Source organism: Microcoleus sp. T2B6, from assembly GCF_036700475.1.
Classification (GTDB): Bacteria; Cyanobacteriota; Cyanobacteriia; order Cyanobacteriales; family Microcoleaceae; genus Microcoleus.
In genome coordinates this window covers 1-57,671 of record NZ_JAUBOZ010000007.1, presented here as the reverse complement: position 1 = coordinate 57,671, position 57,671 = coordinate 1, and the positions used below count along the sequence as shown (strand labels likewise).

General features: G+C 46.1%; 43 protein-coding genes (1 of these 43 running past the window's edge). 26 read left to right on the top strand and 17 right to left on the bottom strand.

Annotated features, from left to right (window positions below; translation table 11 throughout):
- Positions 1-911 carry the 3' portion of an anhydro-N-acetylmuramic acid kinase gene (locus QUA00_RS04995; RefSeq protein ID WP_333408881.1) on the top strand. It extends 292 nt beyond the left edge of the window, so 911 of the gene's 1,203 nt are visible here — the last part of the coding sequence; its start codon lies beyond the left edge, outside the window; the stop codon is at positions 909-911.
- Between the two features lie 80 nt (positions 912-991).
- Positions 992-1,441 carry a hypothetical protein gene (locus tag QUA00_RS04990; RefSeq protein ID WP_242722026.1) on the top strand — a complete coding sequence of 150 codons (450 nt, stop codon included), beginning with the start codon at positions 992-994 and terminating at the stop codon, positions 1,439-1,441.
- 439 nt (positions 1,442-1,880) lie between these two features.
- Here QUA00_RS04990 and QUA00_RS04985 read toward each other — a convergent pair whose 3' ends face one another.
- The 8 genes from QUA00_RS04985 to grpE all read right to left on the bottom strand — a co-directional run bounded on the left by QUA00_RS04985 (position 1,881) and on the right by grpE (position 10,714).
- Positions 1,881-2,078: an NblA/ycf18 family protein gene (locus tag QUA00_RS04985; RefSeq protein ID WP_006635253.1), complete on the bottom strand. Its 198-nt coding sequence runs from the start codon at positions 2,076-2,078 to the stop codon at positions 1,881-1,883.
- A gap of 520 nt (positions 2,079-2,598) precedes the next feature.
- Positions 2,599-3,327: a biopolymer transporter ExbD gene (locus QUA00_RS04980; RefSeq protein WP_333145346.1), complete on the bottom strand. Its 729-nt coding sequence runs from the start codon at positions 3,325-3,327 to the stop codon at positions 2,599-2,601.
- 15 nt (positions 3,328-3,342) lie between these two features.
- Positions 3,343-4,128: a MotA/TolQ/ExbB proton channel family protein gene (locus tag QUA00_RS04975; RefSeq protein ID WP_333309549.1), complete on the bottom strand. Its 786-nt coding sequence runs from the start codon at positions 4,126-4,128 to the stop codon at positions 3,343-3,345.
- Positions 4,129-4,369: 241 nt separating this feature from the next.
- The gene (rsgA, locus tag QUA00_RS04970; protein ID WP_333408880.1) at positions 4,370-5,620 is read right to left on the bottom strand and encodes a ribosome small subunit-dependent GTPase A; all 1,251 of its coding nucleotides are present in this window, start codon (positions 5,618-5,620) and stop codon (positions 4,370-4,372) included.
- Positions 5,617-5,907, bottom strand: a complete 291-nt coding sequence (locus tag QUA00_RS04965; protein ID WP_333408878.1) for a sulfurtransferase TusA family protein — start codon at positions 5,905-5,907, stop codon at positions 5,617-5,619. The genes rsgA and QUA00_RS04965 overlap by 4 nt, the downstream gene beginning before the upstream one ends.
- Before the next feature lie 291 nt (positions 5,908-6,198).
- Positions 6,199-7,326, bottom strand: coding sequence for a molecular chaperone DnaJ (gene dnaJ / locus QUA00_RS04960; protein WP_333315507.1), 1,128 nt, complete (start codon positions 7,324-7,326; stop codon positions 6,199-6,201).
- A 132-nt stretch (positions 7,327-7,458) separates the two neighbouring features.
- Positions 7,459-9,624, bottom strand: a complete 2,166-nt coding sequence (dnaK, locus tag QUA00_RS04955) for a molecular chaperone DnaK (RefSeq protein WP_333408877.1) — start codon at positions 9,622-9,624, stop codon at positions 7,459-7,461.
- A 295-nt stretch (positions 9,625-9,919) separates the two neighbouring features.
- A complete protein-coding gene (gene grpE, locus QUA00_RS04950; RefSeq protein ID WP_333145352.1) occupies positions 9,920-10,714 on the bottom strand; it encodes a nucleotide exchange factor GrpE in 795 nt (264 codons plus the stop codon).
- Positions 10,715-12,539: 1,825 nt separating this feature from the next.
- Here grpE and QUA00_RS04945 point away from each other — a divergent pair.
- The 3 genes from QUA00_RS04945 to QUA00_RS04935 all read left to right on the top strand — a co-directional run bounded on the left by QUA00_RS04945 (position 12,540) and on the right by QUA00_RS04935 (position 17,014).
- Entirely contained in the window at positions 12,540-14,549 is a 2,010-nt protein-coding gene (locus QUA00_RS04945) for a GspE/PulE family protein (RefSeq protein WP_333145353.1), read from the top strand.
- A gap of 75 nt (positions 14,550-14,624) precedes the next feature.
- Positions 14,625-15,725: a type IV pilus twitching motility protein PilT gene (locus QUA00_RS04940; protein WP_333145355.1), complete on the top strand. Its 1,101-nt coding sequence runs from the start codon at positions 14,625-14,627 to the stop codon at positions 15,723-15,725.
- A 161-nt stretch (positions 15,726-15,886) separates the two neighbouring features.
- On the top strand, positions 15,887-17,014 hold the full coding sequence (locus QUA00_RS04935; protein ID WP_333145356.1) for a type II secretion system F family protein: 1,128 nt from the start codon (positions 15,887-15,889) through the stop codon (positions 17,012-17,014).
- A gap of 705 nt (positions 17,015-17,719) precedes the next feature.
- Here the strand turns inward: QUA00_RS04935 and QUA00_RS04930 are convergent.
- Positions 17,720-17,839, bottom strand: coding sequence for a hypothetical protein (locus tag QUA00_RS04930; protein ID WP_333300915.1), 120 nt, complete (start codon positions 17,837-17,839; stop codon positions 17,720-17,722).
- A 12-nt stretch (positions 17,840-17,851) separates the two neighbouring features.
- Positions 17,852-17,989: a hypothetical protein gene (locus QUA00_RS04925; protein WP_333408876.1), complete on the bottom strand. Its 138-nt coding sequence runs from the start codon at positions 17,987-17,989 to the stop codon at positions 17,852-17,854.
- Between the two features lie 60 nt (positions 17,990-18,049).
- On the opposite strand from QUA00_RS04925, the gene QUA00_RS04920 reads away from it, so the two are divergent.
- Positions 18,050-19,171 (top strand): glycosyltransferase family 4 protein, encoded by a 1,122-nt coding sequence (locus QUA00_RS04920; RefSeq protein ID WP_333145358.1) that lies wholly within the window; start codon positions 18,050-18,052, stop codon positions 19,169-19,171.
- An 11-nt stretch (positions 19,172-19,182) separates the two neighbouring features.
- The gene (locus QUA00_RS04915) at positions 19,183-19,416 is read left to right on the top strand and encodes a hypothetical protein (protein ID WP_333408875.1); all 234 of its coding nucleotides are present in this window, start codon (positions 19,183-19,185) and stop codon (positions 19,414-19,416) included.
- Between the two features lie 123 nt (positions 19,417-19,539).
- Here the strand turns inward: QUA00_RS04915 and QUA00_RS04910 are convergent, their stop codons facing one another.
- Positions 19,540-20,475: an exopolyphosphatase gene (locus QUA00_RS04910; RefSeq protein WP_333145360.1), complete on the bottom strand. Its 936-nt coding sequence runs from the start codon at positions 20,473-20,475 to the stop codon at positions 19,540-19,542.
- Positions 20,476-20,541: 66 nt separating this feature from the next.
- On the opposite strand from QUA00_RS04910, the gene bioF reads away from it, so the two are divergent.
- The 6 genes from bioF (at position 20,542) to QUA00_RS04880 (ending at position 29,386) form a co-directional block, all read left to right on the top strand.
- Entirely contained in the window at positions 20,542-21,714 is a 1,173-nt protein-coding gene (gene bioF, locus QUA00_RS04905; protein ID WP_333408874.1) for an 8-amino-7-oxononanoate synthase, read from the top strand.
- 256 nt (positions 21,715-21,970) lie between these two features.
- Positions 21,971-22,120 carry an arginine synthesis PII-interacting regulator PirA gene (pirA, locus tag QUA00_RS04900; RefSeq protein ID WP_172185012.1) on the top strand — a complete coding sequence of 50 codons (150 nt, stop codon included), beginning with the start codon at positions 21,971-21,973 and terminating at the stop codon, positions 22,118-22,120.
- 1,011 nt (positions 22,121-23,131) lie between these two features.
- Positions 23,132-26,062, top strand: a complete 2,931-nt coding sequence (locus QUA00_RS04895; protein ID WP_333408873.1) for an ATP-binding protein — start codon at positions 23,132-23,134, stop codon at positions 26,060-26,062.
- Positions 26,063-26,067: 5 nt separating this feature from the next.
- A complete protein-coding gene (locus QUA00_RS04890) occupies positions 26,068-26,451 on the top strand; it encodes a response regulator (RefSeq protein WP_333145364.1) in 384 nt (127 codons plus the stop codon).
- A 53-nt stretch (positions 26,452-26,504) separates the two neighbouring features.
- Positions 26,505-27,842, top strand: a complete 1,338-nt coding sequence (locus tag QUA00_RS04885) for an ATP-binding protein (protein WP_333145365.1) — start codon at positions 26,505-26,507, stop codon at positions 27,840-27,842.
- A 182-nt stretch (positions 27,843-28,024) separates the two neighbouring features.
- Positions 28,025-29,386, top strand: coding sequence for an ATP-binding protein (locus tag QUA00_RS04880; RefSeq protein WP_333408871.1), 1,362 nt, complete (start codon positions 28,025-28,027; stop codon positions 29,384-29,386).
- Between the two features lie 276 nt (positions 29,387-29,662).
- On the opposite strand, the gene QUA00_RS04875 is transcribed toward QUA00_RS04880, so the two are convergent.
- On the bottom strand, positions 29,663-31,030 hold the full coding sequence (locus QUA00_RS04875; protein ID WP_333106075.1) for a TldD/PmbA family protein: 1,368 nt from the start codon (positions 31,028-31,030) through the stop codon (positions 29,663-29,665).
- Between the two features lie 352 nt (positions 31,031-31,382).
- On the opposite strand from QUA00_RS04875, the gene QUA00_RS04870 reads away from it, so the two are divergent.
- From QUA00_RS04870 to QUA00_RS04855, 4 genes are all read left to right on the top strand, one after another.
- Entirely contained in the window at positions 31,383-35,660 is a 4,278-nt protein-coding gene (locus QUA00_RS04870; RefSeq protein WP_333408870.1) for a PAS domain S-box protein, read from the top strand.
- 268 nt (positions 35,661-35,928) lie between these two features.
- Positions 35,929-36,768, top strand: a complete 840-nt coding sequence (locus QUA00_RS04865) for a DUF1361 domain-containing protein (RefSeq protein WP_333145368.1) — start codon at positions 35,929-35,931, stop codon at positions 36,766-36,768.
- A gap of 351 nt (positions 36,769-37,119) precedes the next feature.
- A complete protein-coding gene (locus QUA00_RS04860) occupies positions 37,120-39,093 on the top strand; it encodes an ABC transporter ATP-binding protein/permease (RefSeq protein ID WP_333408868.1) in 1,974 nt (657 codons plus the stop codon).
- 424 nt (positions 39,094-39,517) lie between these two features.
- On the top strand, positions 39,518-41,140 hold the full coding sequence (locus QUA00_RS04855; protein ID WP_333408867.1) for an NB-ARC domain-containing protein: 1,623 nt from the start codon (positions 39,518-39,520) through the stop codon (positions 41,138-41,140).
- A 67-nt stretch (positions 41,141-41,207) separates the two neighbouring features.
- Here QUA00_RS04855 and QUA00_RS04850 read toward each other — a convergent pair whose 3' ends face one another.
- Both QUA00_RS04850 and QUA00_RS04845 read right to left on the bottom strand, forming a co-directional pair.
- Positions 41,208-42,938 (bottom strand): NAD(P)H-quinone oxidoreductase subunit 4, encoded by a 1,731-nt coding sequence (locus QUA00_RS04850; protein WP_333408866.1) that lies wholly within the window; start codon positions 42,936-42,938, stop codon positions 41,208-41,210.
- Between the two features lie 535 nt (positions 42,939-43,473).
- Complete coding sequence (locus QUA00_RS04845; RefSeq protein WP_333408864.1) at positions 43,474-44,388, bottom strand: ADP-ribosylglycohydrolase family protein; 915 nt, start codon at positions 44,386-44,388, stop codon at positions 43,474-43,476.
- A gap of 288 nt (positions 44,389-44,676) precedes the next feature.
- Between QUA00_RS04845 and minC the strand changes: the two genes are divergently transcribed.
- The 7 genes from minC (at position 44,677) to QUA00_RS04810 (ending at position 51,490) form a co-directional block, all read left to right on the top strand.
- Positions 44,677-45,486, top strand: coding sequence for a septum site-determining protein MinC (gene minC, locus QUA00_RS04840; protein WP_333147679.1), 810 nt, complete (start codon positions 44,677-44,679; stop codon positions 45,484-45,486).
- A 206-nt stretch (positions 45,487-45,692) separates the two neighbouring features.
- A complete protein-coding gene (gene minD / locus QUA00_RS04835; protein WP_333103449.1) occupies positions 45,693-46,499 on the top strand; it encodes a septum site-determining protein MinD in 807 nt (268 codons plus the stop codon).
- A 346-nt stretch (positions 46,500-46,845) separates the two neighbouring features.
- A complete protein-coding gene (gene minE, locus QUA00_RS04830; RefSeq protein ID WP_445252146.1) occupies positions 46,846-47,241 on the top strand; it encodes a cell division topological specificity factor MinE in 396 nt (131 codons plus the stop codon).
- Positions 47,242-47,861: 620 nt separating this feature from the next.
- Positions 47,862-48,437: a TerD family protein gene (locus QUA00_RS04825; protein WP_333147677.1), complete on the top strand. Its 576-nt coding sequence runs from the start codon at positions 47,862-47,864 to the stop codon at positions 48,435-48,437.
- Positions 48,438-48,587: 150 nt separating this feature from the next.
- Positions 48,588-49,190 carry a TerD family protein gene (locus tag QUA00_RS04820; protein ID WP_333408863.1) on the top strand — a complete coding sequence of 201 codons (603 nt, stop codon included), beginning with the start codon at positions 48,588-48,590 and terminating at the stop codon, positions 49,188-49,190.
- A 123-nt stretch (positions 49,191-49,313) separates the two neighbouring features.
- Positions 49,314-50,672 (top strand): VWA domain-containing protein, encoded by a 1,359-nt coding sequence (locus QUA00_RS04815; protein ID WP_333408862.1) that lies wholly within the window; start codon positions 49,314-49,316, stop codon positions 50,670-50,672.
- Between the two features lie 116 nt (positions 50,673-50,788).
- Entirely contained in the window at positions 50,789-51,490 is a 702-nt protein-coding gene (locus QUA00_RS04810) for a matrixin family metalloprotease (protein ID WP_333142916.1), read from the top strand.
- A 31-nt stretch (positions 51,491-51,521) separates the two neighbouring features.
- Here QUA00_RS04810 and QUA00_RS04805 read toward each other — a convergent pair whose 3' ends face one another.
- A complete protein-coding gene (locus QUA00_RS04805) occupies positions 51,522-51,977 on the bottom strand; it encodes a TerB family tellurite resistance protein (protein ID WP_333103443.1) in 456 nt (151 codons plus the stop codon).
- Between the two features lie 218 nt (positions 51,978-52,195).
- Positions 52,196-53,365: a DUF58 domain-containing protein gene (locus QUA00_RS04800; RefSeq protein WP_333142915.1), complete on the bottom strand. Its 1,170-nt coding sequence runs from the start codon at positions 53,363-53,365 to the stop codon at positions 52,196-52,198.
- 650 nt (positions 53,366-54,015) lie between these two features.
- Here QUA00_RS04800 and QUA00_RS04795 point away from each other — a divergent pair.
- Both QUA00_RS04795 and QUA00_RS04790 read left to right on the top strand, forming a co-directional pair.
- On the top strand, positions 54,016-55,299 hold the full coding sequence (locus QUA00_RS04795; RefSeq protein WP_333408933.1) for a PilT/PilU family type 4a pilus ATPase: 1,284 nt from the start codon (positions 54,016-54,018) through the stop codon (positions 55,297-55,299).
- A gap of 567 nt (positions 55,300-55,866) precedes the next feature.
- A complete protein-coding gene (locus QUA00_RS04790; RefSeq protein ID WP_333408859.1) occupies positions 55,867-57,498 on the top strand; it encodes a polysaccharide biosynthesis protein in 1,632 nt (543 codons plus the stop codon).
- Here the strand turns inward: QUA00_RS04790 and QUA00_RS04785 are convergent.
- Positions 57,479-57,671: hypothetical protein (locus QUA00_RS04785; protein WP_333408858.1), on the bottom strand; the 193-nt coding region annotated here is incomplete at its 5' end. The genes QUA00_RS04790 and QUA00_RS04785 overlap by 20 nt on opposite strands.

Sequence of the window (57,671 nt, the reverse complement as noted above, 5' to 3'; positions counted from 1 at the left end):
CCGTCTACCACCGACCTCCTGGGAAAGCCCAGAAAGACAGCGCCGGTGCGTTAATGGGCTACAGCTTGCAACTGGGGCGGGGCGCGCTAATTGCGGAATTGACAGGAATTACTACGGTGAGTAACTTTCGATCGGCAGACATTGCTGCCGGGGGTCAAGGAGCACCCTTAGTGCCAATAGTTGATGCCTGCCTGCTGGCGGACCCCAACCTCAGCCTCTGCATCCAAAATCTGGGGGGAATTGGCAATGTTACCTATCTTCCGGCTAGGGGAAAAAGGGGAAAAAATGACGAGTCTGAGATTTTCAGTCTTGGGGATGGCATATCCGGCTGGGATACAGGCCCGGCGAATTCCCTGTTAGATTTGGCAGTACAGCACTTCTCAGGCGGCACTAAGACGATCGACGAAGGTGGAGTTTGGGCGGCATCGGGCACTCCCTGTCAAACTTTAGTCGAGGATTGGCTCGCATCAGACTTCTTCCGCCAAGCACCGCCGAAATCAACGGGGCGAGAGCTATTTGGTGTAGACTATTTTGACAGGTGTTTGGTCGAGGCCGAAGGTTACAACCTCAGTCCTGCTGACGTGCTGGCTACTCTGACAGAACTGACTGTTGCCTCGATCGTTCACAGTTACCAAACTTTTTTACCGGCTATGCCCGATCGAGTTTTACTATGCGGGGGCGGCAGCCACAATCTCTACTTAAAACGCCGATTGCAATCTCAATTGCATCCAGTGCAAGTGTTGACTACTTCTGAGGCAGGCTTGAATGTAGATTTTAAAGAGGCGATCGCTTTCGCGGTTTTAGCCGCATGGCGGGTTCGGGGCATTCCCGGCAATCTGCCTCAAGTGACTGGTGCCCGGACATCGGTACTTTTAGGAGAAATTAACTCTTGTTGGCACAGTTGGGCGTGATAGCATAGAGTCTGAGGGACAACGGCTGTGCGTTGTTGCACCAGCATTGTAGCCAGCAGGAAAAGCATAGGAACAGCACTGTGGCTCACACGTTTTTAATGGAATCTGGCCAATGGACGCTCGAAGGAAGCTGGATTGAGCGCAATGGCGTGCCAATTACGGTTAAAGGCAAAACTTTAGTGAGCTGGAACCGAACAGATTGGTTCAGTATGGTGACCAAGCTCGTATTTCCTGGAGGCGATCGCGAAGAGATTATTTTGCAGTACCGAGGACACCTCAACAGCGATGAACGGCAGTATACTTTTGTACTCCAACACAGCGAACTCGCCCGCGTCGAGGGCGAAGGTTGGATTGCTCCCCAGTCGATCGTCCAGCGTTATTGGGTATTGGGAGACGAACGCCAGCGGCGGACGGGTTTTGATACCCTTCACCGGGTTGATGACAACCGCTACTACCAATCTAGCGGCATCATGTCTGGTCATTACTTGACGAGTACAATGGAAGCAACTCTCGAACGTCAGGGGGAATAACTCTTTCTAGAGTCCACATTTGCGAGTTCTAGGGTTTGATGTGAAAATTGAAGGTTTTGCTAGTCGGATGTCGCGCTCAGATGTCCGACTAGCGCCATTGCGGTCAAACCTTATCCGCTGCAACTAAAGACAAATATATTTAATAGTTAAAAATTTTAATGGGTTAAAAAATTAACACTTATTATTAAGAGTTATCCAATTTTCGAGTCGAGGCGCGATAAATTATCTTTGCGATCTCCGGTGGTGTCGATCGACAAACTGCTTACCTCGACTTCCACATTCAGTGAAATCCACAAAGGAATTGTCAAATTTTCCTCACGTCTGTACAGATGCCTTCTACCTTCTACCTTCTGCCTTCGAGTGACGCCCCATCACCCCCAACTCCTTTCCGCTTGAGGGAACAGAGTAAGAGACGGAGGTCGCCGACTGCGACTCTTGGTTATTCAACGCCTGGGTTAGGTTCTAAACCCCAGTGGTGTTTCAGAAAATGGCGGTACATGGTTTCTCGTAGCATCATTTGCTCGTAAAGCTTGACCAAAAACTCCTGAGCTTGTTCACGGCTCATGTCACTTACCTGTGTTTTGAAGGAACACAGGCTAAATTGCTGTTCCAAAGACAATTCTGCTGGTTGGCTCATGACTTTGACTCCTCTGTAAGTAAAGGTGACTTAAAAGTGAACACCTGGATTAACCAGATTTGTAAGTTGTTTCAGCGATCGACCATTGGTTTCGGGATGCCCGATTTCCCATCTGGCTTTAGTCTATATTACAAAAGGTAACAATGATTTGACAAAATTACCATATGTCCTAGGAAATAACTTACTTCTGGATAGAGATGCCGAGATGTCTGCAAAAGTTCCTTCCGCAGGCATATACAAGTGTATCTACTTGTCAAGAGAAAAAAGGCTCAGTACGAACCAAAAGAATTGAAGCCCTTTATACCAAATCCGGCGGAGATTCTCTCCGCGAGGGGGAGAGGGGGAGAGGGGGAGAGGGGGAGATGAGGAGAGTGGAAGATGGGGAGAGGGGCAGATGGGGAGATTGGGAAAATTTCTATTTCTCCCTTCTTCCTTCTCCCTTCTTCCGACGGACATCGGACTGACATCCGTTACATCCGTTACATCCGTTACACAATCCGTTGCCGAACCTTCTTCCTAACTAATTCGAGGGCCCGCCATCCTGCGGTGGAGTGGCGATTCCGGGTCTGAAATTGGGAGCAGCGGGTGCAGGCGAAACCGGAGGAATGCCCTGATTTGCCCCAAAGTTACTAGGCTGCTGTGGAGCCGGGAGAGGGGATTGAAACTGATTCGGATTGAACTGCTGCTGCCCAGAAGTGGGGAGAGGGGATTGAAACTGATTGGGGTTGAACTGTTGCTGCCCCGGAGGCACAGGAGACGGCAGGGGTTGACCGGAATTGCCGATCGCAGGTGCCGCAGGAATGCCAGAATTGGGAAGCGAGGTATTGGGCAATGGGGAGGGAGCCGAACTAGGAAGAGTTGCCAGGGCAACTCTATCGCCCCCTACCTCTCTCAATTTGTCTAAAACCTCGACAACTTTGGCATATCTAGCATTTTGAGGAGCGTACAGCACCATCAACCCCGTAGGATTCTGGCTTTGGAAACTCTTTAAAACTCGATCGAGCTGTTGGTAATTAACAGGCAATTGGTCGATATAAGTTTGCCCGAAATCGTCAATGCTGACAATCAGCATCTCTCGCATCTGTACTTGTCCCGTCTTCGCTTTAGGCAAATCCACATTAATGGCTTGCTGCCGAGTCAGTTGCAAAGCCGCCAGGAGAAAAAACGTCAGAATGCAAAAGATCACGTCAATTAAAGGCACCAGTTCAATCCGAGCCTCTTCCGCAGGAGTATCTAGATTAATCTTCATCAGTTCTCCTTGATTCTAATTATTAGAAGGGGAATCTTCAGCCGGATCGGAACCTTTCAATTTCGGCTCCCGATTCCGTTCTCCCGATTCTTGAGAATTGAGAGAACGCCTGTTCAAACCATCTGCACCAAAAGAAGAATTGCTGTATTCTGCACCGGGTGCTCGACCCTTAGCATTAGCTGCAGGCCAGTATTGCCTGTAAAGCAATTCCAGTTCATTTCCAGCTTTGCGAAATATTTTGGCCTGGTTGAACAAAAAAGCTTGAAATATCCTATAAAAGGCCAAGCTAAAAATTGCTACTATCATCCCAGTAGCAGTCGTGATCAGCGCCTCGCTAATCCCCAAAGTTACGCCAGTTGTTGCCGCCGTGCCGATGTCGCCCAGACGGATGGAACTGAGCGAGTTAATCAAGCCCAAAACTGTTCCTAGCAAGCCCAGCAAAGGGGCTAGAGCGATCGTAGCTTCTAAGATTTTGTCACCGCGACGCATCGAAGCCAACTCTTCATCGGCTGCAGCTTCAAGTGCGAGTCGAAATAAGTCTGGTTCGGGATTGTAGAGCCGCAGGGGTGCAGAAAGAAATCGCCCGATCGGCTGTCGGTTAGCTTGTCTGGCAATCTCGTTAGCAGCCCCCCAATCGCTGCGAGCCGCTTCAAGAATCCGGTTAACTATCTGCTTTTCTTTGCTCAGGAGGCTTGCCCAAAACCACAAGCGCTCGATAATTGTACTCAAAGATAAAATCGATAACAGCAACAGGGGCCACATGGCGGGGCCGCCTTTTTCAAACAGTTCTTGAATATTCACAATATTTTTGCTCCTGCAGTACCCGCTAACTTTTGCTTCTGTTCTACTTTTTTTAACAAATCTAAGGCCATTTAATTTTAGCTATTAATGTACTCAGGACTTACGCACTCGCGACTAAAGAAAGCCGATTTTGGGAAATGGGCATCGGGGTACAACGAAGTATTTTCGTCGAGCAAACCCGGTTTCCGGGTAAGTCTTGGTACTGTTTTCTAGTGCCGGCGCGCGATGGGCGGCGACTTCCTCACAACTCGTCTAAATCTTGACACATATCTTGCAGCGATTGGTGTTGAAGGCGGCGGGAAGAGCGGCGATATTTTTTAGTTTGCAGCTTCGGTTCGTAATGCTGCGTACCATCCGACTTGGTTTGCTGCTTCAAACTCGATTCGGCGCTACTAGAGTTTTGCTCTTGTTGCTGGCGGACGATCGCCTCTTCGAGAAACTGCAAGTAATACTCATAGCGCTCCCAACCGCCCCGCACCACACAGTTAGGCTCGTCTCGGTGCGAACAATCACTAAATTGGCAGCTACCCACAGCCAGCCTCTGGCGCGCTTCTGGGAAATATTGAGCTAACTCTGAGGGATCGCATTCGAGAGCCGGCTGATTAAAGCCCGGAGTATCGGCCAAAAGTCCGCCGCCGGGGAGTTCAAATAATTCTACATGGCGAGTCGTGTGGCGCCCGCGGCCGAGTTTGCCGGAAACAGCGTTCACTCGCAGATTCAGGGCCGGGATCAGTTGGTTGATTAAGCTGGACTTGCCAACCCCAGAAGGGCCACAAATTACCGTTATTTTCCCTTGCAGGTGGTCGAGCAGCAAGTTCGGCAACGGCATATGTACGGGATTTAACGGATGTAACGGCTTGACTAAATTTGGAATGTGGGGGTTATCCTCAGAACTCAGCAGAGATGGCTCTATTTTCTCCGCTAAGTCATTGAAATGCGGTTCCGAGGCAAAAATTTCATTTTGACCATTAGCGGGGGCTTCCTGAACTCCTACACCGCTGCGGACGCTAATAAACATGGGTTCGTAGCCCCAGCCTGAAAGCCGATCGCGCCACTGTTCCAACTCATCGGGCGTCACCAAATCGCATTTGTTGAGGCACAAACTCACCTCTAAACCTGTAGATTCTGCCTTGACTAAAAACCGAGTTAATGACGCGGGATCTAAGTCTGGTTCAGCAAGGGCAAAAACAAGGAGAATGCGATCGGCATTAGCTACAGGCGGGCGGTTGAGTTCTGTTTGGCGGGGGAAGACTTCAGAAATTGCTCCCCGGCGGTCAGTCCAGTCCGGTTCGTCTACCACCACGCGATCGCCCACCATCACCTGTTGACCAATTTTTTTCAGTCTAGTGCGACGAGTGCACAGGAGAGTCGGAGAATCTGCAAGGGGGGCCTTTTCCCCGTCAATGGAGACTTCGGGATCTAACCTCACTTGGTAGAAGTTAGCCTGAACAGCAATTACAGTACCCACGATCGAGGGTGAATTCAGGCTCATCCTGCTTCCTTGTCTTCTGGGCGCTGCACTTTCATTGAAAAATAGCCCGACTCCGGCTGATCCGCGACAAATTCCGTTTCGAGAATCTGGTAGCCTTCCATTTTGAGACTATCGGGCACTTGTTCGATCGGCTCCCCAGCATCCAGCCACACCTCCAAAACAGCACCCGGTGCCATTTGCTCCAAGCGCAGTTTAGTGCGGACAAAATTCAGAGGACACGGAGTACCACGCAGATCGATTTTGGCATCTGGGGATTTGGGATTTTCAATTTTCGATGTTGAATTCATAATGCTTTTTGCAATCTCAAATCCTGAAAGCCGTAGTTTTTTAAACAAGTTGCGTGGAAACTGGAGAATCTAAAATTTTGTGTCCAATTGGACACAGACTATTATTCTTTCTGAAAAAAGTGAGCGCAATTGCGCTCACTTTTTTGAGGGCTGCGGAAACGCAATGCCCAGGAAGCGTCCCACCTGGGATTTTTGTGAGCAATTGCACACAATTTTTTGACAGATACTAAAACAAATTGCCTGGGAATCCTCCAACAGGAAAATTTGACACCAATTGGTGTCAAAAATTGCTTATTTCTGAAACAAATTGCCCAGAAATCCTTCCAAGCCGCCTTTACCAGTACGATCGCCCTTCAGCTTAGCAAGCTGCATCAGCAAATCCCGTTCCTCAGCCGTCACCTTAGTCGGAATGTCAATAGACACCGTAATCAAATGATCGCCGCGACTGACTGGATTTCCTAACCGAGGCACCCCTTTTTTCTCAAGAGTCAGAACAGTATTCGCCTGAGTTCCGCTAGGAATCAACAACTCCGTCGGCCCGTCTACGGTTTCCACTTCCAACCGGCATCCCAAAATTGCTTGCAAATAACTAATCTTAACTTCCGAGCTAACGTTAGTGCCGTCGCGCTTAAATAGCGGGTCTTCATTCACCGCCAAGAACACGTAAAGATCTCCGGGCGGCCCGCCCAGTTTGCCGGCATCCCCTTCATTGGAAACCCGCAAGCGAGTACCGTTGTCAACCCCAGCCGGAATTGTGATTTTCAGCTTTTTCATCACTTCTTTCTGGCCGCGGCCGCCGCAAGTTTCGCACTTATCCTCAATCACTTGCCCGGTGCCGTTGCAAGTGGGGCAAACTGAAACTTGAGTAAAGCTGCCGAAAGGAGTGCGGGTAGCGCGTCGGACTTGACCGCTGCCGGTACAAGTCGAGCAGGTTTGGGGTCTGGTTCCCGGTTTGGCGCCAGTCCCCGTGCAAGTTTCGCAGGTTTCTAGATGCTTGATGCGGAGTTCTTTTTCCCCACCAAACACTGCTTCCCGAAAATCCAGCCGCAAATCGAGTCGCAAATCGTCTCCGCGCACCGGCCCGCTGCGCCTGCGACCTTGCTGTTGTTGACCGACACCTCCCTGAAAACCCTGAAAGAAGCTTTCAAAAATATCGGCAAAGCTGTCACCAAAGTCTTGGAAACCAGGTGCGCCTGCACCGCTGACGCCTGCTTCGCCGAAACGATCGAAACGGGCGCGGGTTTCTGGTTCTGAGAGTACCTCGTAGGCGCGGTTAATTTCTTTAAACCGCTCCTCGGCACCGGATTCTTTGTTGACATCTGGATGGTACTTGCGAGCTAGGCGGCGGTAAGCACGCTTAATTTCTTCTTTGTCTGCGCTGCGAGAAACGCCTAATATTTCATAGTAATCACCGGCCATAGAGCTGCTTGCCTGGAGGTAAATAACAAAAAGTGTACGAAAAAAAAACGGGCGACCTTTCCTGAAATTACAGATTAAAAATCAAAAATTCTCATTGTTAATTTTTAACTTTTAATTTTTAGCTTTTCTGTTTTAAAGGAAAGGATTCATATCATCAACTTCTGGTTCGGGAACCTTCTGTTTTTGTTTTGACTGTGGATTTGACTGTGGACTTGACTGTGGATTTGACTGTGGATTTGACTGTCGTTTTGACTGTCGCTCCGGCTTGGATTCCGGCTTGGATTCCAGCTTTGGTTCCGGCTTTGGTGCCGGCTTTGGTGCCGGCTTTGGTTCCGGCTTTGGTGCCGGCGGAGCTTGGGGCGCCACCTGCAGCTCTTCTTTCAGCAAAATGCTGTCGTCGTCCGCTTTAACCTCTTCTGGTTCTGATGATTCTACCTCTGAGATCATCTCGCTTTCAACAACAGCTCCTGACGGGGCTACCCCGCTGCGGGCTTGGTCGTAGACTGCTGTCCCCAGCGAGTATAGCAGTTGCTTGAAAGATTCGATTGCGGGGGTGAGTTCCTCGATTGTGATGTCGGGGTTAGTCATCGCTGCCCGCAAGGCTGCTGCGGCTGTTTCCGCTTCGGCCTTGAGCTCGTCACTCAACAGTTGCGCGTTGGTTTTTAAAGTTACACCACAATTATAGACGAGGGAGTCAGCTTGATTTTTGAGTTCGACGAGTAGAGCGCGCTTGATGTCCTCGTCGGCGTAAAGTTCGGCTTCTTGTCGCATCCGCTCGACTTCGGTTTCGCTCAATCCCCCTGTATTGGAAATTTGGATGCTTTGTTCTTTTCCGGTTCCCTTGTCTTCAGCAGCCACTTTGAGAATCCCGTTGGCATCGATTTCAAAGGTAACTTCGATTTGAGGTACGCCACGGGGAGCTGGGGGAATGCCTTTGAGCAGGAATTTGCCGAGACTTTTATTGTCTTTAACCAATGCCCGCTCGCCTTGGAGTACGTGAATTTCTACCGAGGTTTGCCCGTCTGCCGCCGTGCTGTACATTTGCGATCGGCTGGTGGGAATAGTTGTATTGCGCTCTATTACTTTGGTAAACACCCCGCCCAAGGTTTCGAGCCCCAGGGAAAGCGGCGTCACATCAAGCAGCAGCAAGTCTTTGACTTCACCACCCAGCACCCCGGCTTGAATTGCCGCGCCTACCGCTACAGCTTCGTCGGGATTGACGGATTTATCGGGAGAAACGCCCCCAAAATACTTGCTAATTGCCTTTTGAACTGCCGGAATCCGGGTTGAGCCTCCCACTAAAATAATCCTGTCTATGTCTTTGGGGGTCAAACTTGCGTCTTTGAGGGCTTGAGTCACCGGATCGATCGTCGCTTGCACCAAATGAGCCACCAGTTTTTCAAACTGAGCTTTGGAGAGTTCCATTTCCAAATGCTTCGGCCCTTTCTCGTCAGAAGAGATGAAGGGCAAATTGATTGAGGTGGATTCCCGGTTGGAGAGTTCGATTTTCGCTTTTTCCGCAGCTTCTCGGAGGCGCTGCAAGGCCATTTTGTCTTGTGAGAGGTCACTGCCTTCTTGAGTGCGGAAAGCTTCTACCAGCCACTGCACTATGCAGTCGTCAAAGTCATCTCCTCCGAGATGGTTGTTACCGGAGGTAGCGTTGACTTCAAAAATTCCGTCTCCCAGTTGCAGGATCGAAACGTCGAAAGTACCGCCGCCTAGGTCAAAGACCAAGATTTTCTGTTCTATATTTTGCTTGTCCAGCCCGTAGGAAAGGGCTGCCGCTGTCGGTTCGTTGACGATCCGCAGGACTTCTAGGCCGGCGATCGTACCGGCGTCTTTAGTAGCTTGCCGTTGGGCGTCTGTGAAGTACGCTGGCACTGTAATCACGGCTTGGGTAACAGTTTGTCCCAAATAAGCTTCAGCATCTTGCTTGAGCTTTTGGAGTACCATTGCCGAGATTTCTTGGGGAGTGTGAACCTTGTTCCGAATTTGGACGTTAACGGTATCGTCTTTGCCTTTTATGCAGGTATAGGGAGTCCGCGCTCGTTCTTCTTCCGTGTCGTCCCACCGCCGTCCGATAAATCGTTTTATACTGTAGACAGTATTTACAGCATTAGTTACAGCTTGCCGCTTGGCTAGTTGACCTACTAAGCGATCGCCCGCCTTGCCGAATCCTACTATACTCGGAGTTGTGCGGCCGCCCTCGGAATTGGCGATCACGACGGGTTTACCGCCCTCTAACACAGCTACGCAACTGTTAGTTGTGCCTAAGTCAATTCCAATAATTTTTCCCATAGCGCCTCATAAAACTTTGTGGGATGTTTGGAAACCTCCAACTACAGGTTGGGGGAAGAAAAACGACTCAGCTTGTTCAAACAAGCATCACCCGACCTGATTTGTAGGAAATAAACTTGATGTCAATCAGGCAATATCAAAGACGGGTAAAAACATTTTTCAGAATTTTTGGATAAAGCGCTGACCTGCTTTTAGTCATCTTTAATGTAAGAAGTTGGTGAGTCTGCCACCTTGGAACCCCCGAATTCTATTCGGGGGTAAGTGACTTTGAGGAATGCAGTAGCTTGTATCCCGATTAACCTTCCGAACTATCGGGATTTTCATCTGAGGCTACCACAGATAGCCCAGCCGCTGCAACTTTCACTTTGGCGTGCCGCAATACGCGATCGCCCAGAATGTAGCCGCGTTCTAGTTCTTGGATAATTGTTCCTTCCTCGTGTTCGTCACTTGGCTCGCTCAGCAGAGCTTCGTGGAGGTTGGGGTCAAACTGTTCGCCTTCGGGGCGCATCGGAGAAACCCCGATTTGCTTGAGGCCGTCTACCATTTGCTTGTAAACGCTTTGGTAGCTTTTGTGAATGTTCATTTCGCCATCGGTTTGCGGCTTGATGTGCGATCGAGCGCGCTCGAAATTGTCAATTACCGGCAACAGGGGTTTAATCGTGAGACACCTTGCCTGTAAATCTAGCTCTTCTTTTTCCTTTTGGGTACGCCTGCGGAAGTTCTCAAAATCTGCTGCTAGGCGGAGATTTTGATTTTTCAGTTCTTCTAGTTGAGCGGATGTGGCTTGCAACTGAGTTTTTAAAGCCTCTTTTTCATCGTTGGCCTGGGCCAGTTCCTTCTTCCAAGGCTCCGCCGCGTCTGCAGTCGGACTGTTGGTTGAACTGCCGGTGACGGTAGGCCCCGATGCGTTTGCTGGGGTGCGATCGCCCTGAGCACTTTGATAAGCTCGAGCAAGTTCGAGCTCCCAATCCGCCGATTCGTTCGAGTTTCCTGATGCCGCCGGATTTTCGCTTGCCATTGGCGAACCCTCTGGGGTGGTTTCCCCAGTTGAGTTAGGATCTTGATCTTGCTGTTTTTCCTCGTCAATCATCAGAAAAATGGGTAGAAACCCCGTCCTAAAAGGACGGCTTTACATTTTTGATTTACTACCGCCTTGGGACTGGTTGGCTCGGTGTGCTTTTGTGTTGCACTTTCAACGGGACAATTACCGCCTCAAACTTCCCAGCCCTGTACGCATAGTGTTTTGCTCTTTTCGAGCCTCCCTTGCGGGGTAATGTTAGCTTCGACAATGTTTTGAGAGCTTGTTAGGCCCAAAGCACTGTAAAGCGTGACCTTAGAACTGTTTAACCTTCAGCGACAGAGCAAGGAACTAGCTACGCATTCCAGGGTGTCGTGACTCTCAAAACGTAGGCAATTAAGCCTTAATCTGGTCAGAACGGCTTTCGAGATTTCTCTTTCAAGCCTCATGCCTGATAGCTGAGGTTCCTGACAAAAGCTGCGCGACAGAACCCTATCAATTCTAGCAGATACAGTTAACCCGGTAAATCTAGAGGACTCTAATTTAGAGTGTATGGCACAATGTGAAAAGAGGAAGTCTCGCCCGACCTGGAGACATTGCTCAAAGCTTTCCATAAAATATTCAAAGCCCCGTTTAAATATTTAGGTATAATATTATGGCATTAATGGGGCAAACCCAACGTTTGTTGGTTCCTGATTTTTAATTAACGCGATCGCCTTTACAACAATTTTTATAAGTATATTTGCCTGTTAAGTCTACTACAATATTCCCACTTAGGAGGCTTGATGTTTCAATGTTTACTTAAAACGAGAGAAACTTAAAGTTATCGTCGGTCAGACTGTGTTAGTCACAAGCTGACGCTGGCATTTGTTACCATTTGCTGAGTTTCCCAAGTCAGGAGAAAGAGCAATTTGTATGGAGTGACTAAGTAGTTAGCTGTGTGCTTGTGTAACTCAGATACTAGGTTGTTAATCTTGATGCGAATTGGGGGTGTGGTTTTTCTGAGTGGATACCGCCGAAGTCGCTTGAAGTATCGAATTTTGGCCAGTCAAATGATAGACTTTAGCTGGTCTGGCGGAGGTGTTCATCTGTAAATACGATTGATATCTAATTTGCCTCTTGCCAAGATTTTTGAACCGTCAAGCTTACCTCACAAAGGTTCGGACACCATGATAGAATCAAAGTAATATTTACTGACCCAAAACTAGAGTTGCTCAAAATTGGCCCAGGGGGCTCATGCAGCCGACGATCGGGCAGTGACCGATCGCAGATAATTAATCAAAATATATTTCAAAAGGGCGATCGAGGCTTTCGTAAAAGCTATCATCACAGAACAGAGCTCATCTTTAATTTAGTACAGCTAACCGCGCCACCACGGGCGCTGTAATTCGAGCAAACAATTTGGGAAAATAGAATTAGCCTGGGAGGGGGACACACCCCGCCCCGCTTTTCTCTCCCGGTACGGGGAACCTCCAAGTGATGTGCCCTGACGCTATAACGAGAGTATCCCGCAAGTTAATCAGGTAAGTAAGCAACTTAGCACTCAACGAACAAGATTTGATTGCAAGCACCCGCAAATCCCTCCAACATCTCGTCAATTTGTGGACGAAGCTTAGAGGGGAGTGCGAGCTTACACTGTAGAGATAGGGATTGAGCAAGAAAATCATATAGCCTTTCTCAGTAACATGAGGTGCTCATAGGGCTCCGTGGCCTCCGTGGCCTCCGTGGCCTCCGTGGCCTCCGTGGGCATAGGCATAGGACAAAGCCCCCATACCTCACAACGCTTGAGAACCCCTATAGCTGATCCATAAGCAAAGAATACGGGGGTTAAAACCCCGCCTTGGTTTTCCTCTCAGCACTCTGTGTGACTGAGTTTCCCACCTATTGAGTGTTTTTTATGACTAGCACATCCCCGCTTCGCTCCTCCACATCCATAGTTTCTGTGAGCCAATTTCCTCCGGCTCTCACCAAGATGATTCTGTCGGGTTACGTCAACGGCGAGCAAGTGAAGCAAGCTCAAATTGAAAGCCAGAAGTCGGGTAAGCGGTTGACTGAGGTATTAGAAGCACTTACCGGGCAGCCGTTGCCTCCAGAATTGCTGCGACTTTACAAGAAGCAGCAGATGTTTGAACGGAAGATAGTCTACGGCGTTGAAGCATTTGACCCGGAGATGAGCGAAATGTCTAACGAGCAACTCGGAGTTATGCTCGAGGCGTTGAAGATTTCGATCGACATTTGTCACCAAGGTCGGTTTTTACCCGTAGCGAAGACTGAAACTGAGCCGGCGGCGGTTTTAGTGGCAATGGTAGATCCCGACAACCTCAACGCCATAGAAGATTTGCGGCGGATTTTACAGCCTCACGGCTTGGCTTTGCAGCGACGGGTGATTACGCCAGACGACTATCAGGACATAACTTCGGCCTATCAAGACGAGCAAGTTAAGGTAGCAGCCAAAATAGCAGCAGCCGAAAAGCAGAGAAAGATGGATTTAGGGGAGGGAGATTTTGGCGAACTCTCCCTAGAAGAGGAGACTGCCGACCAAGAAGACCTCGCTAACACTTTGGACGATGCTGAGGCGGCTCCGGTAATTAAGGCCGTCAATATCATTTTGGCTAAAGCTTTGTCGGAAAAGGTGTCTGACATCCACGTAGAACCTCAAGAAGAGTTCATGCGGATTCGGATGCGGAAAGACGGGGTACTGCAAGAGTATTTCCGGTTTCCCAAGCAGGTAGTCGCATCGATTACCGCTCGTTTCAAGATTATTGCCAACCTGGATATTGCCGAACGCCGACAAGCTCAAGACGGCCGCATCCGCCGGGTGTTTGAGGGACGCACGGTGGATTTCCGGGTGAACTGCTTGCCTTCCCGGTACGGCGAAAAAATCGTGCTGCGGATTTTGGACAGTTCCAGCACTCAGTTGGGTTTGGGTTTGTTAATCTCCGACGAAGAAACTCTGGCTTTAGTGCGAGAAAGTGCTAGCCGTCCGTTCGGACTGATTTTGGTGACGGGGCCGACGGGTTCGGGCAAATCAACTACTCTCTACTCGATTCTGTCGGAACGGAACGATCCGGGGGTTAATATCAGTACGGCGGAAGACCCGATCGAATATGCTTTGCCAGGAATTACCCAATGTCAAGTAATTCGGGAAAAAGACTTGACTTTTTCCAACATTCTGCGGGCCTTTTTGCGGCAAGACCCTGACGTGATGCTGGTGGGGGAAACGCGGGACAAGGAAACGGCAAAAACGGCTCTGGAAGCTGCTTTGACCGGACACTTGGTGCTGACGACGCTGCACACGAACGACGCGGCCGGGTCGATCGCGCGTTTGGCAGAAATGGGCGTAGAACCGTTCATGGTTTCGGCCGCTCTGTTGGGCGTGTTGGCTCAGCGTCTGATGCGGCGCGTTTGCGACAAATGCTGCATTCCTTACCAGCCTACTGCCGCAGAACTCGGCAAGTACGGTCTGTCGCCTTCTCAAGAAATTGATCTAACTGTTTACAAAGCCAACACCATACCGGTGGAGGAAAGGAAGGAACTGGCAGAACGCGAGCAACTTTGTCGGAAGTGCGGCGGCATAGGCTACAAAGGACGGGTAGGGGTTTACGAGTTCCTGAAAAATACTGAGCGGCTTCAAACTCTGATCACTCAAGGAGCTCCCACAGAGCAAATTAAGGAAGCAGCAGTGGAAGAAGGGATGAAAACGCTACTGGCTTACAGCTTGCAGTTGGTGCGGGAAGGCGCGACTACTTTTGAAGAAGTCGAGCGTGTGACGTTTACAGACTCTGGCCTGGAGGCTGAAATGAAAGCAAAAAGCAAGCAGGGACTTACCTGCAAAACTTGTCAGGCGCAATTGAAGCCGGAGATGCTGGATTGTCCGTACTGCTTGACGCCACGCTTTTTGGATTGATTCAACAGTTAACTGTTGACTGTTAACTGAGCTAGATTGGTCAATAACTATCAATTCGATCGAGGAGAGGTATCTATGGGTCTGATGATTGAAGACGTACTGGAGTCCCTGGTAGAGCAAGGGGGTTCGGACATACATATCCAAGCGGGCGCGCCTATATTCTTCCGAGTCAGCGGGAAACTAACTCCTCAGACGCAATACGGCGACATTCTGTCTGCTGAGGAAGTGCAGATCCTAATTTTCCAAATGCTCAACAATATGCAGCGCAAGCAGTTGGAAATGGAGTGGGAACTCGACTGCGCTTACGGCGTTCGGGGATTGGCTCGGTTCCGCGTCAATGTCTACCGGGAGCGGGGTGCTTGGGCTGCTTGTATGCGGGCTCTGGCTTCTAAGATTCCTAACGCCGATGCTTTAGGCGTGCCGCAGATTTTGCGGGATCTGACGGAAAGACCCAGGGGTATGCTGTTGGTGACGGGACAAACGGGTTCCGGGAAAACTACTACGATGGCGGCGTTGTTGGATCTCGTCAACCGGACGCGGGCGGAACACATTCTAACAGTTGAAGATCCGATCGAATATGTGTTTCCTAATATCAAGAGTTTGTTTCACCAGCGCCAAAAGGGCGAAGATACAAAGAGCTTTGCTAATGCGCTGAAAGCTGCTTTGCGCGAAGATCCGGATGTAATTCTCGTGGGGGAAATGCGGGACTTGGAAACGATCGGTCTGGCAATTTCGGCGGCAGAAACGGGTCACATGGTGATGGGAACGCTGCACACTAATTCGGCTGCTGCAACGATCGATCGGATTTTGGACGTGTTCCCGCCCATTCAACAACCCCAAGTTCGCGCCCAGGTGTCTAACTCTTTGGTGGGAATTTGCAGCCAAAATTTGGTCATAAAAGTTGGGGGCGGCCGCTGCTGCGCTATGGAAATCATGGTAAATACTCCAGCTATGGCTAACTTGATCCGGGAGGGCAAAACTCCGATGATTTACTCTCAAATCCAAATGGGGGCAAAATTGGGGATGAGGACGATGGAAATGGCCCTCGCTGAACTTTACAAGAGCGGTAAAGTCACTTGGGAATCGGCAATGGCCAAGGCTTCTAAGGCTGACGAACTCGAACGCTTGATCGGCCCGGCACCTGTTGGTGATGGCAAAAAGGTAGGGGCTCATTAATTCAGTCGGCAGTCATTAGTCATTAGTTATTAGTCATTGGTCATTAGTCAGTTGGCCGTTAGCCGTTGTTATTAATTATGGGTAACAACTAACAACTAACAACTGACAACTGACACCTGACAACTGACAACTAAGTTTTAATAAATTTTCAGAGGTGAGCTGTGGCTACCAACGTTATCCGCGAAAAACCGAAAGGTGGCTTTGATTTCAGTAAGATTCAGGAGCAAATTGAATATAACCTTACCAGCCTTACTGTTAAGGATATGGCTATTTTTGCTCGTCAGTTTGCGGCTATGTTTAATGCAGGGGTGGCGATCGTTCGATGCCTTTCTGTGCTGCACGAGCAGTGTTCTAATGCTAAGCTGAAGCGAGCGCTCAGGAGCATGAATGCTGACGTGCAGGAGGGGATAAACTTGGCAGAGGCGATGGCTAAGTTTCCTGATGTTTTTGACCAACTGTTTATTAGTATGGTGGCGGCGGGAGAAGTCGGGGGGGTGCTGGATGAAACCCTAGATCGTCTGGCGGTGATGATGGAAAAAAATCACAAGACGGAGGCTGAAATTAATTCGGCGATGTCTTATCCGAAGACGGTGTTTTCTATCGCGATCGTGATTTTTTTCGCAATGACTATATTCTTGCTGCCAACTTTCGCCAAAATTTTTAAGGATATTGGTGCAGATTTGCCAGCATTTACGTTGTTTATGTTGGCAATTAGTGCATTTTGTACGGCTTGGCCTCCAATTCAACAGGTGACAGTTATTGGGGTGATTATAGCGCTCAAAATTGCCTTCGATATGTACTACAAAACTCCCATAGGTCGCCTACAAATTGATAGAATTGCGATGAAGTTGCCGATTTTTGGAGATTTGATCGAAAAATCTGCGGTGGCTCGCTTTTGCGTGATATTTGGGTCGCTGACGCGATCGGGCGTGCCGATTCTCAATTCTTTGGAAATTGTGCGAGATGTGGCGGGGAATCAGGCGATATCTAATGCGATCGAATATGCGAGACAGGAAATTCAAAGCGGTGGCATGATCAGTATTGCTTTGCAAGAACAAGCTGTTTTTCCGTCTTTGGCCATTCAAATGATGGCAATTGGGGAGGAGACAGGGGAACTTGACAAGATGCTGATGAAAGTTGGCGCTTTCTACGAAACGGAAGTGGAAGAAGCAGTAAAAGGACTTACCAGTATGCTAGAACCTCTGATGATTGTTGTCGTCGGTGGTATCGTAGGTTCGATTTTGCTGTCGATGTATCTGCCGATGTTCGCAGTGTTCCAGAAGCTGTAAAAAAGAGCTAATTAGTTATTAGTGATTAGTTAGTAGCAATTAACGCCTGACCAATGACTATTTCAATCGTCCCCAGGCTCTGCCTGGGCAGACTTTTGGAGGAGGCACATCCTCGATTAAAAGGAGAAAACAATTTGGAGGCTCTGCCTCCAAATCTTCATTACCAGGGTCTTCCCATTGGTGACAACTTACGAAAATGTCACCAAACTCAAGTAGGATAGGCAGACAGATTTAACTGCTGCCTAATCCTGGCTTTACGCTCCAGGGTAAACGCATCTTAATTTGAACCCAAAATATGCTACAGTTAAATCCGAATAAATTTCTATGTAGTTATTGTAGTTGATGGATGCTATCAATGGCAAAAGGTTTTACTCAAACTTTAAATCACCAACCAAAACAAACAGATTCATGGCCTTCGGTGAATATATTAAAGGTCAGTTTTTTAGAAAATTTTGCCAATTTGAAGACTCCCAGAAGATAAAGAATAAAAAAAATACTCAGAGATATTACAGGGGAATCGCATCTTAATTAAGGTATAATGGTGAGGGAAAATTTTTAAACATTTGACAGCATCTTTCAAGCGCAGCTCGTAAACTAAGGAATGAAAATTGAGTGCGATGCTGATAGCGAGCTAAGCACTCATCAGCGGTTCCACCTAGTTGATTTATCTCCATCAGGTGTTCTTGCCTAGGGCGTGTATTCCAACTATAACCACAACAGAATGCAGGCGATCGCGATCGTGGCTGTATAATTGGCAGGCAGCTTCTCATATCGAATAGCGCTCCGACTCCATTGCTTGAGTCGCTTGATAGCACGTTCCACAATGTTCCGTTGGCGCTAGATTTGACGACAGCCTTTTTCCATCTGCCTGAGTGAGGGATACCTGCCGGGAGTCCATTCCCAGTTTAACTGCTTGTTGGTCGCCGATCCCGTCTCCACCGCAGCCATACATCTGGCCTGTGCATTTTCTGTCATTTGTCAAGTACAATTTATACCAAATCAGATGCGATTACCCTGCACTAATAACCAATAAATATGGTTCACTTTAACGTTGGTTTTCAACACTTTAACTCCTTCGCTGATATTACGCTATCCCTGGCGAAAACTTTACACCAAATGGGAATTCCTATTTCGGTCGAACCATCAACAATAGCCTCTCATCTCAGTCGCCATTCCACAGCAGAAGAAAACCACCTGCTAGAAAAGTGGATGAACACCGCACCCTCAGATTTATTTCATATCAAATGGTCTCATTATTGGAAACCTTATTTTTTAAAAGAACTCAACGGACATCTCAACTTAGAACTTTTTGCGATCAATTACGAATTCGCCAAAAACCATGAGGATTATGATTACTGGATTTACGATGCTGTTAACACTGCATCTCACAAACTAGCCGTCAGCGAATATTCTAAAAACGTTTTAATACAAGCTGGATGTCCTGCGGCTAACGTATCCGTCATGCCTCTAGGTTTCAATCCTTTAATCTCGCAACTCTATTTGCCCCGATCCCCAAAAAAACCAAAAGATGTAAAACATATTCTGCACATGACCAATTCTTTTGATTTCTATAGATTTGGCACGGATCTGGTCATTCAAGCTTTTTGGGAAGAGTTTAAAGATGATTCTAACGTAGAGTTAATAATCAAAGATGGAGGTAAAAATCCAGATGTTATAGTGGAACATCTCGCCAATATCGAAAAGCAGCTCGGCAAGTTAAAGGCAAAAATTCTGATAATCCCTAAATTTTATAATAAAGCAGAACTAGCTGATTTATACTTGTCAGCAGATGCTTTTTTAGCTCCGTTTCGCGGGGAGGGTTTTGCGATTAAAATTTTGGATGCCTTTGCAGCAGGTTTGCCCGTTGCTATGACTATGTACGGCGGCCCGACTGAGTACGCCAATGCGGATAACTGCTATCCCATTGCTTACGATCTAATTCCGGTCGGAAAGTGTTACGATACTCAGTATCTAAAAATCAGAAATTCTCCTCATTGGGCCGAGCCAAATATTCAGTCTGTTCGCGAACAGTTACGAAAAATTGTTGAAGACCCGATGCGTTTTCGGGTAGGTCAAAAAGCTAGAGAGACGGCGGATTTATTTAATTGGGAAGCTGCCGCTCAAAAATTGTTAAGATTAATGCGAAAGTTGTTTTAGGATCGGAAATTATGGGACTCGAACGCAAAATGTTTAGGGGAATGTTTTCAGCGGGGGAAGTGGTACGATTGAAACAGCCTTGTTTTACTTCCGGGCGATTGTTTGAGCCAGGAAAATATAACGCTGATGAGTTGCCCGATATCGCTTTTGATATGGGTTTGGTAGACCATTTGCCACCAGTCAAAGGCAACTGTTCAGAAAATCTCAATGTTCAGAACCCGCCAGATCAAAACCTTGAGGACTAAACTCCCGTTTGCAGTAAGGACTTCAGTCCTAAAAATCCCCGTTTGTAGTAAGGACTTTAGTGCTGAAAATTAAAATAAATAATCAAAGACTCAAGTCCTGACTGCAAAAAAGATAAAGCCAATTTAACCATTTTGCTCTATCTGGGCAATTAACTCTTTCAAAACTTGACTAGCTTTATCGTTCTCAATCTGACAAGTTCCGGCATTCTGGTGCCCACCGCCGCCATATCTTAACATTAACTCCCCAATATTAGTTTTTGAAGTTTTGTTAAAGATTGACTTGCCAACTGCGAAAACAGTATTTTGTTGTTTCAGTCCCCAAAGTACGTGAATCGATATATTGCAATCGGGGAACAAAGCGTATATTACAAAACGATTCCCTGCATATATCACCTCTTCGTTACGCAAATCCAAAACAACTAAATTATTATAAACTTTGGCGCATCGCTGTATTTGCTCTTTAAATTTTTCTTCTTGCTCGAAGTAGAGGTCTACTCTTTCTTTTACATCAGGAAGCTGCAAGATTTCCTCGATGGTATGATATTTGCAGTAATCGATTAACTGCATCATTAACTGATAATTGGAAACGGTAAATTCTTTAAACCTTCCCAACCCCGTTCGGGCGTCCATTATGAAGTTTAACAGCACCCATTCTTGCGGCTGCAGAACCTCTTCTTTCGCAAATTGAGCGGAATCTGATTTGTCAACGGCCAGCATCATCGCCTCAGAAATATCAGGAAACTTTGCTTGACCTCCATAATATTTGTACAGTACCCTAGCCGCCGAAGCTGCATAGGGATCGATGATGTGGTTAATTTTGATTTTCTCGTGTCTAAGAGTTTCGCTGAAATGGTGATCGAAAGCTAGATGAACTCCCTCCACATAGGGTAAATTGGTGCTAATATCGTTATTTGTTATTTCGATTTTCCCATCCTGCATATCTTTAGGATGCACGAATTTAATCTCGTCGATCATATCGAGTTCTTTGAGCAAAACGGCACAGACAAGACCGTCAAAATCGCTGCGGGTGACTAATCTGTATTTTTTAGTGAGTGGCATATGCTTCTGTGATAGGCAGGGACTGATTATAAGACAATATAACTTATTACCCGATCGCTTTCCAATATGAACGCAGACCCTTACGCTTGGATAGAGAAGTCTCTCGACACTATTCGCCGTGCCGATTGGTATCGATCGCCACAATCGATCGAAAGTTCCCCTGGGCCTGTGGTAAAGTTAGCAGGCCACAGGCTGATTAACTTTGCCAGCAACGATTATCTGGGACTTGCCGGCGATGACAGGTTAATCCAAGCTGCTATGGCTGCAACTAAGGAATTTGGTACGGGTGCGACGGGTTCGAGGTTGGTCAGCGGACACCGCGATTTGCACCGACAGCTAGAACAAGCTATTGCTAAGTTAAAACAAACTGAAGATGCTTTAGTATTCAGTTCGGGATATTTGGCGAATCTAGGGGCGATCGCATCCGTTGTCGGCAAGCGCGATTTGATATTATCTGACAAGTACAACCATTCGAGCCTGAAAAACGGAGCCACACTCAGCGGTGCAACTGCCCTAGAGTACAGTCACTGCAATCTTGAGGATTTAACGGCCAAGCTAGAGCAAAATCGCGCGAGATACCGCAAGTGTTTAATTATTACCGATAGCGTCTTTAGCATGGATGGGGACTTGTGTCCGCTGCCGCAGTTGTTGGCTGTGGCCGAAACCTTTAACTGCATGGTATTAGTAGATGAAGCTCACGCTACAGGAGTTTTCGGTGCTAGCGGTGCCGGTTGTGCAGAACATTTCGGGTGTACGGGAACACCGCTGATTCAAGTGGGGACACTCAGCAAAGCTTTGGGAAGTTTAGGTGGTTACGTTGCGGGCTCTGCTGCTTTAATTGATTTTCTGCGTAATCGAGCTCCGAGTTGGATTTATACTACAGCATTGACGCCTGCTGACGCGGCGGCTGCTTTGGAAGCTGTGAGAATTGTACAGCAAGAACCAGAACGCCGAGTTCGGTTGCGACAAAATATCAAAACTTTCAAATATTGCGCCATTACCAATCACCAATTACCAATTAGCAATTGCCTCTCCCCAATTTTCAGTCTTCCGTTAAAAGATGCAGCCTCCGCTTTAACAGTCGGCAGCAAACTCAAGGAGATGGGTATTTTTGCTCCCGCCATTCGGCCTCCGACTGTAAGTGTGAGTCGAATTCGGATTTCGCTGATGGCAACTCACGAGCTCGCACACCTTCAGCAGTTGGTAGAGGCGCTGCTGCAAGTTTTGAGTTTTGAGTAAATGTAGGGTGCGTACCGCGCACCGCTTGACTAAATGTAAATGTTGGGCATCGGGCATCGGGCATCGGGCATCGGCCTAATGACTACTGACTTCTGATTGTCAAGATATCGCTATTGACTTATGACCAATCTTATACAGGAGTTTGGTCGATCGGTCAACAACTGTAAATTTTTTGTAAATTTAGATACTTTTTGGAATTTAGCGCTATATTAGAGAAGTAGCAGGTACACCAAATTTTATATAAGGAACGTCCACCATGAACACAAATCGTCAAAACGTAAAAAAAGTAGCAGAAACCCACCGCGCTAACATTCACAAGCAACTGATGCACCGCATAGAGGTAGCGAGATCCAGTGGCAATCAAGATTTGGTTCGGGTGCTTGAAGAGGAAATGAGACAGCTTTAAAAAAGTTGCAACTATAATTTGCCCGTAGTTTGGTTTAGAGGGTTGTGCGAGAAATGCAGAATTCCGGCAACCGCTACCTGTGAAGTTTTGACTCCTCTCTTAGTTGGTAGGAAAAATCCCGGTTTCTTCAAGAAACCGGGGTTTTTTATTGAGAAGGAAGAAGAAAGAAGGAAGAGGGAACAATCCTGGACGCCCAAACTTTATCTGTAGAGTGCGCCTCGCCCCCCAGAGACTCTACAAATAGCGCAGTCAACCATTTTTTGCCTTAGTTATTAAGTCAGAAGGAAGAGGGAAGAAAAGACAACAGGAGTTATACTGCATTCCTTGTATTTTTATCTGTAGTAAACTGTGCCGAGGCGCGCCCTACTAATAACTACAGGACTTACCCCACTCGCACATGGTGAGGGCGCACCCTCACCCATCACTTGAACCAGTCCGGATCGATCGCAAGTTGACAGTCGCGACTAAAGACCAAACTCAATAATCGCACGAATGACGTACACTCATGTGTGTGCTATTCGTTAGAAAATTGAGCAATTTCTTAGGGAACTCAAGCAATTAACCGGGAGAGAATCTTGCCAGTCCCTTCAAGCTATAATTCAAACAAATCATATTGCTTGCCATGAACTTGTGTGGGGTAGGCGCTCAAAAGTTGAGCGGATAAAACAGGTCAAATAATATATCAAATTAAACACGGGATTCTATCAAATCATTGAAGTGAGCAACTAAAAATTCCCGATTTTCTGATGTTTATTGAAGTGAGCAACTAAAAATTCCCGATGTGCTGATGTTTATTGTCTAATTTTAGGGTGCTGGTACACAGATATGTGGCAGTTGCGTAAGTCCTGGTAATATTGAAGACGGATTGAGATAGATTTTCATGGTTGACTGGGAAAGGCAGCTTTCCCAAAATTTAAGACTAGCAAAAATGCTTAACGGAAAAAGTTAAAAGCTATAAAGCTGAACATCAGGGTCGCGACAGCAAAATTCCCAAAATAATATGTAAAACTGATGGCGACAGACATCCGACACCAGCCGGAAAACGGCTACCACTCAGAACCAACTCAGCCTTACCCAACAGACAATCTCAATAGACGATCGCTCATGCGACTGCCCCGAAGCCTGAGTGCCGTCGAAACATCGGGCTTTGGCCTCACTGGTCACGCCAATTGGTTTACCATCGCCACAGCGATCCAAGCAGCGATTGGGCCTAGCGCCATCTTTATCTGGTTGCCCGGTATCATCATGGGTATGATGCTGAACCTACAGGTAAAACGCATCGGCGAGTATTTCCCAGACATGGCTGGGGGAACGCCCAACTATACCGCGCGGCTACTGAAAAATTATCCAGGTCTGGGAAGTTATGCAGCGATCGGCTACTTTTTAAGCTGGGTATCAACACTGCCAATTTCTGCGATCGTACTGACACAGCTCATCAAAGTCAACCTCAATAGTTTAGGTTTTAGGTGTCCTGAAACTTTACTAAATATTACCTTCACGCTCCTACCCTTCATTTTGACCTTCAGTGGCACTCGCGCCTTAAGTATTCTGCTCGCCTTTTTCGTGTTACCGACAGTCGGCGTACTATCCGTTTTTTCGATTCACGGTCTATTGTGGTTAGCTTTTTCGTCAAACAGTCCCGGCTTTTTCCCCACCATTTGGCCGGAATTCACCTTTATTGACTGGGCTAAATGGTTTTACTTTGCTACCTACATTTTCTACTGCTGTGACTCCGCTGCCAGTTTCGTAGCGGATAGCCGCAACCCTACTAAAACGCTGCAGTTTCTCAAAATTTCCGCACTGGCGATGCTGCCTGTTATTTTGGGAGGTGCTTGGGTACTGATGCGCTTGGCTACCGCTCCCGATCTGAAAGATGACGTATTCTTGAATGTATTAGCTGCCTGTCAGGTATTATGGGGGCCCTGGGTTCCCACCCTCGTCACCTTTCTGGTCGTCGCAAGCTGTCTTCTGAGTTGCGCGACAATTGTTTCCAACTGCCCCCGGATGCTGTACCAACTTGCGGTAGATGGGCATATTTCGCCAACATTCGCAGTTGTATCCCGACGGGGTGTATTTGGATTTGGCCTTGTCTTTGTTCTGGTTCTGAGTTTAATCTGTCTAGCTTGGGGAAATGTACCTCGGCTTGTGGCGATTACTAATGTTGGCTTAGTTGTCTGCCTAATGATGTTCCATCTCTCACTGTGGCTGCGGCGGGATCAGCCAGAAGTTCGGTGGCCTGGGTGGTCGCTGGGCTTTTTCGTAGTAGATGCGGTGGTTCTAGTCGTGGGAGGCTTAGCTTGGGGCTGGCAAGACTTTATCATTGGGTTGTTTTTTCCCCTTGCCGTTTTAGCAGTGGATGCAGGGATAAGTCGCATTGCTTTTGCCCCCTTCCATCCCTCGTGGTGGATTCGGCTTTACCGCAACAGAAGCAAGAGCAAAATGCCAGATTTTGTGGCGTTTCAGGTTGTAATTTTGATCTTGCTGATTGTGAGCGCCGTCGCTGTCGGCTGGATTTTTGGCTTCAAATTATATGCTAACTCTACTGTTGGCTTGAATTTATTCGTAGTGCTATTGGTGACAGTTGCTTTTATTGGGGTGGCAGTTGCCTGTTGGACGAGCTTACCCCAGGTCGTCTCAATGGAAGAGGCACGAGAGGGAGCAGAACAGCTCTTTACCATTGCCCTAGATGGTATTGTAGTGCTGGATGAAAATGGTGTCATTCGTCAGACAAATCCCGCTGCTGAAAGCGTCTTCGGCATAGATTCTACTGGGCTAATTGGGTCTTACCTGAACAAATTATTGCCACGATTAGGGGATCAGCCAGAGCAGTGGCTCAGTCGCAGTGAACAGACTTTCAACTTCTCCGATGGTAGTTCGCGCATTCTAGAAGTTGCCATCTCCGATCGATTCTCTCAAGACGCTTCCCTTTCCAATCAGGATCTGCAACAATATGTGGCGATCGTCCGCGATATCACCGATCGCAAGCAAGCCCAGGAAGCCCTGCAAAAAGCTAATGAGGAACTAGAAATCAAAGTCGAGGAGCGTACATCTGAACTCACCCATACTGTGGAGCAATTGCAGAATGAAATTGAAGAGCGCCAGCGGATCGAAGAAAATCTCAGAGCCATGCAAAATCAGATTATCGTGCAAGAAAAACTCGCTTCTCTGGGCAGTTTAACAGCAGGGATTGCCCACGAAATCAGGAACCCCTTAAACTTTGTAAACAATTTTTCAGAAGTTTCTGCTGAATTAACCGAAGAACTTTTACAAGAAATTGAAAATCAAACTGAACGGTTAGAACCAGAAACAAGTGAGTATATTGCTGAGCTATTAACCGATCTAAAAGCCAATCTCCAAAAAATCAATCAACACGGTCAAAGAGCCGACAGAATCGTCGGCAATATGCTTTTGCATTCTCGCGGACAAAGTGGTCATTGGGAAGCCACAGATATAAATACTTTATTAGAAGAATATGTCAATCTAGCCTATCACGGGATGCGAGCCAAGGAGGCTTCTTTTAACATTATCATAAAAAGCGGCTACGATAATGATATTGGCAAAGTAGAAGTCGTGCCACAAGACATTTCCAGGGTTTTTCTTAACATTATTAACAATGCTTGCTATGCAGCCCATAAAAAGAAACAAGAAATGGGAGAAGAATTTTCACCCCAGCTTGATGTCAGAACTCGAAATCTGGGTTCGGCGGTTGAAATTCGCATTCGCGATAACGGGCCGGGTATGACGCCCGATGTACTCGATAAAATTTTCAATCCCTTTTTTACTACAAAGCCTGCTGGGGAAGGGACTGGTCTAGGTCTATCTATGAGTCACGATATTATCGTCCAGCAGCATCGCGGAGAACTAAAAGTAGAAACAGAAGTAGGAAATTACACAGAATTTATAATTACATTGCAAAAAAAAATAGTCGAAGTTAAGGACTAAAAAAAATGAAAGTAATGGTTGTAGACGACGAAGAAGATATTCAGTCATTGTTCAAACAAAAATTTAGAAAAGAAATCAAAGCAGGGCAACTTCACTTTTATTTTGCCCTGTCGGCAGAGGCAGCTTTAAACTACTTAGAAAGCCAGGAAAAAGCGTCTATTGTCTTGATTTTATCCGATATTAATATGCCTGGTATGAATGGGCTAGAACTGCTGAAGCTTATCAAAGAAAAATTTCCCGATCTAAAAGTTTTTATGATTACCGCTTATGGAGATGAGATAAATTACCAAACCGCTATGGAATATGGAGCTGATGACTATATTACTAAGCCCGTTAACTTTGACGAATTAAAAGAAAAAATCTTCACAATATGGAGGAGCCACAATTAGCTTAGGAATAAAAATCAAACAACTTGCCTACACAAAATTTATAGGATATAAATATGCCAATTAAAATACTATTTGTGGATGACGAGCTTGATTTAGAATGTCTGATTTGCCAAAAATTTAAAAAAAATATCCGCACGGCAGGATGGCAGTTGTTTTTTGCCCATAATGGCGTAGAAGCCCTGGAAAAATTGAAAGAACACCCGGATCTAGATATGGTAGTGACGGATCTTAATATGCCTGAAATGGATGGTCTGACTTTACTCTCTAAACTTAATCAAATAGACCTACCCCTGAAAACAATAGTTATATCAGCCTATGGCGACATGAAAAATATAAGAAATGCAATGAACTTAGGTGCCTTTGACTTTCTGACTAAACCGATAGATTTTCTGGATTTAGAAATTACCATCCACAAAACGCTGCGCGACGTGCAACAGTTAAAAGAAAACCAGCGCTTGCGACAATCAGAAGCTAGCGCTAGAGAACAAGCTCAGGATTTACAACAAAGTCTGCAAGAGCTAAAAAATACCCAAGCTCAACTGATTCAGACTGCAAAAATGTCTTCTTTGGGTCAACTGGTTGCGGGGATTGCTCATGAAATTAACAACCCCGCTAATTTTATCTCTGGCAATATTAGCCACGTCAGTGATTATATCCAAAACCTACTGCACCTGCTGCATCTCTATCAGCAGCAGTACACCCCTCCCAGTTCTGAGATTCAAACTGAAATCGAAGCCATAGATTTAGAATTTATGATAGCAGATTTATCCCAAATTCTGGCTTCGATGAAATGTGGTGTTGACCGTATTCACAAGATTGTTTTGTCTTTACGCAACTTTTCGAGGCTTGATGAAGCTAACATAAAGTCTGTTGATATTCACGAAGGGATCGAAAACAGCCTGCTGATTTTGAATAATAGACTTCAAACAACGACAGCGCGTCCAGAGATTCAAGTGATCGAGGAGTACAGCAATCTGCCTTTAGTGGAATGCTATGCTGGAGAACTCAACCAGGTGTTTATTAACATTGTTTCTAATGCGATCGATGCTTTGAATGAGTACAATAAACAACGGTCACTAGATGACATCTTAGCTCACCAACTCGCCCTTACTATTCGCACTATTCTGCTAGAGGAAAAATCCCGTGTCGTCATTCAAATTCGGGACAATGGGGTGGGAATGACCCCAGATGTGAAAGACCGTATTTATGAACCTTTTTTTACTACTAAGCCTGTAGGTCAGGGTACTGGTTTGGGTCTCTATATCAGCTACCAAATTATAGTGGAGAAGCATGGGGGCGCATTGAAGTGTGTTTCAGAGATGGGGGAGGGAGCGGAGTTCTCGATGGAAATTCCAATCAGACAAACTAAGGCTGAACTTGATTTGAGCTAATCGATCGGCCTCTACCAAACGAGAGAGCCTATTACAGCCGTCCGGTTTGCCCTGGTAAAAATCAGCCTTTTCATTACTCCTAAAATAATTTATAATAGAACTTAAAGTATATAAATATTATTCGGATAAGTTAATTAATCAAATGAGAAAAAATGTCGTATACAACCGAAAGGGCTCGCAATATGCCAGCTAAAATATTATTTGTGGATGACGAACCCGATTTAGAATCTTTAATTTGCCAGAAATTTAGAAAAAAGATACGCGCAGGAGAATACCAAGTTTTTTTTGCACATAATGGCGTAGAAGCGCTTTCAAAGTTGCAAGAGGAGCCGGATATAGATATTGTACTGACAGATATTAATATGCCAGTCATGGATGGCATGGCTTTGCTAGCGAAACTTAACGAGCTAGTTACTATGGTCAAAACAGTAGTTATATCTGCTTATGGCGACTTGGGAAATATTAGAAAGGCAATGAATGGTGGGGCATTTGATTTTTTGACTAAGCCTATAGATTTTCAGGATTTAGAAATTACTATTAACAAAACTTTGCAGCACGTGCAAGAACTAAAAGAAAACGAACGCTTGCGCCAAGAAAGAGAGGACAAATTGCGGCACTCAGAAGTGCGAGAGCGAGAAAAAGCTATCCAACTAGAACTCGCAATGCAAAATTTACAGCGCACCCAAGCTCAGCTTATTCAGACTGAAAAAATGTCTAGCTTAGGACAGTTAGTTGCTGGTGTTGCCCACGAAATTAATAATCCCGTTAATTTTATCTATGGCAATTTAACTTATGTCAATGAGTATACTCAGCATTTATTGGGTTTAATTAACCTTTACGAGCAGCACGATGCTCATAAGCACCCTGAAATCGCAGCTTTAATTAAGAACATAGAGCTAGAATTTATCAGAGAAGATCTGCCTAAAATGCTATCTTCGATGAAAGTAGGGGCTGAACGTATCCGTCAGATTGTGCTGACGTTGCGGAACTTCTCGCGCCTTGACGAAGCTGAGATGAAACCCGTTAATATTCACGATGGCATCGACAGCAGTATAGTTATTTTGCAGAGTCGGCTCAAGCCTAAGCCTGATTGTCCACCTATTCAAATTATTCAAGAATACGGAGATTTGCCAAAAATAGAATGTTATGTCGGTCAGTTGAATCAGGTATTTATGAATTTGCTGAGCAATGCAATTGATGCCTTGAATCAGTATGATAAAAAACGCAGCCCAGAGCAAATTAAAAACGACCCAAGTACGATTACGATTCGTACTTCTATGCTGAATCCGGATTGGGTAAGAATCAGTGTTAAAGACAATGGGCTGGGGATAACAAGCGAGGTAAGGTCGAATCTATTTACTCCTTTTTTCACAACTAAACCTGTTGGTCAAGGCACGGGTTTGGGATTATCTATTAGCTATCAGATTGTGGTGGAGAAGCACGGCGGAGATTTGAAGTGTTTATCACAGCCAGAGCGGGGTGCAGAATTTGTGATTGAGATTCCCATTAGGCAGAGCGAGCGGGTAGAGATGAAGGCGAGTTAAGGGGAATAAAATTGGCTAAAAGAACGCGAAATCAGTAAAAGTCTAGCTTATTCGTTGTGCTAATTGATGTGCGGAAATTGACACCTTTGGTAACGGTAGCCTCCGGCATCGCACTCAGCGCGAGTGAAAGTCAATAGTAAATTTTGAGTCGGTTGTCAACTTGTTAGTACCCCGGAATGGTTAAGGTGAGGGCGCGATCGCACCCTCACCTTAACCAGTTTCGTAAGTCTTGAACTAATAACTAATGACTAATGACTAATGACTAATGACTAATGATTACCTTCCTCCGACGACGACATTTTTAATCCGCAGATGAGGGCCGCCGACACTTACGGGCAAGCCACTCTGGCCGCCTTTACCACAACCGCCGTAGGCATAAACCGAGTCGTTTCCTATAGACTCAATATCCTTTAAAGTCTGAAATACATTGCCGCTTAAAGTGACATCGCTCACTGGTTCAGCCAATTTGCCGTCGCGAATCATAAAACCTTGAGCCGCTGCAAAGGTAAACATTTCGCCGTTGGTTTGTCCTCCCAACATCCGCACTGCATAAACTCCTTCGTCAATGTCGGCAACCATTTCGTCAAAAGAATGTTCGCCAGACTCGATCGCAGTATTAGTCATCCGCACCAAAGGCATAAAAGTAGCACTCAGAGCCCGGGCATTTCCCGTCGGACTTTCGCCCATTTTGCCCGCAGTCTCGCGATTGTGCATCCGAGCCGCTAAAACTCCATTTTTAATTAAATGCTTGCACTGAGCCGGCACGCCTTCGTCGTCATATTTCAAAGTTCCCGGCAATCCCGGCACAGTTGCGTCGTCAATTACATTCAATTGTTCGATCGCCACAGGCTTGCCCAAAGTCAACAATTCCTGCATTTTCGGGTTTTCGTAAATGCCGTCTGCTTCCGACAAATGCCCGAAAGCTTCGTGAATAAAAACCCCCGACAAATAAGGGTCTAAAATCACCGGATACTGACCGCCTTTCACCGATTTTGCCTCTAATTGGCCTACAGCTCGAACGGCAGCACTCTTAACACGATCTTCAATATTTGTCAAGACATCGTAATCCGATCGCGAGTGAATCGACTCAAACCCTTGGCGGACGACACCGCCCTCGCCGCGGGCGATCGCTCCGAAACGCCCGGTCACGTCCAAGCGCTCTTGAGCGATGCAAGTACCTTGAGAATTCACAAAATAAGTAATCCCAAATCTATCGCTGTAACCTGCCATTGTTGTCTGAATTCGCGGGTCGTAATCTAACAGCAACTGATTGTAAGATTCGAGCAATTTCCGCTTTTCGGCTAGAGTAATAGAGCGCGGGTCGCGGCCCAATTCCACCGCTACATAATCTTGAATCGGGGTGACATCTGCTAGTAGAGTTTTTTCGCTGCCAACCAAACGAGACTGGACTACAGCTTCTTCAATGCGGTCTTTTAACTCATCTAAACCGTTAAAAGTTACAAAACTCCAGCCACCTTTGTGACAGGCGCGGATGCCGCCGGCGAGACTAAAACTGCGGTTTACAGCATCTAACTGAGGGCCGCGAAAACTAATCGCAGTTGACTCGCTTTGTTCGAGGCGAACTTCTAGATAATCTACGCGATCGCGGTAAGGTGCGATCGCTTCCATCAACTGTTCTTGCATCAAATTGCCCCTATGATAGATTCGGCGTAGCGCTGAAAAAAATTATTGCTAACCTTATTTTAGCTAATAACTCCCGTCTTTCGGGTGCGCGTTCCCCCACCGCTCTGGTGCGGCAGCGCGCACCCTACCCGATAAATGGCGAGTCAGTCGATTTGAGATTTAAAACTTTGTCCACACAACTGATGATTAGAAGCTTGCCGATCGCCGACGTTCGGCGGGTTTCCTAAAACACAAAAAACTCGCGCCCGCTTGCGAAAAGCCCGGTATGGCGAAAATCTTGCATTTGGCTAGAGAAATCAAACTAAACTAAATCTATCTAAATATCTAAAAAATATACCTTAACCGCCGGCAGATGGAATACTTTAAGGTGAAAAAATTCCAAATTTCACCGTATTTAGCAGCAATTTCGGCATCAATAGCAATTTTGGTCGGAGTTGGCATTTTAGATCGCTCAGAACAGCGGCGGTTTTTTCACTACAACCGCGCTAGCACCCTCGATCGCCTCAGCACAGTCCGTTCTAAGCTGGAAGGCTCTTTGAATTCCCGCCTGTTTTTGATGCGGGGTTTGGGGGCTTACCTTTCCAACAACCCAAACATCACCGAAGCCGAGTTTACAGCGACGGCGAGAATTCTGGTGGCACAGCAACCGGGCATTCGCGCCATAACTTTAGTTAAAGGCACGAGGGTCGCTTACATTTATCCACGGGAGGGAAATGAAGCGGTGATCGGAGAGGACTTGACGACGCTACCCGAACACCGGCAAATGGTCAAAGAGGTCATCCGAACCAGAAAAACTTTGCTTGCCGGGCCCGTGAAATTATTGGAGGGGGACGAGACGTTCATCAGCCGATCGCCGATTTTTCTCACACCCTCCGGTGCCGACCCTGAAACAGGAGTTTACTGGGGCTTGACAGGCCTGATCATCGACAAAAATACCCTCATTGAGGAAGCAGGACTCAACGACTCCTCAGCGAAGCTGCAATACGCTCTGCGGGGCAAAGACGGTTCGGGAGCATCCGGCCCTGTGTTTTTCGGTGACGGGTCAATTTTTCAGCACAATCCCGTGCTGCTGGAAGTGACTTTGCCCAACGGTTCCTGGCAGTTGGCCGCAATTCCGGCGGGGGGATGGCGTGCGAATGCGCCGCTTCGGGGGTGGCTGCTCTTTGGAGGCGGCTTGCTGGCTGTTTTCACCGGGGTGGCGGTTTTTAGCTGGGTGTACGGCCGTGCGAAACTGCGATCGAGCGAAGTTAAGTACCGGCTATTAGTTGAGAATGCTAACAGCATGATTGTGCAGTTAGACAGTGAAGGCAACATTACTTTTTTTAACGAGTTTGCTGAAACTTTTTTCGGGTATTCAGAAGCAGAAATCATCGGCAAAAGTGCGATCGGCACAATTATACCGAAAACAGATTTATTTGAACCTGACCTCGCGACAAAGATTCGAGACTGTTTGGCACAGCCGCAAAAATACTTCCAAAACGAAAATGAAAACATCCGCCGCAATGGAGAAAGGGTGTGGATAGCGTGGACAAATAAACCTTTACTAGATGCGAAGGGAAATGTGGCAGGGCTGCTTTGTATCGGGACGGATATTAGCGATCGTAAACAAGCTGAAATCGCCCTGCAAGCTTCGGAAGCGGAACTTCGAGCTTTGTTCGCTGCCATGAACGACTTAATTTTCGAGCTCGATATTGAGGGACGGTTCCTGAAAGTTGCCCCGACCAATCCCCAATTATTGTACAAGCCGACGGCGGAATTTTCCGGGCAAAAAATCAGCGAATTATTCGAGCCAGAAATGGCCGATATTTTTCACGATAAAATTCGCACCGCCCTTGCTACAAATCAAACCTGTACTTTTGAATATAACCTGGAACTTGCCAGCGTACAAAAGTGGTTTGCCGCTACCATTTCGCCCATGAAAGAAAACACGGTTCTGTGGGTTGCCCGCGACATTACAGAGCGCAAGCGAGCTGAAAATTGGTTAACCGGTCAAAAACAAATTTTAGAAATGATTGCTAAGGGTACTTCTCTGGGCGATACTTTAAATACTTTAGTTGAAATTATCGAGCAACAATCTAGAGATGTCATCGGTTCGATATTGCTTCTAGCTCCAGATGGCGAACATTTACTACATGGAGCTGCGCCTAGTTTGCCCGACAGTTACAATGCTGCTATTCATGGCATAGCTATCGGCCCGGATGTCGGTTCCTGTGGAACTGCTGCCTTTAGCCGCCAACAGGTGATCGTTACAGATATTGCCAGCGATCCTTTGTGGGAAAATTATCGAGATTTAGCCTTGAGTTTTGGACTGAGAGCTTGCTTGTCTACTCCTATTTTCTCATCTCAGGGTCAAGTTTTGGGAACTTTTGGAATATATTATTCCCAAGCGCGCCCGCCCCATTTTTTTGAGATGCAATTGATAGAGGCGATCAGAAGTTTAGCAGGAATTGCGATCGAACGCAACCAGGCAGAAGAAAGTCTCAAACAGCTCAATCAAGAACTAGAAAATAGAGTCAAACAGAGAACTGCTCAATTGATGGAAACTGAAGAACGCTGGCAGTTAGCACTCAAAGGCAACAATGACGGCATTTGGGACTGGAACTTGCAAACAGGGGAACTTTTTGTGTCCGATCGCTTTAAGGAAATCACTGGTTACGAAGATAGTGACATTAGCGATTATAATAACACATGGAATACGAGTTTACATCCCGATGATTTAGAGATGTCTCAGGAACTTCTTCAAGAACACTTGGAGAGAAAAACGCCGCATTACATCACCGAATACCGCTTGTGGTGCTACAACAGCGCTTACAAATGGATATTGAGTCGGGGACAAGCTTTGTGGGACGAATCTGGAAAAGCAGTCCGCATGGTTGGTTCAATTACTGACATTACCGAGCGCAAACAAGCAGAGGAAGCACTGCGAGAAACCGAGGCCAGATTCCAAAAGCTGTCTGCTAATGTGCCGGGAATCATTTATCAATTTTTGTTGTGTCCCGATGGCTATTTCAGTTTTCCTTACATAAGTGGTGCTTGCCGAGAACTTTTAGAGGTAGAACCAGAAGATGTTCTGAAAAATGCGACTTTGGTAACAGATTTAATTCATCCCGAAGACCGCCAAAATCATGACGAATCTGTTGCTATTTCTGCCCAGAGTTTGCAACCTGGGCAGTGGGAAGGACGGATGGTGCTGCCTTCCGGCAACATTCGTTGGTTTCAGATAAATTCGCGTCCTGAAGCTAAGGACAACGGCGATATTCTTTGGGACGGCATCGCCGTTGATGTTACAGATCGCAAACAAGCTGAATTAGCTTTGCAAGAAAGCCAGCAGTTTATTCAAAAAGTAGCCGATGCTACTCCCGGTATTTTGTATCTCTACGACTTGGAAGAACAGCGAAATATCTACGCTAATAGTTCAGTGCTAGGGCTTTTGGGCTATACCCGCGATGACATTACAGCGATGGATTCGTCAGTCATGCCTCAGTTAATACACCCCGAAGATTTGCCGAAAATTGTCAAACATCACGCGAGCTTTTTAGGAGTTGAAGATGGCGAAATTTGGGAAATTGACTACCGAATGCGGGCCGCAAATGGTCAATTTTTGTGGCTGCAAAGTCGGGATACTATTTTTAGCAGGAATCCTGACGGTCAGGCTAAGGTAATAATTGGATTTTGCCAGGATATTACGACTCGCAAGCAAGCAGAGGAAGCACTGCGACAAAGCGAGGCGCGAGAAAGAGAAAAAGCTCGAGCTTTAGAGTCAGCGCTGCGGTCATTGCGCTCTACTCAAACTCAGCTCATCCAAACTGAAAAAATGTCTTCTTTGGGGCAATTAGTTGCTGGAATTGCTCACGAGATTAATAATCCAGTTAACTTCATTTACGCTAATATTGATTATCTCAACCAGTATACAAAACAGTTGCTCGATCTGGTGAGTCTTTACGCAGATGAGTATCCCGAACCTAATTCAATAATTGTGGATCGCATTCAAGAGATTGATTTAGATTTCATGGCTGAGGATTTAATAAAACTTGTGGGTTCAATGCAGGTAGGAACCGAGCGCATCCGGCAAATTGTGTTGTCCCTCAGAAATTTCTCGCGACTGGACGAATCCGCAATGAAGCCGGTCGATATTCACGAGGGAATTGAAAGCACTTTGTTAATTTTGCAGCACCGCTTGAAGAGTAGGGACTGTCGCCCGGAAATAGAAGTAATTAAGGAGTTTGGAAACCTGCCACTGGTGGAGTGCTATGCGAGCCAACTGAATCAGGTGTTTATGAATATTATTGCTAATGCAATTGATGCTATTGAAGAACGATATCAAAAGTTATCCGTTCGGGAAGCAGATACAAAGAGTGGCCGCATTACTATTTCCACTGGTGTAACCCCCCAGAAGACTGTGAGGGTAGAAATTTCGGACAATGGTACGGGCATTCCCGAGGGGATAGTCGATCGAATTTTTAACCCGTTTTTTACTACAAAAGCTGTGGGCAAAGGTACGGGTTTGGGAATGTCTATCGCGCACTCGATTGTGGTGGAAAAGCACAAGGGTAAGATTGACTGTATTTCGTCCATAGGATGCGGAACAACTTTTAAGATGGAGATTCCGATCGACAAACTGTATAAATAGTAGGGTGCGTCAGTCGATTTGAGATTTGAGATTTGAGATTTGAGATTTTAGATCTTAGATAGACTCCGCAGTGGTAGGGTGGGTCAGTCGATTTGAGATTTGAGATTTGAGATTTGAGATTGACTCCGCATTGGTAGGGTGGGTTAGCAATTCCTGATTTTCAGGGGCGCAGCGATAAGCTACTCACCCTACAAGTTAAAGACTAAAATAGACGGAAGCTGCGAATGAAGCGGTGCTGCATCAAACCTTTAATTGTAGAAAAATTGACATGATGGGATTAATCCTGGAAGCGCTGCAAGCAATGGGACACAATGTGCGCTGGATGTCTTGGAATTTGTTTTTGAGTTTAGTACCGCTGGGCCTGAGTTTTTGGCTGTTCCGCAAACCTCGATCGCGCTGGCTGCTGTGGGGTACGGGCATTCTCCTGGGCGCTACTTTTTTGCCCAGCATGCGCCATGTTTTGTCCTATCTGAAGCATATTGTGCAAGATGTGGGCAAAACTTACCTTTTGGGGGCGATCGCGATTACACTGGCACTGATGGCTGTAGACATCTGGGTACTGCGGCAGCGCGGAGTTCGCTCTCTCCGCTGGTGGGGCTGTTTTTTCTGGTTTATCGGATTTTTACCCAATGCACCCTACGTTTTAACTGATATCATTCACCTGATCGAGCAGATTAAAGAGGGGAACTCGGTGTGGACTGTGACTCTGGCTTTGATTCCCCAATATCTCGCGTTTATGCTGGCGGGATTTGGAGCTTACGTGCTGTCGGTGATGAATTTGGGTTACTATTTGAAGCAACAGGGTTGGGGTAGATTTATCCTGGTAACGGAGATAACTATACACGCACTTTCGGCGATCGGAATTTATTTAGGGCGATTTATCCGCTTCAACACTTGGGACATTCTTACTAACCCCGATGCGCTGGTTAACAGCGTAATGAACGATTTGATAGGCAAGCGTCCGGTTTTAGTAATGGTTGTAACTTTTGTAGTAATTGCTGTTTTGTATTGGGTAATGAAACAAGTAATTTTAGGGATTAGCCAGCGATTTTACAGGAGCGAATTGCAGTCGGACTTGGCCGGCGATAGCGCAACTTCTTCCAGCTAGAGCGATTTGAGATTTGAGATTAAAGAATTGATTCAACCGATGAATCTAAGACCTTGAACTAAGCTCCCAAATTTGTTCTCTCCACCAGTTAACTCGGCCAACCAGTTTCCGTCGGTGGGTGAGGCAAATTTTTTCGCGAAACTCCGAAATAAATTACTGCTGCTGTTTGTCACAAGAATTGATATGTTAGGGGAGCATCTCAGTTTTGCATTTACAGTGCGAGCGTCCCCGCTCGCGTATTGTACAATACGCGAGCGGGGACGCTCGCACTACAATAAAAAAAATGCTTTTTACAAAACTGAGATGCTCCCATATGTTAGAACAGTCAAAGTAGTTTTGTAAACAGCAAAGATGAATCGATTTGACCGTCAGTTGTGGCAGAGATTTATTGCGATCGCTCAACCTTACTTTTATCCTTTAGAGCCTGGGGGAGGCAGGGTATTTTTGGGATTAGTGGCGCTGTTGTTGATATTTCTCTTCGCTGCGATGTTTGTGTTCGTCAGCGCTGTATGTTTGGGTACTCAAGTCTTATTTCCCCAATTTGTCAATAGTATTGCTGCCGGCTTAGTTACTTTGTTGAAAGGAATTATTAATTCGCCCGCAATTGCGATCGTGGCTTTAATGTTAATTATTCCTTTCAGTGCTTTTGTCTGGTTCAAAGACAGATTGACTGCACACTGGCAGCCCTGGGCTTTATTGACTTTGCTGCTGTTTTTGTCGCTGTCAGTCAGCGGTATGAATGTAATAATTAGTTACGTCGGTAACTTTTTTAACACAGCACTAGCTAAGAAAGACCAGCTCAATTACTGGAAGTATCTGTTTGTGTATGCAGGGGTTTTTATAGTCGGCACTCCCATTGTGGTAATTTACCGGTATACCGAAGATAAATTGGGTATCTACTGGCGGGAGTGGATGACGAATAAGTTCCTCGATAAGTATTTTCAGAATCGGGCTTATTACGAAATAAATTTACACAAGGAAATCGACAATCCAGACCAGCGAATTTCCGAAGATGTCCGCTCTTTTACCCGGACAAGTTTGTCATTTATGCTGCTCATCCTGGGTTCAATAGTTAATATTATATCTTTTACTGGTATCCTGTGGTCTATCTCAAAAGAACTTTCGATTTTTCTGATTATCTATGCTATTGTGGGCACGACAGCTACTCTAGTTTTTGGTCAAAGATTAGTACCTCTGAATTTCGAGCAACTTAAAAAAGAAGCAAATTTTCGCTACGGACTGGTTCACATTCGCGACAACGCCGAATCTATTGCTTTTTATGGAGGCGAGGAGCAAGAATCATTTCAAATAAAGCAGCGATTTGTGGAAGTATTTCGCAATTTTAATTTGCTAATTGGTTGGCAGCGGAATTTGGATTATTTCACAACTGGATACGGATATGCTGTGGTGATTATTCCGGCTTTGTTTCTGGCTCCAACTTATTTTGCCGATCAAAGTGGTACAATCGAGTTTGGAGATATCACTCAAGCTGGTTTTGCTTTTAGTCAGGTTTTGCGCGCTTTTTCTGTGATTGTAACTCAGATTGAGCCGCTGAGTTCTTTTGCCGCTAGTATCAATCGTTTGACTGTATTTACAGATACTCTGGAAGCGGAAAAAGCGGTATCTCGTCCTGGAGGAACTGCTATAGATGTAGTAGTAGATTCTCAGTTGACACTGGAGCACGTTACTTTAGATACTCCGCAGCATCAAAAGACTTTAATTAGGAATTTGTCGGTAGCAGTGCAGCCCGGTGAAGGACTGTTAATTGTCGGGCAAAGCGGTGCTGGGAAGAGTTCTTTGCTGCGGGCAATTGCGGGTTTGTGGGATTCGGGAACGGGTCGTTTGGCGCGGCCGGAATTGGGGGAAATGCTGTTTTTGCCGCAGCGTCCTTATATGATTTTGGGTAGTTTGCGATCGCAACTTTTGTATCCCAACAGCAGCAGCGAGGTTGATGAGGAAAAATTGCGCCGCGTTTTGGCATCAGTAAACTTAGCAGATTTGCCGGACAGATTGGGCGGTTTTGATGCGGATTTAGATTGGGGTGAGATTTTGTCGCTGGGAGAACAGCAACGTTTAGCTTTTGCTAGATTGTTATTGACGGAACCGAGATACGCTATTTTGGATGAGGCGACAAGTGCTTTGGATTTGAAGAACGAGCAACATTTATACGAGCAGTTGCAAGCCACTAAAACTACGTTTGTGAGTGTCGGCCACCGATTGAGCTTAGTGAAATATCACCAGCAGGTTTTGGAACTTCTGGGCGAGGGGAGTTGGCGGCTGGTTTCGACGGAAGAATACCGCGCTAGTGCGACAATTTTTGGCTGATACAGCGCTGCTTTCCAAAATTTTGAATTTACCCGGTTGTTGGTTCGCGGTGGGTGGTGGCGCGGTTGGAGATTTATCCTTTGGTTCTACAGATTGATGGCCGCGCCTCCACCCACCCTACAATAGGTTCTACGAGTAGGGACATAGCAACAATTAATGCAGATTAACTCCCCGTTTATCATACCATTTTAGATTAAAGGATTAAAGAATTGGGAATGACTGATTGTGTATTGGTTTGGATAACGGGCCGAGAGTAGCAATTTTTTAAACTGCTATCACAATCGATAATTGGGTATAAATATCTAAAACTGCCCAAACAACAAAAAGCAAGCTGAACGTTGGTAGATTCGATTCAATTGCTCGCCTGCGAGAACTCACACAATATAATAGAAGATAGATTTTTAGTATAGACGAGATTCCTACCTTGACTACTCCGATTCCTCAAAACTTTGTGCAAACGATCGCCAAACAGCGCGGTGTCACAGATGCCGAGTTAGAAACTGTGTTTATGGCTCTCGACGGTCAATCTACAGGGACGATCGCAACCAAGCTTGGCATTAGCGATATCGCCGTTCGCAAAAGACTCGGCGAAGTTTACAAAAAGTTTCAGATCGGGGGGAACGGCCCTGGAAAGCTTTCGGAATTGAGGCATCAGTTGCTGTTTTCATACCACATCGATCAGGGAACGAGCGATTTTAGTCGAGGTAAAGGCTCCCTATTGAAGATGGCGATTGGACACCGACAGGAAGATTGGGGCCAAGCACCGGATGTTTCGGTTTTTTACGGACGGACTGAAGAATTAACTACTTTAAAGCAGTGGATTGTATCAGATAATTGTCGCCTGGTAGCGCTGCTGGGTTTGGCTGGTAGTGGCAAAACAACTCTGTCGGTGCAGTTAGCAAAACAAATACAGAATGAGTTTGATTTTGTGATTTGGCGATCGCTGCGATCGACACCCGCACCATCCGACTTCCTAGGGAGCTTAATTCAACTTTTTTATAACCAACAAAAACCCGATGTGCCGCTCGACCTCAACAGCAAAATTTCGCGCTTGGTCGAGTATCTGCGGAAACACCGCTGTCTGGTAATTTTAGATGATTTTGAAGCGGTTCTCAGACCTGAAGAATTAGCGGGACACTACCGCGAAGGCTGCGAAGGATATCGAGATTTAATCGTGCGGCTGTCTGAGGTCAATCACAATAGCTGTTTACTGCTAGTTAGTTCGGAAGAGCCTACGGAACTGGCTTTGCTGGCGGGAGAAAAAGTGCGGTCTTTAAAACCTGCTATTTCCTCGGAAATAGCGCGGGAAATTTTCAAAGAAAAAGGTTTGTCGGCTCAAGATCGAGAGTTGGAAATCTTGTTATCCCGGTACGGAGGCAATCTGTTAGCATTAAAGATTGTAGCGACAACAATTAACGAGTTTTTTGAGGGGAATGTTTTAAACCTTTTGGAAGCTACGGCTTTATTTATTGAAGAACATATCAGCAATTTGCTCGCGCAGCAGTTCGATCGCATGTCGAGTTCTGAACAAGATATTGCCTACTGGATTGCTATTGCTCAAAACCCAGTTTCCCTGGCGACTTTGCGAGAGCAGATGTTGGTCAATTCATCGCTTTCCGATTTGCTGAAAAATCTCGATTCTCTGGGTCGTCGCTCGCTGATTGACAAAATTAGTGAGGGCGGGGAAACTGTTTTTATGCTTCAGCCTTTGATCGTGCAATATGTAACCGACCGATTAGTCGATCAGATTCGAGCGGAGGTTTTGGAGACGGTTAAGACGCAAGGAATAGAAAGAATGCGGCTGTTGAAAACTCACAAATTGAGCATCAACATTGCTACACGGAAAGGGAATAAAGGCGAGCCAATTAGTTCTATTTTAGAATTAGTAAAAACTCGGTTGCAAGTGTTGTTTGTGAAGACGACAGGCTTGGAAGAACCGCTAAATATCTTGAATAAAGTTGCCTCCGAACTGGAGGATAAATCGATTCTTGAGGTGGGATATGCTAGGGAGAATCTGGCGCAGATTATTTCAGAAATTCAGGGCTAACAAAAAAGCGATCGCCCTTTGACAAAAGCGATCGCCCAATTTTCAACAAAAACAGAATTCGGTAAAATTATTTGACAATGCCAAAAACCGATGCAGATTCAGACCCTGTAATTTTGTCCAAAGCAGGCGATTTTTGAGCTTGGGCAATTTTGGGAACCAAAAGTTGATTCGCATAAATCCGAGGATTTTGTTGAGCAATTTGGATGTAAGATTGGCGGACTTCTGCGTTGACTGCGACAGTCTTGGCATCGTAGACTTGCATGGCCATGTTGGGATAAAAACCAATGCCGACAATCGGTATCAAAAAGCAAAATGCGATCGCCACTTCCCGAGGTTTAGCATCAATAAACGGTGCATCACCAGGCAAAACGCAACTATTACCAAAACAAACCGCTTCATCCAGATTGTTTCTCTGATTCTGCAAATTTAGATCCTCAAGGTCGCAAGCCGCTAGTGTCCCACAGTTGTAAAATAACTGTCGCAGCATCGAGAGCAAATAAATCGGCGTCAAAATCAGTCCCACTGCCGCCAGGAACACTGTCACCGCGCGGAAAGAACCGCTGTACATATCGCTAGTTGCGACGCCCACAAACACTGAGAGTTCGCTAGCAAAACCGCTCATTCCGGGGAGTGCCAAGGATGCCATCGCGCCTGCGGTAAACAAGGCAAACACTTTCGGCATGACTTTCCCAATCTCGCCCATCTCGTCCATGATCATTGTATGGGTGCGATCGTAAGTAACGCCAGCCAGGAAAAACAATACTGAGGCGATTAAACCGTGGGAAATCATTTGCAACAGCGCCCCGTTGATTCCCAAATCCGTGAAGGAAGCAATACCCAACAACACGAATCCCATGTGAGAAATCGACGAATTCGCTAGGCGGCGCTTCATGTTCGATTGGCCGAAGGAATTCAGCGCGCCGTAGATAATATTGACTACGCCGAGTACCGCCATAATCGGTGCAAAGTAAACGTGTGCTTGGGGAAGAAGTTCCAAATTCAGGCGAATCAGTCCGTATCCGCCCATTTTCAGCAATACACCGGCCAGAATCATCGATACGGGAGAAGATGCTTCACCGTGGGCATCAGGTAGCCAAGTGTGGAAGGGGAAAATCGCCAGTTTCACACCGAAGGCAATCAGCAATCCCGCATAAAGCAGTAATTCTAAACCCAGTGGGTAGTCCTTCAAGCCAAGTTCTACCATGTCGAAGGTGGGGGTGCCTCCGCCGTAGAATGCCATTGCTAAGGCAGCTATCAAAATAAAGATGGAAGCGCCCGCGGTGTAAATCAAGAATTTGGTAGCTGCGTAGCGACGGTTTTGTCCGCCCCAAATCGAGATTAGCAGGTACACCGGAATTAGTTCTAGTTCCCAGACAATGAACAGCAACATGATGTCTTGGGCGACGAAGACTCCTATTTGTGCGGAGTACATCACCAGCATTAGGAAGTAGAAGAGTCGCGGCTTGCGATCGACTTCCCAGGCTGCAAAGATTGATAGCGTCGTCACCAATCCCGCCAACAGTACCAACGGCACAGACAGCCCGTCAACGGAAACAGACCAGTTGAGGCCTAAAGAAGGTATCCAGGGATATTGTTCGACGATTTGGAAAGTAGAGATGCTGGGATCGTAATGAGTCCAAAACACCCAGCACATTAATACAAAATCTGCAATGCCTACGCCTAGGGCATACCAGCGCACGGTTTTGCCGTCTGTATCGGGCAGAAAAGGGATGGCGAGGGAAGCTACCAGGGGTAGGATGACAATTGCGGTCAGCCAAGGAAATTGATCCGCTATCATAGTGAGAATAAATACTTAGTTGGAAGTTACCAAAATTATAATACTAAATTTAATTAAAACTTAAGATTTATTCATAAATATTTTTTATATGTAGGGCGTGTCATTAATTAGGTTGGTTGACAAAACAGAATTAACGTGTAGTGAGTAGCGATCGGAGGGTTAGGCCAACCAAATGACTGATGCTGCCAGTAGCGCCGTGTCATCGGGTTTTCCTGAAGCTTGAGTGAGCGATCCGAACCCTACGCACATTCGCCAGCTTTTGTCAACTCTTTTAATTGATGACCCACCCTAGATAAACGCGAAGACAAATATCACGAATTGCTACACACGTCAAGGGATTTTCGATTTTTGATTTTTGATTTTCGATTCAGGACTTACGAACAACAAAATATAGCGTTTTGTAGGCGCAATCTGCCTGTGGTTGCGCCTATTCTGGTAGAGGGTGGGGTAAATTTATCTATGTTAACTAAAATTGCTAGTTCTTGTAAAAACCAAGAAGATTGAAAACTGATATAAGTATTCACAGCGATCGAGATCAAGTCAAAAGCCGATCGCCAAAAGATGCAATTAAAGTGCGATCGACTAATTGCGAGATCCATTTTCCCGGTATACCAGATTCTCCGTAAAAAGCCCCCGCCAACTGTCCGTAAACCGCACCAGTTGTATCCGCGTCGTCGCCCAAATTCACAGCCAACAAACAGCCTTCGGCAAAAGAAGAACTGTTGTAAAACGCCCAAAGTGCCGCCTCCAAAGACTTGACAACATAACCCGTACCTTTAATTTCAGGAGGTTGTCGCAATTTAAAAGAACCCGCCGCAATCTCATCAATCTCTGCTACCAGCGGATTTGCGGCCCAATATCCCGAAATAGGACAATATCTTTCCGAAAGCAACACATCTTTAGCAACTCCATTCACAGCCCCCGCAATTAAAGCACCCAAATAACGGCAAGCATCCACACAAGTAGCAGCACCGTGAGTAGTTCGAGAACTTTGTGCCGATTTTTCTATTACGTCTAAAGGATTATTCGCATAAAACAAAGGCACGGGAGCCAAGCGCATAATCGAACCATTGCCAGCAGTCTGAGCATCGGTAAAACCGCAGTAAGGTTTTCTTGTATCTTCAAACTTCCAAAGTGCTTGTTGAACCGTATTGCCAATATCAAAACATCCACCAGTGCTGCTCAAATGTCCCTCTCGCCACCACCGCAAATAAGTTTCTAACTGATGGACTGGATCGAAACCTTGCTTCTCAATCAAACTTTCAGCCAAACAAAGCGCCATCGAAGTATCGTCCGTCCACTCGCCCGGTTGCAGTCGAAACGGGCCGCCGCCAACCATATCGTTAATAGGCGCAAACGTTCCGGGGCGATGGAACTCTAAAGTTGTTCCGAGAGCATCGCCAACTGCTAAACCGAGAAGACTGCCGCGATAACGTTCTATTTGCTGCATATAGTAATGGGGAATGGGGAATTGGTAATGGGGAATTGGTAATGAGTAATTCAGGATTTATGCACCGATAGAAGAAACCGGGTTTTTTACCGAATCTGCCGGTTGCCACGAAGTATTTTTGTAAAAAAACCCGGTTTCTCGACCCCCATGCGTAAGTCCTATAATTGTCTAAAGTGCGCGCGGAGTGCCCGGCTAATGACTAATGACTAATGACTAATGACTAATGACTAATGACCACTCAGGCTAATATTGATGTTAACCTGTCCATACCCGAACTCAGACCTGTCCATGACACCCGATGTTTTCCCCGGAGCCGCTGCCGAACCTGCCCCTCAAGCGACACCCGAAGTCAGCCTTGATATGCAAGTCCGCCTTAAAACAGAAGATGGACAGCTACTACTGCTACTCCCCTCAGAAACTAACACCAGTGAATTACCAACAGCCACGGCCTCGACTTGGACTGAACTTTGGCAGCAGCTAAAAGTCAGGCTGAACGCAGGAGAACGCTTTTGGCAGGCAAATGCCGAAGTACAATTGATGGCGAACGATCGACTTTTAGATATCCGCCAACTGCAAGAAATCGCCGATGCCCTCTCGGAAGTGGAACTGCAACTCAAACGAGTCCACACCAGTCGCCGCCAAACCGCCGTTGCTGCTGCTACAGCAGGCTATTGTGTAGAACAGCAGCCTCCGGTTTCTTCCCTGAATAAAGCCACTGCCGAAAAACCGCAATCGCTGGCGGAACCTTTATATTTGCAGATGACAGTGCGATCGGGCGTAGAAATTCGTCATCCGGGCACCGTCGTACTTTTGGGAGACGTAAATCCCGGCGGCTCAGTCATCGCCGGAGGCGATATCCTAGTTTGGGGCCGTTTGCGGGGAGTCGTGCACGCCGGTGCCGGTGGCAACACCAAAAGCGTGATTATGACCTTGCAGATGGAACCGATGGTGATTAGGATTGCTAAGTATGTTGCCAGAGGCCCAGAAACCTCACCCGCTCAGTTTTTCCCGGAAGTCGCCTATGTGACTCCCCAAGGGATTCGGATCGGTAGAGCCTCTGATTTTGACAAATCGCAGTTAGTCGGGGGTAATGGTTAGTTGACAGTTGACAGTTGACAGTTGGCAGTTGACAGTTGACAGTTGACAGTTGGCAGTTGACAGTTGACAGTTGACAGTTGTTAGTTGACAGTTGTTAGTTGGCATTTGTTAGTTGTTAGCAATTAGCAATTAGCAATTAGCAATTACCAATTAGCAATTAGCAATTACCAATTACCAATTAGCAATAACTAATCTAAAAATCGCTTATGGCTCGCATTATTGTTGTTACATCAGGGAAAGGCGGGGTAGGAAAAACCACCTCCACAGCCAATCTCGGCATGGCTTTAGCTAAGCGGGGGCGCAACGTTGCTGTAATTGATGCCGATTTCGGTCTCAGAAATTTAGACTTGCTGCTGGGCTTAGAAAATCGGATTGTTTACACGGCATTAGAAGTTCTCGCTGGAGAGTGCCGATTAGAGCAAGCTTTGGTGAAAGATAAGCGACAGCCGCGCTTGGTGCTGTTGCCGGCTGCCCAAACTCGGATGAAAGATGCCATCAGCGCCGAGCAGATGAAGCAGCTTGTGGGGATGTTGGGACCAAAATACGACTATATTTTGATCGACTCTCCTGCTGGAATTGAACAAGGCTTTCAAAATGCGATCGCCCCGGCTCAAGAAGGCATCATTGTCACCACTCCCGAAATCGCTGCTGTCCGCGATGCCGATCGAGTCATCGGGCTGCTGGAAGCCAACAACGTCAAGAAAATCAACCTGATCGTCAACCGGATCAGACCCGCAATGGTGCTGGCAAATGATATGATGTCGGTGCAAGACGTGCGGGAAATCCTCGCCATTTCGCTGTTAGGCGTCGTTCCCGACGACGAGCGCGTCATCGTTTCCACCAACCGAGGGGAACCATTAGTATTGTCGGAAACGGCCTCTTTAGCTGGAACAGCCTTCGACAATATTGCCCGCCGCTTAGAAGGCGAAAAAGTTGAATTTCTCGATCTAAATCCCCGTCCCGAAAACTTCTTTACTCGCCTCCGCAAGTTCTTAAATACTAAAATTATGTGATGTGGTTATTGGCGATCGATCTTTAACAGCAGCGACCGCATCACAAAAACTAGCCCAAATTTTCCCCAGTGACACCAGTTCCCAAAAAGAATGAAACTGTAGACCAGCTCCCAACCTGACGGGAATCACTGATTCCCCCATCGAAAATCGAAAATCGAAAATCGACCGCATCACAAAAACTAGCCCAAATTTTCCCCCAGTGACACCAGTTCCCAAAAAGAATGAAACTGTAGACCACCTCCAAACCTGACGGGAATCAGTGATTCCCCAATCGAAAATCGAAAATCGAAAATCGAAAATGGTATGACGTTTTCTATGCCTAACCCTTGACAAACCAGCCCGACCCATGATACACACACTTCTCGAACGACTTTTCCCGCGCACCCCTGACAACAGCCGCGACGAGGTAAAACGGCGCCTCAAACTGGTTCTAGCCCACGATCGCTCAGAACTCAGCCCAGAAATGGTTGAGTCGATGCGCCGAGAAATTCTAGAGGTGGTATCTCGCTACGTGGAAATCGATACCACCGGGTCTGAGTTCTCGCTGGAGAGCGACCAGCGGGCCACAGCACTAATTGCAAATCTCCCGATCCGGCGAGTCAGACTCGAACCTCCACCGAGGAATTTGCCCGATAATTTGCCCGATAATTTGCCCGATAATTTGCCCCCGAATCGACCAGAGAATCGACCCGAATATGTACCGGAGTATGTAGTCGAAATTCTCCCCGACACTACGGAGTGATAGGGATTGAGCTTTTATTGTCAGGCAAAGAGTTCGATTCGAGCCGATCGGCATTTAAATTAAACTATAGCAACCGCTTTCGTCGGTTAGAAAATAGACTAAAATTAGTGGCCAGTTTTGCAGAGCGATCGCGCAGACTTTTGGGCCCAAACTGTACAGTTATACCTCCTTCATCAGGTCATCCGAGCGATCGAGTTAAATGGCATAAAGAAAATCGAAGTTGCTCCAGAGTGGGGAATCCGTCGCAACACCATCGACGCCACAAGTCGATGGTATTGCAACACAGGAGGCTTCCAAGCGGAGGGCCTTCTGGAAACGGCCTGGTAATGGTCACTGGCATCACAAAACACGGCGAAGTTCCGAGAGTTTGTCAAAATACACAAGCACAATAACCCAAGCTGAGATTACACAACTGTGGGAGGCAGGGCATGATTGCTTTGTACTCAGACAAAAAAAATAATTAAGAGTTGTAACCCCTATTGACATCGGCACAGTTAGCTAATATTCTTATTATTTAAGATTTAAAATTCTCCAACTATTTCCAGCAAAAACTTAATAAAGTTTTCCAGTCCGCGCCTCCCTCCATAACCACTTCTAATTCTAATGAGGAAGATTGAATCATGGCCGTATCTCTGAACAAAGGACAACGGGTATCGCTTGAAAAAATTTCACCCGGTCTCTCAGAAGTATTCATAGGACTGGGATGGGACGTTAAAGCTACAGACACGGGCTCTGACTTTGACCTAGACTCATCATTGTTCCTCTTAGGTGCTAACGAAAAATTAATTTCTGACAACCACTTCATTTTTTACAACAATCTCACAAGTCCAGATCCCGACAAATCAGTGCAGCACCTGGGAGATAATCTCACGGGGGCCGGCGAGGGGGATGATGAAGTTATCAAAATCAACCTCAAAAAAGTGCCTAATGATGTCCAAAAAATTCTTGTAACTGTAACCATCCATGAAGCACAGCAACGCCGTCAAAATTTTGGTCAGGTGCAAAATGCCTTCGTGCGGATCGTTAATGCCCAAACACAACAGGAAGCTGTTCGCTATGACTTGGTAGAAGATTATTCCATAGAGACAGCACTGATCATGGCTGAACTCTACCGGAAAGACGGCGAGTGGCGTCTCAATGCAGTGGGATCAGGTTATCAAGGTGGTTTACAAGCATTACTCGATCGCTATAGCTAATATCATTTCCGTTTAATTTGGAATTATATCCGATCGACTTCCGTAGGGGCGGGTTCACCGACAATATTTGGCTAAAACCAACAATCTCATAAACCCGCCCCGTCCATACAATTCCGATACAACCGGATTTGATATAAAAAGGTAAAACACATGGGAATTAACCTACAAAAAGGACAGCGCATCTCGCTTTCCAAAGAAGCGCCAGGGCTAACAAAACTGATCTGCGGATTAGGGTGGGATGTCGCAAAACGCTCAGGTGGGGGTTTGTTTGGGGCTTTTAGCAGTGCTCCCGATTATGACTTGGATGCCTCAGTGATTTGTTTAGATGGAAATGACAAAGTGAATGATATGACCAATATCGTTTATTTTGGCAATCTCTCCCACCGTTCAGGAGCTATTACGCATCTAGGTGATAATCTGACAGGAGCGGGAGAGGGAGATGACGAGCAAATTCTCGTCGATTTATCTCGAATTCCCTCGCAAATTGTCAAACTGGTTTTTACAGTTAACATTTACGATTGCATGGCACGCAAGCAAGACTTCGGACAAGTTCAAAATGCGTTTGTGCGTTTGGTTAATACCTCTAATAATCAAGAACTCGCAAAATACAACCTATCAGGTTCTGAATACAAAGGCATGACGGGGATGCTGATGGCAGAAATCTACAAGCATAATAATGAGTGGAAAATGGCAGCCATCGGTAACGGTGTTAAGGTTAATGGGTTACAGGAACTTGTGAAAACCTATGCTTAACAACTCCTTCGGTACATAGATGCTCCTTACTTCCTGGAATCCGAAGTGGGCTACAACGATCGAAACCTTTTTTAGTTGACCATAGCTAATCAGCCGAATTTACATTGAAGGAAAACCAAGAGAATGGGAATCCAATTAACCAAAGGTGAAAGGTTAAATCTTTCTAAAGCTGCTCCCGATTTAAAACACGTGGCGATTGGCTTAGGTTGGGATGTGAGCCAGGTTGGCCCAAGCTATGATATTGATGCTTCTGTGTTTATGTTAGGTGCTGCCGGCAAAATAATTCATGAAAAATACTTTGTATTCTATAATAATCTGAAATCACTGGATGGCTCTTTAAGACATTCAGGAGATAACAGAACTGGGCAAGGCGAAGATGATGATGAGACGATCTACGTAGATTTGACAAAAGTTAAGATTGCTATTGAGCAAATAGTTTTTGTTGTCACTATTCACGAAGGGCTGGAAAAAAATCAAAATTTCAGCCAAGTTAAAAATGCGTTTATCAGGCTTTACAACCAGGAAACAGGAGTCGAGTTAGCTCGGTACGATTTAAAAGAAGCTTTTTCTCAAGAGACAGCGTTGGAGTTTGGCAGATTGTATAGAAAAGACTTAGAATGGAGATTTCGAGCAGTAGGAGAAGGTTATAAAGCCGGCTTGCAAAGTTTTGTCGATAGGTATTTTGTCGAGACTAAACAGGAAGAGAAGAAAGTAGATAGTTCTGTACTAACTCATCAAAAAGAAACCCAACAGCAACCTATTGATATTACAAAAAAAGCAGACATCAGCCTTTTAAAAGCCAAAGTAGATATTTGTCTTAAAAAGAAAGGAATTGATGATATCCTAGCAAGAGTTGCTTTGGTTTTGGATATTTCTGGCTCTATGAGCCATCAATATAGTTCTGGTGCAGTGCAAGCGCTCCTTGAAAGAATAGTTCCCGTAGCTAGCAGACTAGATGATGATGCTACATTAGATGTTTGGTTTTTTGGCTCAACATTCAAAAGAACCAGCTCGGTGACGGAGACAAATGTTGATGGCTATATCACAAAAGAAGTCGGCGAAATGAAGAGAGCTTTACTTGTTTTTAAAATGCCTTCTCTGATGCTGGAATTAGGCGGGGGAAACAATGAAAGTTTGGTAATAAAAGATGTCATAAAAAAGTATACTCAGGAAAAGCCTAGTAAACTGCCTGCATTTATTGTTTTCCTCAGTGATGGAGGCGTTACTAACGAGCCAGAAATTAAAAAATTTATAGTTGACGCTGCAAAGTATCCGATATTTTGGCAATTTGTTGGATTGGCTGGTTTTAACTATGGAATTCTGGAAAGACTAGACAGTATGGGTGGCCGGCTGGTTGATAACGCTAACTTTTTTCATTTAGACGATTTGGGAAAAATCACTGATGAACAATTGTATGAAAGACTGCTCAATGAATTTCCCGCTTGGATTAAGCAGGCAAGATTGAAAGGAATATTAAAATAGGGAAATCGGAGCATTTTGTTGCGGACTGTGGCAACTATCAACTCAACCCATAGCCCTAGCTGAAATGAGCTCAAATTAACAAGAATATTACGAGAAAAAATTCCTACACTCAGTCAATGTCGCTGTACGATCGCCTAGACCTAACCAAACACAATCGCAAGCTAAAACTCCCCCTCTCTCAACGGCTAAACCTGACTAGAGCCCCCAAACTCCGCTGTCACGGCTGTCGTTCCCGTATCCAGCCTCAGTGGGAGTTTTGCCCTTCCTGTGGAAGAGTTCTAATTGATAAGGATAGCGATTTCCGCCGTTGTATTTGGGTAGATGTATCAGGAATGGATGTCGCACCCGAAAATAAAGAAGCGATATTTTCCTTACTGATGGACGCTTTCTCCAAACTCTACGGCGCATTTAGAAGCGTCAAGGTATTTTTGACATCCGATCCCCCCGATCGCAAAGAGTGGGGCGAAGATTTTACTCATGTTTATATATTCGTTGATAGCCAGCCGGTTGACTATCTCGGCGTGGCTAGCTTCAAATCGGGAATGGTTACAGATCGGGCGATTATTCGGATTGACCAAGTATTCTATGCTTCTTGCAATGCCAGCCTTAGTCTCAATCAACTATCTAACTTAATTGCAAATACCATTGCCCATGAAATAGGACATACACTCGGACTCGATCATTCTGCACTTCCGACCGATGTCATGCACAATGGACTCGTTCATAGTGTTCATAGTTTAATGCCTCCCTCATTTCACGCAGAGCAAATAAACTCAATGAACAATGCTATTCGCAGATATAAAGCCTTGAATAATTGATTGGCTAGAACCAACCATAAAATAGCTGAATTTAGAGATCGAATTCCCCAGGATTAATGCCCACAGCATGGCAAGCTTCTTTGACAACCTTCTTTTCATCTTTGTCAAAATTACCATCCGCACCACCGATAATAATGCCAATTTGGATGACGGCACGACCTTGGTCTAGTTTTTTATTAAGTTTCCCTATCGCTTGGATAGCCTCAATTTTACCAAAATCGAAGTCTTGTGATAGCTTCTCACAATAAAAATCAAATTTTTGCTTCAACTCCGACGCCGGAAAAATTTGGAGTGTTTGATTGGAAATTATTAGAGCAGCCGTTTTTTGTCTTTCCTCGGTATTGATAGTGCCATCAGCAGCAGCAATCAATGCACATATTGCCATTGAGGCATCAGCAAAATCATTGTTTTTAAACTTGGAAATATTGGTTTGCAGAGAATCATTGATTTGTGATACGTTCTGCTTTAATTTCTCCCAGAAAGTCATTTTTTCTCCTGTTTGGTGAATGAGATATGAGGTTTATGACCGGAGTCACAGTAATCTAAGCTGCTCTTAACTTGCCCAGCAATTGCCAGGCCCTGTAAGACCCTTAAGTTGATGAATTACACTCCTGTAGTGTATCATGGTTCTTGAGTTTTTAGATTAATCAAGTCTATCTTCATAACTAATCGCTCTTTCACAGGTTTTTTCGTGGTCTATCTTACTTAATAATTAATCGCTCTTTCCAGAGTATCTTGTAACTGAAGTTCTAACGGTCGGTCAGAGCGAATTTTCAAACCCGGTAAATCGTGTTTGACTAACGTTTTGTCGCCGGTTTCAGCAGTTGCCAACGGCCAGAGCACCCAGCGGCTGCCAGGGGAAAGAGTGCTTAAACTTGCAGAGTTTTGAGTCAACCAAATTATCGGCAGTTTCGACCGATTATCGATCGCATCTTCCCCAGCATTAACCGCCGCTAAAGTTTCCAAAACTACCCGGTTCCCCGATACGAGTCCAGTTCCGGCAGTCCAAAGTTTGACGTTTAACAGGCGCTTGCTAGCATAGAAGTAAAGAGACGCAGCTACTGTCACGGCTCGTTCAAATTCTTCTGGCTGCCACGCCGCAGCGCTGTCGAGAGCAATAATAATTTCTTGACCCCCGGCTGCAACTTCTAACTCTCTCACCCGCAGTTCTCCGTAGCGGGCACTGGTGCGCCAGTGAATCAGGCGGGTGGGGTCTCCGTGGCGGTAAGGTCTCAGGTTGCGGGTGAGGCCTTCGGTAGCAGTTTGCGATCGACTACGATTGTAAAATTGCGGGCTGTCTTCTTGACCGATGCGATCGATCAAAGGACAAGTGCTCAACGGCAAAACTTGTGGATACACAACCGCCACCGCTTTGACTGGGCGGCTGCGTCGGCACCAAAACAACCCTAAAGGCGCCGCCGTCCTCAAGTTTACCTCTTGCCACCGATAGACGCCGCGCTGCCGGACTTCCAGATAGTATGTATGCCTGTATATACTGTTAGGCTCTATGACTTCGATCGGGCGGACAACCGGTTCTCCCAGTACAAACGGCAAGATGTCTATCACTTGCAACAGAGTCTTAGGTTGGCGGGCGCGATTTTCGATTTCTAGTTCTACGGTGATTTGATCGCCCGCACTCACCGGTTCGATCGGGCGGCGACGGACTTCCAGCGAACGGAGCGATTTTCCCGGCAAAACCGCCGCTACTCCCAACAGCGCCAAACCCCCACCGCTGAGCACGTACAGCCACCCAGACATTGTATTAGTCGCTGACCCAAAAAAGAAAACCGTCATCCCCGACAGTAGCCAACCCGCGTAGGCAGGGGTAACAGCACGATTTTCGAGCCAGTCGGCGATTTTGTGACCGATGTTCATAAAAAAAGTTCGGTAAGTGGGAAACGAGCGAGACTTTAGTCCTGAGAGGAAAACGACCCGGCGATTTCAATCGCCTTGAATCCCCTTTCGGGGTTGGAGAGGTATGGTTGCCTCCCCGGTGAGGTATGGCTGCCTCAATCTCCCTTTCGGGGTAATGTTCGCTTTGCCACTGTTATAAAGGCTTGTTCGGCTTACAGCACTGTTTCAGGGACTTTAAAACTGTTTAACTGTAAACAACAGAGCGGAAAACTAGCGTCGCATTCACCGGTGTTATGACCTAAATAACGTAGTCAGCTAAGACTTAGGCGGGTCAGTACAGCTTGCTTGATCTCTCTTACAAGCTCAGTGGCTTTAGCCCGCTCGTTACTGACAGGAGTTGAAATTGTTAATTACTCGATCGCCCCATCAAGCCTAATTGTAAAATATTCTCAGCATTTAACACCGAATTAGCTGCGAGCGATAAAATTAGAAATCGGGCCTTTTTTCGCAATTAATACATTGACCGCGCCCAACAACGGATACAAGCCCCAACACTCGCTTTGTGGAGATACCCCAATTTTAGAGCTTAGTTCAAGCTCCCAGATTAATCTGTCGAGTAAATCTAAAATCTAAAATCTAAAATCTAAAATCGATTGACTGGAGACCAAAAAATGAACCCATTAAACAATCCTACACCCCTTCAACCAGAGGCTCAAGGCCGCCGACGAACACCGCCCCCGCCCCCGCCCTTGGCTGCAACTCCCGCGCCGCCTCCACCTGCGCCGAGTGCGCCCCCCGCAGCCCAGCAGCAGCGGCCTGTCGAGACACCCGTCAGTACGATCGAACAAATGGTCAGAGATGCCCATGCAGCGAGCGCTTCCGACATTCACATCCGAGTCGGCCAAGTACCTCGATTTCGGATTCGGGGCGTGATGCAAGTAGCAACTAACCACCCCAAAGTAACCCCAGAAATTTTTGAAAATTACCTAGCCGAAATTCTCACCCCCGAACAGCGAAAACAATTTGCAACTACCAAGGAATTAGACTCAGCAATTTTTTACCCTGGCTTCGTGCGGTGTCGGCTAAACTGTTTTGATTCCCTCAGCGGCGGTGCCCTAGTATTGCGGTTGATTAGTTTGGAAATACCTACTATCGATTCCTTGAGGTTGCCAGAAGTTTTCAAAAATATCATTTTGCGATCGCAGGGATTAATATTGGTTACGGGGCCTACCGGTTCGGGGAAATCGACAACCGTAGCTGCGATGATCGACCACCTCAATCAGATGGAGCAAAAGCACGTAGTTACAATTGAAGACCCGATCGAATTCATTCACCCTTCTAAAAAATGCTTGGTCAGCCAGCGGGAAGTCGGCTTGCATACCCACGAGTTTCAGCAGGCTTTGCGCGCTGTTTTGCGGGAAGATCCCGATGTAATTCTGATCGGGGAAATGCGCGATCGCGTTACCATCAATACAGCGTTGCAAGCCGCTCAAACTGGTCACTTAGTATTGGGAACTCTCCACACTCGCAGCGCCATTAACGCTATTAACCGGTTGTTGAACCTCTACCCGCCCGAAGAACAACAGGCGATGCGGATTCAAATTTGCGATTCTTTAGTAGCGGTAATTGCCCAACTTTTGCTGCCAACAGTTGACAACCGTCGAGTAGCAGTTCACGATATTTTGGTGAATACACCTGCCATGCACGATTACTTGATGAAAGGTGCTGATGATGAAGCTTTCCGATTAATGGAGCATGATACTTACGAAGGAATGCAGATTATCAACCAGGGTCTTTACAAACTCGTGCTTGAAGGCAGAGTGACGATCGAAGAAGCAGCCAAAACTTCTCCCGAAGCCAGCGATTTAGACCGTCGCTTGCGGACAGGAGGCTACGATGTTGGGGACGCTCGTGGCTTTGAAGGCAGCAAAAAAGAACGCATTGTTCGCGCCTAGTAGCAGCACCCATACAGGGGTAGGCACAGCAGGACTACCCCACCCATCAAATAACAAGATTTTCCGCACACGGAAATATTCGGTTAAAGCTTTTGTGCGTATTTTTACTTAAAATTTAACTTTATTTAGTAACAATAAATACATTTTAATTAAAGAGTAAAATGCTAGAATCAGTGTCGAGTTTATTGTTAAGTTTTTTAAACGTAGACCTTACTTTACATAAACTTTAAAATTGCGTGAAAACTCGCAGGTGATTGCAAAGAAATAGTAAAGATATGTTCTGAGTATTGCCAACACTCAGCAATTTAAGTATATAGTTGTAGTGACCAATTTTGGACAGAGAACATTCCGACTTTGCCGATATTTGCCGATCGCAAAAGTAAGCAGGTTAAAAAAGCGCTTAATAAAACTACAAGCAGAGCCGATCGCGTGTTTTTCCAATTAAGTAGCTTGCCGTCAAAAAAATCCTAAAACCAAGCAGACTTTTAAAGATTCTGTCCCTCGGAAATTAGTTTAACAACGCGCTTATCAGCAACCGTATTTCTAGAATTTAAAGGAGCAAAAAAAGTGAAGAGTGCATTTAACCAAAGAGAAGTGTTTGAAGGTGCCAGCAAAGCGGAAATAATTGAGCGCATCCAGCAGCTAGTTCCGCCCGGTTCGCCGGAACCGCAAGATCCTGAAATCCTCGCAGCCTTACAAACTCTCACCGCACAGCTAATCGCAGCCTATCAAGCCGACGGACAATTAGAAAGCGAACCTTTTAGCGACGTGCGCGGTCGCACTATTCACCTATACGCATCCGCAGTCACCAGCCAAATCAACGGAAAAACCATCCTCATCACCGGTGGAGAAGGATGTGTCGGTCGTTTCTTAATCGAAAAACTCCTCGAATTAGGCGCAACTAAAATCATTTCCGCAGACAACGCCCGATGTCAAAACCCCGAAGAAAATCTCCCGCTTTTTAACCGAGAAGGTGCTGTAACTTTCTATGCCGCCGACATTCGCAACTTGGAGGCGCTCAAACACATATTTGAGGTAGAAAAACCAGAAATTGTTTTTCACCTAGCAGCCCAACGCCAACCCGGACTAGCTGAAATCAAAATCCGAGAAACAGTTACAACCAGCCTGTTAGGATGTAAACACGTCATTCAACTCTGCGAAGAATACGGCGTAGAACACTGCATCTTCTCTTCTACAGGCAAAACATCTCGATATTTTACAACCGAAGTTTACGCCGCCTCCAAGAAGTTTGCCGAATGGCAATTTGCCAAAGCAGCTCAAGAAGGAGATGTGACTTACGGGATGGTTCGCTTTACTCATATGTTGGAAAATAGCTTGTTCTGCGAGCAAATGTCCAAAAAAGTAGAGCAAGGTAAAACTGTCAACGTTCACGCTCCCCACCGCTACGTAACTGCTCAAAATCTTATCGAAGCCGTACATTTATTGCTGAATTCTCTGGTTGTGTCCGTTCCCGGAAAACTGAAATTTGTTGCCGTAAGTAATCTCGGTTGGCCGACAGAAACCTTGGAAGTAGCTCTTTATAAAATTCTTGAATCAGGCAAAAATCTGCCGATTTATTTTCAAGGACTTTTGCCGGGATACGAAGAACCGTTTTTCCTTGGACAGTTTGACTGGAAAAAGCCTACCGACATTCACCTCCTAATTAATGTGTTGGAAGATCCTTTTAGAAGTGTGAACGATACTGGCGACATGGTGAGTGTAGAATTAGCTCCTTTTTCTTTGGGCGTGTTAGATAAACAAGTGTCGAAGCTGGAAAGCTTAATCATCGATCCAGATTTCCCCGAAGTGCAAATCAAGCACGCTCTTGTCGCAGCGGAAAAAGAAGTGATTGCTTCCTCTTTTGCGTGGAGTGCCCCTGAAGACTTGTTGAAGATTTTGCAGTGGGGAATCAATCCCAAGAAATTGCAAGGTTACGGAACAGAAATCGCTGACTATAGCGAGATTATCGAACTCCTCCTGCAAGGAATCTGCGGGCGACTTAACCAAGAAGTCTTGCACAGTGCTGGAGTTACGGCAGATGAGTTTGATGACTTAGTTGAGAGTCTTTCTACGCTGAATTTGATTCAAGCAGAAGTGGGATATTTGCGATCGGTGTCGAGATATCTCAGAGAATTTGCACCCCCCGCACAGTTCACCAGCAAAAAATCTGAACCTGTTGCTATCCGCGATGCAGCGTAGCTTGAACATAGTTTTGAGTTGGGAGATTGCTTCCTGAGTGCCCACCCACAGCGGATGAATGAGTGATATCAATTCCGGTTGCACGAGCGAAATGATTGTTGACAGTTGACAGTTGACAGTTGACAGTTGACAGTTGACAGTTGACAGTTGACAGTTGACAGTTGACAGTTGAC

Bases quoted from the DNA above. Each gene is read 5' to 3' on its own strand.
- QUA00_RS04985 (WP_006635253.1), bottom strand. From the start codon at position 2,078: ATGAGCCAACCAGCAGAATTGTCTTTGGAACAGCAATTTAGCCTGTGT.
- QUA00_RS04980 (WP_333145346.1), bottom strand. From the start codon at position 3,327: ATGAAGATTAATCTAGATACTCCTGCGGAAGAGGCTCGGATTGAACTG.
- rsgA (WP_333408880.1), bottom strand. From the start codon at position 5,620: ATGAGCCTGAATTCACCCTCGATCGTGGGTACTGTAATTGCTGTTCAG.
- QUA00_RS04965 (WP_333408878.1), bottom strand. From the start codon at position 5,907: ATGAATTCAACATCGAAAATTGAAAATCCCAAATCCCCAGATGCCAAA.
- dnaJ (WP_333315507.1), bottom strand. From the start codon at position 7,326: ATGGCCGGTGATTACTATGAAATATTAGGCGTTTCTCGCAGCGCAGAC.
- dnaK (WP_333408877.1), bottom strand. From the start codon at position 9,624: ATGGGAAAAATTATTGGAATTGACTTAGGCACAACTAACAGTTGCGTA.
- grpE (WP_333145352.1), bottom strand. From the start codon at position 10,714: ATGATTGACGAGGAAAAACAGCAAGATCAAGATCCTAACTCAACTGGG.
- QUA00_RS04945 (WP_333145353.1), top strand. From the start codon at position 12,540: ATGACTAGCACATCCCCGCTTCGCTCCTCCACATCCATAGTTTCTGTG.
- QUA00_RS04940 (WP_333145355.1), top strand. From the start codon at position 14,625: ATGGGTCTGATGATTGAAGACGTACTGGAGTCCCTGGTAGAGCAAGGG.
- QUA00_RS04925 (WP_333408876.1), bottom strand. From the start codon at position 17,989: ATGACAGAAAATGCACAGGCCAGATGTATGGCTGCGGTGGAGACGGGA.
- QUA00_RS04920 (WP_333145358.1), top strand. From the start codon at position 18,050: ATGGTTCACTTTAACGTTGGTTTTCAACACTTTAACTCCTTCGCTGAT.
- QUA00_RS04915 (WP_333408875.1), top strand. From the start codon at position 19,183: ATGGGACTCGAACGCAAAATGTTTAGGGGAATGTTTTCAGCGGGGGAA.
- QUA00_RS04910 (WP_333145360.1), bottom strand. From the start codon at position 20,475: ATGCCACTCACTAAAAAATACAGATTAGTCACCCGCAGCGATTTTGAC.
- bioF (WP_333408874.1), top strand. From the start codon at position 20,542: ATGAACGCAGACCCTTACGCTTGGATAGAGAAGTCTCTCGACACTATT.
- pirA (WP_172185012.1), top strand. From the start codon at position 21,971: ATGAACACAAATCGTCAAAACGTAAAAAAAGTAGCAGAAACCCACCGC.
- QUA00_RS04895 (WP_333408873.1), top strand. From the start codon at position 23,132: ATGGCGACAGACATCCGACACCAGCCGGAAAACGGCTACCACTCAGAA.
- QUA00_RS04890 (WP_333145364.1), top strand. From the start codon at position 26,068: ATGAAAGTAATGGTTGTAGACGACGAAGAAGATATTCAGTCATTGTTC.
- QUA00_RS04885 (WP_333145365.1), top strand. From the start codon at position 26,505: ATGCCAATTAAAATACTATTTGTGGATGACGAGCTTGATTTAGAATGT.
- QUA00_RS04880 (WP_333408871.1), top strand. From the start codon at position 28,025: ATGCCAGCTAAAATATTATTTGTGGATGACGAACCCGATTTAGAATCT.
- QUA00_RS04875 (WP_333106075.1), bottom strand. From the start codon at position 31,030: ATGCAAGAACAGTTGATGGAAGCGATCGCACCTTACCGCGATCGCGTA.
- QUA00_RS04870 (WP_333408870.1), top strand. From the start codon at position 31,383: ATGGAATACTTTAAGGTGAAAAAATTCCAAATTTCACCGTATTTAGCA.
- QUA00_RS04865 (WP_333145368.1), top strand. From the start codon at position 35,929: ATGATGGGATTAATCCTGGAAGCGCTGCAAGCAATGGGACACAATGTG.
- QUA00_RS04860 (WP_333408868.1), top strand. From the start codon at position 37,120: ATGAATCGATTTGACCGTCAGTTGTGGCAGAGATTTATTGCGATCGCT.
- QUA00_RS04850 (WP_333408866.1), bottom strand. From the start codon at position 42,938: ATGATAGCGGATCAATTTCCTTGGCTGACCGCAATTGTCATCCTACCC.
- QUA00_RS04845 (WP_333408864.1), bottom strand. From the start codon at position 44,388: ATGCAGCAAATAGAACGTTATCGCGGCAGTCTTCTCGGTTTAGCAGTT.
- minC (WP_333147679.1), top strand. From the start codon at position 44,677: ATGACACCCGATGTTTTCCCCGGAGCCGCTGCCGAACCTGCCCCTCAA.
- minD (WP_333103449.1), top strand. From the start codon at position 45,693: ATGGCTCGCATTATTGTTGTTACATCAGGGAAAGGCGGGGTAGGAAAA.
- minE (WP_445252146.1), top strand. From the start codon at position 46,846: ATGATACACACACTTCTCGAACGACTTTTCCCGCGCACCCCTGACAAC.
- QUA00_RS04825 (WP_333147677.1), top strand. From the start codon at position 47,862: ATGGCCGTATCTCTGAACAAAGGACAACGGGTATCGCTTGAAAAAATT.
- QUA00_RS04820 (WP_333408863.1), top strand. From the start codon at position 48,588: ATGGGAATTAACCTACAAAAAGGACAGCGCATCTCGCTTTCCAAAGAA.
- QUA00_RS04815 (WP_333408862.1), top strand. From the start codon at position 49,314: ATGGGAATCCAATTAACCAAAGGTGAAAGGTTAAATCTTTCTAAAGCT.
- QUA00_RS04810 (WP_333142916.1), top strand. From the start codon at position 50,789: ATGTCGCTGTACGATCGCCTAGACCTAACCAAACACAATCGCAAGCTA.
- QUA00_RS04805 (WP_333103443.1), bottom strand. From the start codon at position 51,977: ATGACTTTCTGGGAGAAATTAAAGCAGAACGTATCACAAATCAATGAT.
- QUA00_RS04800 (WP_333142915.1), bottom strand. From the start codon at position 53,365: ATGAACATCGGTCACAAAATCGCCGACTGGCTCGAAAATCGTGCTGTT.
- QUA00_RS04795 (WP_333408933.1), top strand. From the start codon at position 54,016: ATGAACCCATTAAACAATCCTACACCCCTTCAACCAGAGGCTCAAGGC.